Consider the following 57,671-nt stretch of genomic DNA (forward strand, 5'->3'; position numbering starts at 1 on the left):
TACCCGAAGGTGCTAATTACGCGCGGCGCCGCGCGTAATTAGCACCTTCGGGTATCTTTAGACCCTCCCCCGACTCAGCCGACGGAGGTGCGCAGACTGCGGGCGAGGTCGCAGCGCTTGGCCTGCTCGGTCAAAAGTATTTTTATTACAACCACCCATGTAACCATAGATCTGTACATCTAGGCTCCTTGAGCGATGCACCTCACAGTGCACCAACGAAGAAGGAGAAACACAAAGCTATTACGCATCCACCAGGCAATCCATTACGGCTTGCCTGTTCCTTGCACTTGGCGATAATTGCCACGGTTCAACCATCACAAGCAGTCGCAGCGTCAGCGCAGCATTCATATACTCACAACGGCTGGACTGCCACATGGAGCCAGTCAGATTATAACGATCTTCAAATTAACAAGACTCCAGGAAAGGCTCCCTCAAAGACTGACGCAGAAGACGCAGAAATAGGTAACTGGTCATTGACACCTGGGTCAACACATACGGAGACCCAGGCAAATCAACTGCAATGGGGACTCCAAATGGTTGCACAAAGGTCCCAGACGGCTATGGTGCCGCAAACTTCAAACCTGCATGCGACAAACCTGATATTTGCTATGGGTCGTCGACTGACAGAATCAGCTGCGACAAGAAGCTTCGGTCCAACTTGAAGGCTGCATGCAAAGCAGGATACCCCACCCTAACGCTGCCGACGGTCGCCGATGAATACAACAAGTGCATAGCTATGTCGACCGTCTACTACGACGGTGTAAGAAAGTTCGGAAAGAAACATTACGCAGGATCAGGCAACCCGGCATAATCGACGAGCGCGGAAGGACAGATATGACAAAACTGACTTGGATCGGCGGGCTCGTGATTACCGCGTTCGGCCTTGCCATTTGGGCTCTGGGGTGGTTCCTTAACACTTATACGGGCGAGCCTGGCGACGCCGACATCGGAGCTGGAATTCTCTCCCTCGCTGGTTTGCCAATAGCCATCGTGGGAGTCATTCTGGTTGTCGTGGGCGCGACCGTTGCGGGAGTCAACCGGATCCGTAAACGCAAAGCACAAGACGCAGCCTGAAGTCCAGAATGAGTTCTTCCTGCCAGGCTCCGCAAACACCCCCTCACAACTAACTGACGGCGGCCCACGCTACCTCGCGCGAGGTAGCGTGGGCCGCCCGTCAGTTAGTTGTGGCCCGACACGGTACCGCGTGGCTCAGCCGACGGAGCTGCGCAGGCTGCGTGCCAGTTCGCGGCGCTTGGCCTGCTCGTCCGGGTCGGGCACCGGCAGTGAAGCGATGAGTCGCTTCGTGTAGTCGTTGCTCGGCGAGCCGAGAACTTGTTCGCCCGTCCCCTCTTCCAGCAGCTCACCGTGGAAGAGCACCCCAATGCGATCGGAGAGCATGTCGACGACGGCCAGGTCGTGGCTGATGAACAGGGCCGCAAAGTCGAATCTGTTCTGCAGCTCGACGAACAGCTCAAGCACCTTGGCCTGCACCGACACGTCGAGGGCTGAGGTCGGCTCATCGGCGACGAGCAGCTCCGGATCGAGTGCCAAACCGCGGGCCAGGGATGCTCTCTGACGCTGACCGCCCGAGAGTTCATGCGGGTACCGGGCACCGTAGGCGCTGGGCAGCTGCACCGAATCGAGCAGTTCGCGCACTCGCTGCTCACGGTCCCTGGGTGACATGTCCCGCTGGTGGATGGCGAAGGGCTCCGCCACACACTCACCGACCGTCAAGTGCGGGTTGAATGAGGCCGCAGGGTCCTGGAACACGAACCCGATTCGGCGCCTGACCGGAGAGAAGGCGCGTTCCTTGAATCCGACCATCTCGTGCCCGAGCACTTGGAGGCTGCCTCCGCTGGCCCTGGTCAGGCCTGCGATGGCACGCCCGATCGTGGTCTTGCCCGATCCGGATTCGCCGACCAGTCCGTAGACCTCGCCGGCCTTGATATCGAAGCTCACCGAGGACACCGCCTGGAAGTCCGACCGTCCGAATCCTCCCGGATAGACGATGTCGAGGTTGCGAGCAACGACGATGGAATCGCGTTCGTCCCGAGGCTTGCCGGGGTCCACATCAGCGCCTGCGGATTCGCCGGTGGATTCGCCTGCGCGATCCTGCTTCGCCGAGGCGGCAGCGGCCTTTCGGCTGCCTGCAACCGTCGAACCCAATCGGGGGACGGCACCGAGGAGGTCGCGTGTGTACTGCTCCTTCGGGTCACTGAAGAGCTGTTTGACCGAGGACACTTCGACGAGGTCTCCGCGGTACATCACGGCCACCCGGTCGGCCAGGTCGGCGACGACGCCCATGTTGTGGGTGATGAGCACGATCGCTGTTCCCGTCTGATCGCGCAGATCCCGCAACAGGTCGAGGATCTCGGCCTGAACAGTGACGTCGAGGGCGGTCGTCGGCTCATCGGCGACGATGAGCTCGGCGCCGAGGGCGAGCGCCATGGCGATGACGATGCGTTGCTTCTGCCCGCCGGAGAACTGATGCGGAAAGTAGTCGAAGCGGTTCTGCGCATCGGGAATCCCGACCTGTTCCATCGCGGCGATGACCTTGGCTTTGAGCTCGGCCTTGCTGGCACGCTTGTGGTGGGCGCGCAGACCCTCCGCAATCTGCCATCCCACTGTGTAGACGGGGTTGAGCGCCGTCGACGGCTCCTGGAACACCATCGACACATCGGTTCCACGCATCTTGCGCAGCTGCTCTCCGGAGACGGTGAGCACGTCCTTGCCGGAGACGATCACCGCGCCCGATCGCTGCGCGGTTTCGGGCAGGAGACCGAGGATGCTGCGCGCGGTCACGGTCTTGCCGGAACCGGATTCGCCCACGATCGCGAGCACCTCCCCCGGGGTGACCGAAAGGGTCACGTTCTTCACCGCGTGGACGTCGCCGCCGTCAGTGGAGAAGGTGACGTTGAGGCCCTCGACGTCGAGGATGTTCTTCGCTGTGTTCACGTTCTCACTCATCACTTGGCCTCCACACCTGTGGTCGCGCCAGCACTCGCGGATTCCTTCGCGGGCTTGGCAGTCTTCGTCTTCGCTTTGCGACGGACCCGCAGCCGCGGATCGTTGAGGTCATTCATCGATTCGCCGACCAGGGTGATGCCCAGAACGGTGAGTACGATTGCCAGGCCGGGGAAGACCGAGGTCCACCACACACCGCTGGTCACATCCGGCAGTGCCTTGTTGAGGTCGTAGCCCCATTCCGACGCCGAGGTGGGTTCGATTCCGAAGCCCAGGAACCCCAGTCCGGCCAGAGTCAGAATCGCTTCGGAGGAGTTGAGAGTGAAGATCAGCGGCAGTGTGCGGGTGGCGTTGCGGAAGATGTGCTTCGAAATGATCCGGGTCTTCGAGGCGCCGAGCACGATCGCCGATTCGACGAAGGGCTCTGCCTTGAGTCGCAGGGTCTCCGCGCGAACGACGCGGAAGTACTGCGGGATGAAGACCACGGTGATCGAGAACGCGGCTGCGGCGATGCCGCCCCAGGCACTGGATTGGCCACCGGAGATCGCAATCGACATGACGAGGGCGAGCAGCAGAGTCGGGAAGGCGTAGACCGCATCGGCGATGACGACGAGGATCCGGTCGAGCCAGCCGCCGAGGTAGCCCGAGACGAGTCCCAGGATGACACCGGCGAAGAGTGACATGACCACGGCCACGATGATGACGGCGACCGCGGTCTGGGCTCCCCAGACCACACGGGAGAAGACGTCGTAGCCGCCGACGGTGGTGCCCCAGATGTGCGAGCCGCCAGGTGGCAGCTTCGACCCGAAGTTCCCGTCGGCGGTGCCGAGCTGGTTGAACCCGTAGGGGGCGATGAGCGGGGCGAAGATCGCGCTGATGAGGACGATGCCACACAGGATGAGACCCGTGATGAGCATCCCGCGCTGCAGGCCGACGGACTGCCGCAGGTGGGAGACGATCGGCAGACGGGAGAACCAGGATTTCTTGGCTCTGTCGTCGAACGCGATGGCGGGGACGCCGGAGCCCGGGACCGCCTCGGCGAAGATCTCGTTATTGTCTGGAGCCTGTGATGTGTTGTCTTCAGTGGACATCAGTACCTCACTCGGGGGTCGATGAAGGCTGCGATGACGTCGACGAGGAAGTTGGTCAGCGCCACGATGATGGCGAGGAAGACCACAATTCCTTGGACGGCCACGAAGTCACGAGCGGTGAGATACTCGGCGAGCTTGAAACCGAGCCCCTTCCACTCGAACGTCGTCTCCGTGAGCACGGCACCGGCGAGCATGAGGGCGATCTGCATGCCCATGACCGTGATGATCGGGATCAGCGCGGGACGGTAGGCGTGCTTAGTGACCAGGCGGTATTCGGAGATTCCGCGCGATCGGCCCGAATCGATGTACTGCTGGCCCAGGGTGCCGATGAGGTTCGTGCGCACGAGCCGGAGGAAGACGCCGGCGGTGAGCACGCCGAGGGCTATCGCGGGCAGAACCGCGTGGGCGAGCACGTCTCCGAGAACTTCGAAGTTGCCGATGCGGATCGCATCGATGATGTAGAACCGGGTGGGCCCGACCACGCCCGACATGATGTATTCGGTCTGGGTCGTGCCGCGTCCTGCGACGGGCAGGATGGGCAGGAAGACGCCGAAGATCAGTTTGAGGATCATGCCGGCGAAGAACACGGGGGTGGCGTAGCCGAGGATCGCGAGGATGCGCAGTGCGGCATCCGGCGCCTTGTCCCGGTGGTAGGCGGCGAGCATTCCGAGTGGGATTCCGAGGATGAACGCGACGATGAGGGCGTAGAAGACGAGCTCGACGGTCGCGGTTCCGTAGTTGAGGAGGATAGACGACACGGGCTGGCCGTCGGAGACCGCGGTGCCGAAGTCGCCCTTGAGCAGATTGCCCATGTATTCGAAGTACTGGACGAGGATCGGCCGGTCGTAGCCGGCGGCGTGGATACGCTCGGCCAGCTGGGACTGGGTCAGGCGCCCGCCCAGGGATGCGGTGATCGGGTCACCGGTGATCCGCATGAGGAAGAAGACCAGAGTGGTGAGGATGAAGATGGTCGGAATGATGAGGAGGAATCGGATGACGACGTAGCGTCCCAATCCGCCCCCCGAGGGCTTCTTCACCGCGACCGAGGTCTCGGCGGCTTCTGCCCCTGGTTCGCTGATGGCTGCAGACATGTGTTCCTTCATTGCTGGCGTCGAAGCTCGATGATCTCGAGTGTCGACGTGGTTCTCGTTCGATGCCACAGAGCGCGGGCACGATGGGGTGCGGGTGCGGGCAGACTGAGAGGCCTGCGCGAACGCACCACGAGGTGCAGGTGGGCCGGGCGGCTCACCTGCACCTCGTACCGACGATCAGTTCGGTGATCGTCGGGGCAGAGCCCTGCGCACTCTCACGTCGATGGCGACGTGCGTGGTTCGCGCTCTCATTTGCTCAGCAGCGCCAACCGGAACTGGAACGCCGGGTCAAGGGTGTCGTCGACGCCCTTGACATCCTTGCCTGACACCGCGATCTGGTTGCCCTGAAGCAGCGGCAGGGACGGCAGCTCATCGGCCAACTGACCCTGGATCTTCTTCAGCGCTTCCGCCCGCTTGCCCTTGTCGTCGATGGAGGACTGAGCATTCAGTTCCTTGTTCATCGTCTTGTCACGGTAGTGGTTCGCCAGGAAGCTGGGCGTCTCGTCGGTGTCGTAGAAGAACGGCACCAGGTAGTTGTCGGCATCCGAGTAATCGGGGAACCACCCCAGCTGGTACATCGGGTAGACGTCATCGGTGCGGTCCTTGTTGTACTGCACCCATTCGGTTGACTGCAGCTTGACCTTGAACAGCCCCGTCTTGTCCAGCTGATCCTTGACCAGAGCGTATTCGTCGCCCGAGGAAGGACCGTAGTGGTCGGGGTTGTACTGCAGGTTGAGCGTGACCGGGGTCTTGACGCCGGCGTCCTTGAGAGCCTTCTTGGCCTTGTCGACGTCGGCACCGCCCTGACCGTCTCCGTACTCCGACTTCAACGGTTCATCGGCTCCCGGCAGTCCGTCGGGAACGTGCGAATAAAGAGGAGTGAAGGTGTCCTTGTACACCTGGGAGGCAATGGCCTGACGATCGACCGAGTCTGCCATGGCCTGACGCACGGCCAAGGACTTCTTCTTATCTGCGTCATCGGTCTTGGCACCGAAGGGCATCGTGTCCATGTTGAAGACGATGTAGCGGATCTCGCCGCCAGGGCCCTTGTGGACCTTGAGGTCCTCGTTCTTGCCGAGGTCTTCGACATCGGTGGCCGAGAGCGAACGCCAGGCCACGTCGATCGTGTTTTCCTGGACGTCGAGCTTCATGTTGTTGGCGTCCGAGTAGTACTTCATCTGCACGGTGTCGGTCTTCGCAGGCTCGAGGTAGCCCGCGTAGTCCTTGTACGCCTTGTAGGTGATCAGTTCGTTGAACTTGAAGCCGTCGATCGTGTACGGACCGGCAAAGGCCTTGCCGTCGACGATGTCCTGGTTCTCGGTGATCTTGTCCGGTTCGAATACGTCCTCATCGACGATCGGCCCCACGGCGCTGGCCAGCACGCCTGGCCAGGTCTGGTCATTCTTGCGCTTGAGGTTGAAGATGACCGTGGAGTCATCCGGGGTCTCCACTGATTTCAGGCCGCCGAGGAGGGACGACGGTCCGTTCGGATCCTGGATCTTCAGCTGTCGATCGAATGAGAACTTCACATCCGAGGAGGTGAGTTCGTTTCCGTTGGCGAACTTCAGTCCGTCCTTGAGCTTGACCTCATACTTCGTCGGCTCGCTGAAGTCCGCCGATTCTGCGATGGAGGGGTTGAGCTCCGCGGTTCCCGGCTTGTACGCCAGGATGAACGGGTAGACCTGCTGCTCGACGAGCGAGCTTCCGTTGTCATAGGCACCGGCCGGGTCGAGAGCAACAACCTTGTCTGTGGTGCCCACTGTGAGGGAACCACCGCCCTCTTTGCCGTCTTTGTCGGTGGCCGAGGTAGAGCATGCCGAGAGTAGCAAAGCGCCGGCAGCGGCGATGGCCACTGCCTTTGCACCAGTTCGACGTTTCATTGTGTTCCTTGTCATCCAAAGTGCTCTCCGTGTCGTCTTTGCTCGAAGAGATCCGCACCACATCCTACGGCGACCGTCCCAAATAGTGAACCGAATACTATGATTCGGCCCACTCTGTCATCACTTTGAAACATGTCGATGGCTCCACCGAAGACGGAGACCGGCCTGATTTCTCGGGCTGTGACTACGAGATTTGCGTCGCGGGTCACAATCCGTTTGACTTATGAGGTCGGTCACAGCGAAATCCCATGCTCCCTTCCGTGATCGCCCATGCAAATGCTTGGTCCGGCTCCCTGCTGGATTCCGCTCACTGTTCGATTCCATTGTTTGCCTCCCTGATTGGAGAAGCATGTCCGCAGTCCTCGACTGGCTCAACAACATCATTTGGTCATCTGCCCTCGTCTACCTGTGCCTCGGTGCCGGTGTCTACTTCACCATCCGCTCTCGCGCAGTCCAGATCCGACAGATCAAAGCGATCTTCACCCAGATGTTCCGCGGCAAGAGCTCCGATGAAGGAGTCTCCTCGTTCCAGGCCCTATCGATATCGCTGGCCGGTCGAGTCGGAGTCGGCAACATCGCCGGCGTTGCCACCGCCATCGGCTTCGGCGGACCAGGTGCCATCGTGTGGATGTGGATCTCCGCGCTCCTCGGCGCCTCGACCTCCTACGTCGAATCAACTCTTGGCCAGGTGTTCAAGGAGCAGGACCCCAAGACCGGTGAATACCGCGGTGGACCGGCCTACTACATTGAGAAGGCCTACCGCCACACCAAGGCCAAGGGCCTGTTCAAGGTCTACGGCATGGTCTTCGCAGCAGTCACCGTCATGGCGATGAGCTTCATGCTCCCGGGCATCCAGTCCAACGCCATCTCCGGCGCCGTTGAGAACGCCTGGGGAACTCCGACCTGGATCACTGCGCTCATCCTCGCCATCATCATGGGCTTTATCGTCATCGGCGGCGTCAAGCGCATCGCGCACTTCGCTTCGCTGGCAGTGCCCTTCATGGCCGTCATCTATATCATTGCCGCGATCGCCGTGACCCTGATCAACGCCGACCAGATCATCCCGGTCTTCCAGCTCGTCTTCACCTCAGCCTTCGGCATCGACGCAGGACCAGAGGCTGCCTTCGGCGGAATCATCGGCATGGCCGTCCAGTGGGGTGTCCAGCGCGGTATCTACTCAAACGAAGCCGGTCAGGGCACCGGACCTCACGCGGCCGCCGCCGCCGAGGTCTCGCACCCGTCGAAGCAGGGTCTCGTCCAGGCCGGGTCGGTCTACATCGACACCCTGTTCGTGTGCTCGGCAACTGCGTTCATGATCCTCTCCACCGGCATGTACAAGGTGTTCGGCGAAGACGGCACCACCATCATCGGCACGGGGCGCGGTCAGATGGTCGAAGAGATCGCCGCGACTCCGGGCGAGAAGTGGCCGCAGGCCGGTCTCGACACGATGATCTCCGGTTTCGGCGCCAGCTTCATCGCGATCTCGATCTTCCTCTTCGCCCTGACGACCATCGTCGCCTACTACTACATGGCCGAGACCAACTTGGTCTACCTGCTGGGTCGGATCAAGAACCCCCTGGCGCTGACCATCGGCAAGCGCGTTCTGCAGGTACTCATCCTCGTCGCAGTCGCCGTCGGTGCGATGTCGGCCTCCGGCAGTGCCTGGGCACTCGGCGACATCGGTGTGGGTCTCATGGCATGGCTCAACATCATCGCGATCCTCATCCTGCAGGGTCCTGCGTTCAAGCTCCTTCGGGACTTCGAACGTCAGAGGAAACAGGGGCTGGATCCGGTGTTCGATCCCAAGGCGCTCAACATCAGGAACGCTGACTTCTGGGATACGCGCATCGCCAAGGTGGCGGCGGGAGAGAAAGTCTCGGAAGGCTGATCACCGCTGCCAGGCACAACTGAGTAGACACAATTGAATAGACGAGAGGTCCGGGACAATGGCGTCCCGGACCTCTCGTCGTACCGCGCGGTTGTTGCGCCGCACCGCCGCAGCTACTCCAAAGTTGCGACAGGGCTGCGGCGCGTGCTGCCTATTTCAGGCTGGTTCCTGCGGAGCCGAGGTTCTGGCATGCCTCGACGATGCGATCGGCCATGCCGGCTTCGGCTGCCTTGCCGTAGGCACGCGGGTCGTAGATCTTCTTGTTCCCGACTTCGCCGTCGATCTTGAGTACGCCGTCGTAGTTGCGGAACATGTGCTCGACGACGGGACGGGTGAAGGCGTACTGGGTGTCGGTGTCGATGTTCATCTTCACGACTCCATGACGAACCGCCTCGGCGATCTCTTCTGCGCTCGAACCCGAGCCGCCGTGGAAGACGAGGTCGAAGGGCTTGTCCTTGCCCACCTGCGCGCCGACATCGGTCTGGATCTCACCGAGCAGCTCGGGACGCAGCTTCACATTGCCCGGCTTGTAGACGCCGTGGACGTTTCCGAAGGTCAGAGCCGTGAGGTAGCGGCCCTTCTCGCCGGAGCCCAGAGCCTTGACGGTGGCCAGGCCGTCGGCAACCGTGGTGTAGAGCTTGTCGTTGATCTCGTTCTCAACGCCATCCTCTTCGCCGCCGACGACGCCGACCTCGATCTCGAGGATCGAGTGGGCGGCCGCCGAGAGCTCGAGCAGCTCCTCGGCGAGGACGAGGTTCTCAGCGAGGGGAACAGCCGAACCGTCCCACATGTGCGACTGGAAGTAGGGTTCGCCGCCGTTCTTCACACGTTCGGTCGACAGAGCCAGCAGCGGCTTGACCCACTCTTCGACCTCCTTCTTCGGGGCATGGTCGGTGTGCAGGGCGATGTTGACGTCGTAGCTCTTGGCCACCTCGGCGGCGAAGACGGAGAACGCGATGGCTCCGCGCACTCGGTCCTTGATCGTCGGGCCGGAGATGTACTCGGCGCCACCGGTCGAGATCTGGACGATGCCGTCGGATCCGGCCTCTGCGAAGCCGCGGATGGCGGCGTTGATCGTCTGCGAAGAGGTGCAGTTGATCGCGGGGTAGGCGAAGCCCTCAGACTTCGCCCGGTTGATCATCTCGGAATACACTTCGGGGCTTGCAATGGGCATATGGGCTCCTTGGTCGGTGGATTCGGTGCGCTTTCGGTTGCTCCCAGACTACTCGGTCTCCGGCAGGCGACAGAAGCGGTCCCCGCCGTGTACAGGGAATTCTCGCTTCTCCGCGAACATGCGGCCTGCACGAGCACAGACAGCAGAGGCGACCAGGATCAATCACCTGGTCGCCTCTGCTGCTTCGTTGGATTCTGCCGCACGATCCCTATCGGGAGCCCTTGGGCTTCCTCTCCTCCTTGGGTGCCCTATTCAGCACACCCTTGGTCCGTGACAGCCGATAGTCGATGCGTGCATCGACCTTGTCGCCGAGGTATTCGTCGAAGTCATCGGCAATGTGTTCACCGACCTCGTGGAAACGCTGACCGGTCTCGATCTCCCGAGCCCTGGTTGCCTCGATCTGGAACGCTCGCACCATCGAGATCGCTATGAAAATCAGGATGATGCTGAACGGCAGCGCCGTCGCCAGAGAGGCGGCCTGCAGAGCACCGAGACCGCCTGCCAGGAGCAGTCCGATCGCCAGAGCTCCCTCGAGCGCCGCCCACAGAACACGCGACCACACCGGAGGATTCGGATGTCCGCCCGACGCCAGCATGTCGACGACCAGCGAGCCGGAGTCCGAGGAGGTGATGAAGAAGATCGCCACGAGGATGATGGCAATCACAGAGAGAATGCTGCCCATCGGCAGGGAGCCGAGCACGTCGAAGAGCACCTTCTCCGCCACGACTCCGTCTTCCGGATCAACCAGTCCGCCCTCACCGAAGAGCTGTCGGTAGATTCCCGTGCCGCCGAGTGCAGCGAACCAGATGAATCCGACCACTGTCGGCACCAAGAGGACGCCGGCGATGAACTCCCGGACCGTGCGACCCCGCGAGATGCGGGCGATGAACACTCCGACGAACGGGGCCCAGGAGATCCACCAGCCCCAGTAGAAGATTGTCCAGCTTGATGCCCATGTTGCGCCCTCTTCGCCGGTGTAGGCACCAACGTCGAAGGTCATGTTGAAGAAGTTCGCGAGGTAGACGCCAAGTGATTCGACGAGGTTCTGGAACAGGAACAGGGTGGGGCCGAGCAGCAGCACGGCGATGAGCAGAAGGCCCGCCATCGACAGGTTGATGTTCGACAGCCATTTGATTCCTGCACCCACGCCCGAGATCACGGACAGGGTGGCCAGGAATGTGATGACGACGATGAGGATGACGAGGAACATATTGTCGACCTTGTCGACCAGCCCGATCGCTTGGAGCCCGGACGAGATCTGCTGCACGCCGAGCCCCAGGGAGGTTGCAATGCCGAAGACAGTGCCGAAGATGGCGAGGATGTCGACGACATCGCCCATCCATCCCTTGACGCGGTGACCGAGCAGCGGTTCCAGCGCCCAGCGGATCGAAACAGGACGTCCACGGCGGTGGATCGCGTAGGCCAGCGCCAAGCCGATCACGGCGTAGATTGCCCAGGGATGCAGTCCCCAGTGCATGAAGGTCTGCGCCATACCCAGTTTGGAGATGTCTGCTTCGCTGCCGTCCCAGCCAGGCTTGGGGCCGGAGGTGGCATAAGTCAGTGGTTCACCCACACCGTAGAAGACCAGGCCGATGCCCATACCAGCGGCGAAGAGCATGGCGAACCAGGAGAAGACTCCGAATTCGGGCTTCTCCCCGTCACGGCCGAGCGTGATCTTCCCGAACTTCGAGAATCCGATCACGATGGAGAAGATGACGAATCCACCGACGACGAGCATGTAGTACCAACCGAGGTCGGCCACGATCCAATCGTTGATGCCTGTCAGGACCTTGCTGGTGCCATCGGGCAGAAAGATCGCGAGCAGCGCCACACCCAGAATGGCGATCAGGGAAGGCCAGAAGACGGCCGGAGCGACCATCCCTTTGCCGATGCGCACACCTTGAGCACGCAGTTTGGCGGTGATCTCTGCGTCGCTGTCGTCATCGGTGATTGAAACATCGCGCGGCAGATGCAGCCTGATCGGTTCGGGGTCTTCGATGAGCATATGTGGGCGGCGGGCATCATCTACCGGCGCCGAGGCGGTCGTTTCCTCCGCCCTGCCGTTCCCGTTCTCGTCGGAGGTAGTCATAGGGCCTTTCGATTCAAGTGGACGTACAAGTGGACATAATCGTCTACCCACTCTGCCGCACCACATCGGCACTATCAAGTAATTCGCTGAGAACTTATCGGAGAACTCACTGCATAGGCAATCGAGGAGCCCACTTAGTCGTGCGCGGCTGACCCGTTCAGCGTCGGCTGGCGCGGCTGGCGCAGGCGAAGTCAACTGCGGGGGGCACCGACGATAATTCAGTACAGTGGCGTCATGGAGACGAATCCGAGGCCGGCTGCTGGGTCACGTTCGAAAATACTCGGCTGGGCCCTCTGGGATTGGGGCTCGGCGTCCTTCAATGCCGTCATCATCACCTTCGTCTTCGCCCCCTATCTGACGAAGAGCGTGGCGGCCACCGAGGAGGCGGGCTCGTCGGCACTCGGCTGGTCGACAGCCGCAGCCGGGCTCATCATCGCTCTCGTGGCGCCGGCTGCAGGCACCCGGGCCGACGCCGGCGGACGACACAAACTGTGGCTCGGCGTCCACACCGGAATCGTCATCCTCACGATGTTCGGCCTCTTCTTCGTCCGCGACTCCCCCGAGTATCTGTGGCTGGGTCTCCTCCTCATCGCCATGGGCAGTGTGTTCTTCGAGTTCGCCGAGGTGTCCTACAACGGCATCATGGTTCGCATCACCCAAGCTGACAACGTCGGGAAGGTCTCCGGCTTCGGCTGGGGCATGGGCTACGCCGGCGGACTCGTCCTTCTCGTCATCCTCCTCGTACTCGTCATCCAGCCCGAGGTCGGGCTCTTCGGTGCTGGCGATGAGGGTGGAATGAGATTCCGCGTCGTCGCCGCCCTCTCCGCGGTCTGGTTCGCAATCTTCGCCCTGCCGGTGCTGTTCACAGCACCGAGCGCCAAGGCCGCCAATCCCGCGAAGGGGCATCCGGTCAAGGCGTTCATCGCCGATTATGCCGCGCTCGTCCGCCGCCTGGTACGGATGTGGAAGGAGGAGCATCAGACGCTGCGGTTCTTCATCGCCTCGGCAGTGTTCCGTGATGGTCTGGCCGCGATCTTCGCCTTCGCAGGAGTCCTCGCGGCAGGCAGCTACGGCTTCTCCGCCTCGGAGATCATCATCTTGGGTGTAGCCGCCAATGTCGCCGCCGGCGCAGGAGCGATGATCGCCGGAGTCTTCGATGACAAGCTCGGACCCAAGCCCGTCATCATCGCCGGGCTCATCATCATCCTCATCGGCGGACTGCCGATCCTCTTCAGCGATACCGCAGCCGTGTTCTGGGTCTGTGCTCTCGTGCTCAGCTTCTGCGTCGGCCCGGTGCAAGCCTCGAGCCGATCATTCCTGGCCAGGATCACTCCGCCCGAACGAGCCGGAGAGAACTTCGGCCTCTACGCCACGACTGGTCGGGCCGTGAGCTTCCTGGGCCCGGCCATGTTCGCGGTCTCGATCTCGATCTTCGGCTTCCAGCGGGCCGGAACCCTGGGCATTCTCATCGTGCTGTTCATCGGCCTGCTCCTCATCATCCCAGTCAGGCCCGATGCCCCACGGAAGGCGATGCAAGCGCAGGCCGAGAGCTGAGGCGACGAGGAGCTGAGGTACGGGACTCCCCCTCCCAAAAGGGGCCAACGGTTGGTAAGTTCTCCTCGATCCAAGAACGAACTTCGATGAGAACTTACCAACCGTTGACGCATCGAGTGCGGTGCCAGCCGCGGCCAATGGGTTTGGCGTCAGGCGCGGGCCAGCAGCTCGTCGATCTGGTTGATCGCGCCGGTCCTTCCGATACTAGAACTGCTTCATTACTGGTCCTAGATCCAGCACATTACTGTTAAGAAAACGTAACATTCGCAGTGACCGAATATCACGAAATGGTAATACTTCAGACATATTGCGCCTTAACAGTGCAGATACCAGGCAAAACGCACCACCGGGAGGGCCTTTGTCAGGCTGCCGAGCGCCTTCTGGTCAGCATCGCGGCATCGCAGGCTCCGATTCCGCAGATCCTCGGCGACTGGAGCCTTCACCCACTTGTGAGCCTGAACACCGAAACGTACTATTGGGATTAAGTTACCGAACGATCAATCAGGAGTTTTCATGGACACCTTGCTGAATGCAGAGGAGCGCGAGTTCGCGCAGAAGATGCGTCAGTTCTATCGCACGGAGATCCCCGAGGAACTGCGCTTCAAGGTCGCCACCGGCCAGGAGCTGACCAAAGAGGACATGGTCACTTCGCAGCGCATCCTCAATCAGCACGGATACGCCGTGCCGAACTGGCCCGTCGAATGGGGTGGCCAGGACTGGACTCCTGTCCAGCGCCACATCTGGCTCGAAGAGATGCAGCTCGCCTGCGTCCCGCAACCGCTGCCCTTCAACGTCTCCATGGTCGGCCCTGTCATCGCGACCTTCGGCAGCCAGGAGATCAAGGAGCGCTTCCTTCCCGCCACCGCCAACATCGACATCTGGTGGTCGCAGGGCTTCTCCGAACCCGATGCCGGCTCTGACCTCGCTTCGCTGAAGACCACCGCGGTCCGTGACGGAGACAAGTACATCGTCAACGGTCAGAAGACCTGGACAACCCTGGGCCAGTACGGCGACTGGATGTTCAACCTGGTGCGCACCGACCCGAACGTGAAGAAGCAGGCAGGTATCTCATTCCTGCTCATCGACATGAAGACCCCCGGTGTCACCGTCCGCCCGATCCAGCTCATCGACGGCGGCCATGAAGTCAACGAAGTCTTCTTCGACAATGTCGAGGTGCCCGTCGAGAACCTCGTCGGCGAAGAGAACAAGGGCTGGACCTACGCGAAGTTCCTGCTCGGCAACGAGCGCACCGGCATTGCCCGCATCGGCGGTTCCAAGGTCAACCTGGCTCGGGCCAAGGCCTACGCCGCGGTGACGAAGACGGCACGCGGCACTCTGCTGGATGACCCGCTGTTCTCCGCCCGCCTGACCCGGATCGAAGCTGAGCTCACCGCTCTCGAAATGACTCAGCTGCGGATCCTCTCAACCCAGGCCGCTGGGTCCGACAAGCCGGATCCACGCTCCTCGGTACTCAAGCTCAAGGGCTCACAGCTGCAGGAGGACATCAGCGAACTCCTCGTCGACGTCCTCGGCCCGCAGGGACTCGACTTCGTCACTGACCGCACCCAGGGTGAGGGCCTCTCAGACCTTCCGCTCGGAGCTGTCGACGCCCTGCCCGCGTACTTCAACACCCGCAAGGTCACCATCTACGGTGGCTCGTCCGAGGTCCAGCGCGGAATCATTTCGAAAGCACTGCTTGGTCTCTGAGGTTTCCACAACCCCAGGACATCTTAGAAGAGGACAATCATGGATCTTGAACTCAACGACATTCAGCAAGAACTCGCCAGCACTCTGAACAAGTACCTGCGCAGCGAGTACGACACCCAGGCCCGCGAGGCCATCCTGCACAGCGAGGAGGGCGTCTCCCGCGAGAAGTGGGAGGCGTTCGCAGAGATGGGCCTGCTCGGCCTGGCTATCCCGGAGAACTACGGCGGAGCCGAAATGACCTTCGCCGAGGTTGCCGTGGTCCTGGAAGCATTCGGTCGCGCACTCGTGCTCGAACCGTTCCTGGCCACAGCTGTGCTGGGCGCAAACGCGATCGCCGCCGCAGGCTCCGAAGAGCAGAAGCAGGAGATCCTGCCCGCAGTCTGCGAAGGCCAGACCTTCCTCGCATTCGCTGCCCTCGAGCCCGGCCTGCGCTACGCGGTCGACACACCCTCCACCACCGCCTCGGCGGGCACCGACGGCGCCTTCACGATCAGCGGTGAGAAGAACGGTGTGCTCGGCGGAGACGTCGCCGACCAGTTCATCGTCACCGCTTCGGAGAACGGTGAACTGGGACTGTTCCTCGTCGCGGCATCCGCTTCGGGGGTCAGCCGTGTCGCTCACCGTCAGGCCGACGGTCAGGGAAGCGCGAGCGTGAAGTTCGACAATGCGCCGGCCCAGCGTCTCGGCGCTGCCGATGCGCATGCCGTCGTGGCTGAACTGCTCGACACCGCAAACGCTGCGATCATGGCCGAAGCAGTCGGCGTGATGGAAGCCTCGCTGACGATGACGGCCGAGTACCTCAAGACCCGTGAGCAGTTCGGTGCCCCGATCGGCACGAACCAGGCACTGCAGCACCGTGCGGCCGACCTCTACGCCGACCTCGAGTATGCACGCAGCATGGCACTCTACTCCCGCCTTGCGGTCACGAACGAGGAAGCCGGCTCCGAGAAGGACCGACACCGTGATGTCATCGCGGCCAAGATGATCATCGACCATTCGGCACGCACGATCAGCCAGGAGTCGATCCAGATGCACGGCGGCATCGGCATGACGATGGAGTACCCGATCGGTCACTATGCGAAGCGACTGACCGTCATCTCCCGCACCTTCGATGATGCTGATTCGCTGACTGCCGAACTGGCAGAGATCGGTGGGCTCATCGAGCCACACGCAGCCGACCTCAGCTGAGGCAGGAAGACCCGACCGAGGCGCAGAGCATTCGCTGACGTCGGGCGTCGAAGTCTCTGCAGAGGAGAAGGGGCGTTCCGCGTTGCTTCCAATACTGGAAGCAACGCGGAACGCCCCTTCTTCGTCCTTTCCTGCACTTTTGCCGCAGCCGCATCGATGAACCACCGAACGGTTGGTAAGTTCTGGTCGATTCCAGCGCTGGGATCGACCAGAACTTACCAACCGTTGGGGCCAAAAGTGCCGGCGGAGGCACAGTACAGCCCTGCCCACCCGTCGACGTTCGACTCACGGGCTGCTTGCCCACCCGTCGGCCGCCCTCATCACGTTGGTAGGACTTAGGCCACCGGCTGGTCGTAGACGTGACGGCGGACCCAGGAGTGCATGGTGATCGCTGCCGCTGCGGCCGCGTTCATGGACCGCGTTGAACCGTACTGTGCGATCGAAAGCACCGCAGTGCTCGCCTGGTGCGCTTCCTCGCTCAGGCCCGGCCCTTCCTGCCCGAACAGCAGCAGGCTGCGCCGCGGCAGGTCATAGGTCTCCAACGGCACCGAGTCCGGGAAGTTGTCGATTCCGATCAGCGGCACGTCATTGTCAGAGCACCACTGCAGGAGGTCGTCGATGCTCGGGTGATGGATGATGTGCTGGTACCGGTCGGTGACCATCGCACCGCGACGATTCCAACGCCGTCTGCCCACGATGTGCACCGCGGCGGCGTTGAAAGCGTTGGCCGTCCTGACCACCGAACCGATGTTGAGATCGTGCTGCCAGTTCTCCACACCGATGTGGAACTCGTGCCGTGTCGTGTCGAGATCAGCGACGATCGCGTCCAGCTTCCAGTAACGATATTTATCGACGACATTGCGACGATCGCCCTCGCGCAGCAGCTCGGGATCAAAGTGCTCAGACACAGGCCAGGGGCCGGTCCACGGACCGACCCCTACCTGTGGCGTACTATCTTCAGTCACTTCTTGTCATCGGTTTCATCCGCCGACTCGTCAGTCTTCGCTGCCTTCGCCGAGGTGTCGTCGGAGTCCGAATCGATCGCGTCGTCGAAGTCCGAATCGATCGCGTCGTCGGAGTCCGAATCGGAGTCCGAATCGGAGTCCGAATCTGCGGCAGCATCCTTGACGTCAGTCTTCTTCTCACCGGCGGAGCCGACGGAGACCTTCTGCGCACGCTTGCTCATCTTCACGGTCTTGCCGCCGCGTCCCCCGCCGGTGAGCACCGCGCGAACGTAGGCGCTGCTGGCCAACGAGTGGATGATGAGTGCGACCACCGCAGCAATGGCGGCGGCAACGAGGCCCTCCCACCATGCGGGTGGACTACCGAAGAAGCGTCCGGCAATTCCCAGTGGCGAAGTGAACGGGGTCCACGACAGCACCTTGGCGACCAGTCCCGAAGCTCCCACGATGACGGGAGCGATGAAGCCGGCCACGGTGATGACGCCGATGATCGACACGAAGGTCTTGCGTCCCTTGCTGCCCGCCACGGTCGACGCCCACAGGAGGAGTGCGTAGATGGTCCATGCGGTGAACAGCAGCGTCAGTGCGAACCAGCCCAGGCCGGGCAGCATGGCGAATGCCAATGATGTCTTGCCTGTGATGGAGAGACCGAGTTCGGCCACGACGATCGCGACGACCAGATACACAACGGTCAGGGAGAGCATGCCCGTGATCCGACCCGACGCCGAGGCGCGAGGCGGGATCGTGGCGGCGATGATCTCAGTGATCCGGTTGCGCTTCTCCAGACGCAGGTTCTGATAGAGCGCGGTGCCGAGTGTGGCCACCACGAGCAACGCGAACACTGCCATGGCCCACAGCACCGGAGTGGCGACCTCGTCGCCGACTGCCGGCGAGTTCAGCAGCGTCGCCTCAGTCTTCGGCGCAAGCTTCTCCAGCAGTTCCTCGGGCTGTTCGTCCAAAGCGATGATGGTCGGCTCTGCCTGTCCGCTGGGGTCCTGGATGAAGGCCGCGTCGACCTTGCCCTCCTTGACCAGCTTCTCTGCGGACTGAGCGTCCTTGACGTCGGTGATCTTCACACCCAGCTGCTGCTCGTACATCGCAGCCTGCTCACCCACACCGACCATGGCCATGCTCGGTGTGCCAGACTTCGAGTCGGATCCCCCGACAACGCCGGAGATGATCGCTGCCAGGATCCCAAGCACGATGACGGCACCGGTGACCAGGAAGAGAGGGCTGCGCAGCGCGGTCGTGCTCTCCCGGTTCGACACCAGCCAGGCGGCCTGATTCTTGTTCACGTCGACGAACTCGGAGACCAGACCTGTCTCGGGAAGCTCATCGGCCGAGGGCCTGTCCTCGGCAAGTTCGAACGGAACCTCGTCGAGGCCGTCATCGGCTGGCACTGCGTCCGAGTCTGAGTCGTCAGCGTCGTCAGCCGTCGTTGCGGGCTTGGCACCCTTGGCGCCATTGGCGGTTGTCGCCGACTTCGCGCCCTTGGCCTTTTTGCCCGACTTCGTGGTCTGAGCCGACTTCGCGCCTGTGCTCTTTACCGAGTCGGCATCGTCCTCGGTCGCTGTGACGTCATCGCCGACAGGTATGCCCAGATCATCGATGTTCTCGCCCGCAGTGCCCTTCGAGACCCGCGGTTCCGGGGAGTCCCCGTCTAGGCCTTCGTCCTTGCCTGCCATCACAAAGCCTCCTTGTACTGCTCGGCCAATGTCGGGCGAACACTCTCGAAACTCTTCACACCATTCAGTGCTGCCACGGTCTGCGCTGCGGAGCCGGCATCGGCAGCCCGGAAGCTGATGACGTTGTCTGCGGAGTCGAGGACCGCAACATCGCTGATGCCCGCGCGCTTCTCCAATGACTTGGCGGCCGCCTCGGCGTCGGCGAGCTCCACACGGTACTTCACGTCCGCCCGCAGCTCCTCCACGCTGCCGGACACGCTGGCCCGACCCTGGTTGAGGATGACCACGTCGTCGGCATGGGCCTGCGCGGCCTCCCAATTGTCGGTGGCCAGGATGACGGGTACCCCGGAGGCGGCGTGGGCGCGCAGCAGGGACATCACAAGTTCGGTTGACTGTGAGTCGAGGCCGGAGAAGGCATCGTCGATGACGACGACGTCGGGGTCGGCGGCCAGTGTCGCTGCGATGTCGACGCGGGCGATCTCAGTGCCGCTGAGATTCTTCAACGGCGCATAGCCACGATCGGCCAGCTCGAGACGTGACAGCAGAGTCAGCGCATTGCGCTCAGCAGCGCCGAGGGTGATGCCGTGCAGACGTGCCAGGTAGACGATCTGATCGATCACGCGCATGTTCGGGTAGCCCCCGCGTTCGGAGGGCAGATAGCCGAAGTTCTGACGATCGCCGAAGTCGAGTTCGAAATCCTCAAGCTTGACGGTGCCCTCATCGGGCGAGATCAGCCCCATGATGACGCGAACCAGCTCGGTCCGGCCGGCCGAACGGGTTCCGACGATTGCGGTGATCCGGCCTGCCTGCGCGGTGAAACTCACCTCGTCGAGATAAGTTCGCTTTCCCTTGCGCAGGGAAACCTCTTTCAGTGTGAGCACGCGTCATCCTTACTTTTCCTGAAGCAGTACTGTGGGAGTGTCTCATCTATCGTGTTGATTCGACCACGATGTTTCAAACCAGGACCGTGATTTCGACAGAATTGCCAGTCGAGTCCCAGCTGGTGATCGACGGGCAGAGATCCGTCCGAGAAGCTTGGACGAACGAATCAGTCCAGCCCAAGATCGCTTGTCGTCATCGCCGTGAGATACGGAATTCCTGTTGCTTCGACCCGTTCCTTGGCGCCGGTGTCGCGGTCAATGACCACGGCCACAGCTACCACCTCGGCGCCGGCCTCCTTGAGAGCTTCGACCGCGGTGAGCACAGAACCGCCCGTGGTCGAGGTGTCCTCGACCGCCACGACCCGCTTGCCTTTGACATCCGGGCCCTCAACGCGACGGGACATCCCGTGCTTCTTCGCCTCTTTGCGGACGACGAAGGAGTCCACCGGAGTGCCGCGAACGACGGAGCGGTGCATGACTGCGGTGCCGACCGGGTCAGCACCCATCGTGAGACCGCCGACGGCATCGACCTTCTCCAGGAGGCCCTCGGCCGCCAGGAGGTCGAGCACCACCTCACCGATCAAGGGAGCGGATCGATGGTCGAGGGTGACCCTGCGCAGATCCAGATAATAGTCAGCTTCCCTGCCTGAGGAGAGGGTCACCTTGCCACGAACCACGGCGAGTTCGTCGATGAGGTCGAGCAACTGTCGGCGGGTGTCTGCACTGTCGGTCATGCCCCCAAGTCTAAACGGCCCACTCCGCTGTGCAGACCAGGGCCGTCTTCCCGCGCGGGGCGGGTCGAAGTCACCAAGCACGACCCGCTCCCTCGCCGAGGTGGCGGTGACAGGGATCACTGCACTCGAATCGCACATGTCCGTGAGGTTTCATCACTTCCACCGTCTGTACCGATGTCATAAAGAATCGGGCGATACTGTCAGTTTCAAGAGAATCGGCTCTAAGATTAATGACAGGTCGACTTTACAGACCCGATCAGCAACTCTATGGAAGGGATGTGAGCCTCATGGGTTTCTTCGCTTATCTAATCCTCGGACTCATCGCCGGCGCTATCGCAAAGGCGATTCTGCCGGGCAAGCAAGGCGGCGGACTGATCGCCACACTCATCATCGGCGTCATCGGCGCCATGCTGGGAGGTTGGATCGGCGGTGCGATCTTCGGCGCCGAAATGGACAAGTTCTTCTCGCTCTCCACCTGGCTGTGCGCAATCGGCGGTTCGCTGATCGTGCTCGTCATCTGGGGCTTCATCACCAACAAGATGGGCAAGAAGAAGGTCGACTGATCACGCTTGATCACACGCTGAAACGTGCGGGACTCAACACCGTTTGAGCCCGAACAGAGTGCCGGAACCCGTCAGCGGGCTCCGGCACTCTGCTATTCACGAACCACACCGAAGCACACCACCCAGCCGCCTGACAGGCGACAAGGCGACGCTGCGCTCAGCCCCTGCTGACGACGCGCAGATCGATGTCGAGCCGTCCGCCGGCCTCCACAGCCCCGCGTGCGATGTCGGCCTCGACAACCGAGAAGATCTCATCGACAACCTCGGCGACCGAGCGGGTGTGGTCAAGGTGGGCATCGATCCTCACCTTCACCCCGTCACCGCCCCGAGTCACATCGACACCCACAGGTTCACCGCCGGTGCGGCGCAGCACCTTGGCTGTGGCGGTGGCGACCAGGGCATGAAGTCCCGGAGCCAGCGCCCTGACACCGTCGATCGAGGTCACAGAGTCCGCGAGCCGCAGGGACTCCACAATCTCCTCGTCACGTTCAGTCAACGTACACATCCTCAGCATTGATATCGATCCGTGCCGCGGGGATCCCCAATTCGGCCAGGATCGCGGCGGATACGGATCGGCGAATCACATCGGCGGTGGAGGCGAAGGAGATGCCGGCGCGCATGGCCACTGTCAACGACACCGTCGCCGCGCTGCCTTCGGGAACACCGGCGGGCTCGACATCAACGCTGCGGGCCCGGATCCCGTCCACCGAGTCGACGGCGTTGCGCACAATCGACCGCACCGAGGCGGTGGAGATCGCGAACGGATGCCCATGCTCGGTCTGCAGATGGGTGGAGGGGCCCCGGTACAGGTCGTCTCTGACCAGCTGGAGGATGCGCTCACGAACACCCGCGGTGTCTTCAGGTTCGGGTTGGAACGTGCTCATGTATTCGTCGATGACACCGCGAAGCTGGGCGTCTGTCTCTTGGTGGGACTCGGAGCTCGTCGGATCGGGTTCAGTGCCGGAGCTGACATGTTCGTTCATGTCCATCCTTCCATCCCCTCCATGATGGCAGTGCGAGCCCTGTGGATACGGCCACGCACACTGCCTTCGCTGATGCCCAGAGTTTTGGCCACCTCGGCGTAGCTGAGGCCTTCCATCTGGTGGAGCACCCAGGTTACTCGCTGTTCCGATGAGAGCGTCTGGAGAACGGCTGAGAAATGCTGCAGAGCGGTACGCGCCTCGACGGACTTCTCCACCGATACCCGCCCGTCCGCGTGGATGCTCATATCGTCGGGGTCTTGCACATCCGAGGGCCTGGCCATCCTCCTGCGCAACAGGTCGGTGCACTTGTTCGATGCCAGTCGGTAGATCCATGTTCCGAACGCGGCTGGCTCGGACAGAGCATTCAGCGACTTCCACGCCTGGACCAGCGTGTCCTGCACAACGTCTTCCGCATCATGTCGGTCACCGAGCGTACGCAGGCAGAATCGCAGGAGCTTCGTCTCATATCGATCAACCAACGCTTCGAAGGCATCGATATCGCCCTCTCTCGCACGCACGACGAGGGTGACGATATCGAACCGATCATCGTGCCTTGTCATATCCACATCGTATGCGACTGCAACCGTAATAAGGACGAACACCGCGCCCCGGAATGTCCCTTCGGAGTCGGCACAGGAATTTTTCTGCACACGTGCGTGAGGATCGCAGCCAGTCCGCGTCTGTACTGATGAAAGCGCAATCGAAACGATAAGGAAATAGAAATGCCTGAAGCCAAGCAGTCCACCGTTTCCCAGCAGTCCACGGCCGAGGATTCGGTGCGCAGCCCTCTCATCACCGACATGGGCAACACCACGATCGCCGAGAACGTCGTCGCCAAGCTCTCCGGCATCGCTGCACGTGAGGTTCCCGGCGTCTACAGCATGGGAACCGCGGCCCGCCGCGCTTTCGACACCCTTGCCGACCGCATCCCCGGCTCGCAGACCAACGTCTCCGGCGGCGTCTCTGTTGAGAAGGGTGAGAAGCAGACCGCGATCGACCTCACCATCGTCGTCGAGTACGGCACCTCAATCGTCGAGGTCGCCGAGGCGATCCGCCGCAACGTCATCCGCGCCGTCGAGCAGGGCACCGGCCTGCAGGTCGTCGAGGTCAACATCGAGGTCACCGACGTCCACCTCCCGGGCGATGACGATGACCAGCAGAGTTCCGGCGACACCGTCGAACTCAACTGAAACGAAGGATTGTCATGTCGAAAACACTCGTCGGCCTGCTTGTCGGTCTGACGCTGGGCATCGTTGCGTACTTCGGAGGATTCCTCGCATTCCTCATCGTTGCCATCTGCGGCGGACTTGGCCTGGTCATCGGCCTCGTCCTCGACGGGCGCCTCGATCTCAGCGCGCTCAGTTCGCGATCGACGACCCGGAGGTAGCATCGTGGCTTCATCACGTGGTGGCCTCACGATCGCTGACCGGGTCATCGAGAAGACGGCCTCCCAGATCCTCAAGGGCCTGCCCGGGGTCGGCGGCGCGAAGTCGGGCCTGTTCAGGTTCGGTTCGAACGCTGACCTCGACAGCCGCCCCAGCGTGGATGTGACCCTGTCGGGTCGCAGCTGCACCCTCGAGGTTGAGTTGGGCCTGGCGTACCCGTCCCCCATCACAGAGGCGACCGAATCGGTCCGTCGTCGTCTGAGCACCGATGTCGAAGCACTCACCGGGGTCAACGTCCGTCAGGTCGATGTCACGGTCAAATGGCTCAAACCCCACACCTCGGGGTCCGGAAGCTCAGTGAGGAATCTGCAATGAGTCCACGCTTGTTTCGGTCACGCCCTGCACGCATCATGCCTGCCGTCATCGTCTCCCTCATCATCCTGGCCCTTGCAGTGGGCCTCGGATGGGCAGCGATCGCCGCAATCGCAGTCGGCGGCTCTGGTGACTCGGCGCTTACGTCCGGGTTCTCCGGGTTCACCGACCTCGGCGCCACACAGTGGGGTGCCGCAGCGGTCATCGCGGTGGGAGCCGCCCTGCTGATCCTGGGCCTGATCTTCACGATCGCTGGTATCTCTCCCGGCGCCAAGCGCATCATCGGCTACCGGGCCGAGGCGACCGAGCACATCGGACGCCTCGAAGTCGTTCTGCCGACCTCGGCACTGTCGAACCTGGCGGCCGCCGCCGCGGACTCCGTCGACGGGGTCTCGAGCGTGCGCGCTGCATCAAACGCTTCGTCGACGAACATCACCTTCTCCACCCCGGTGCGTGAAAATGACCAGATCCGTGCTGAGGTCGACGCCGCTGTCTCGCAGCGCTTCAGCCAGATTGCATTCGACCGCACGCCGACAGTCAAGGTGCGCGCACAGAGGAGGCAAGCATGAGACGCATGGCAGCAGGCGCCAACAGGACCGGCCTCATCATCGTCGGTCTGCTCTGCCTCATCGTCGGAGTCGCCGTACTCTCGATCAGCCTCGGCCTGGCCCCCGCCCTTGCACCCGGGCTGACCCCCGATGGTCAGCTGCAGCCGGTCGCCGCCGTCCTCGCATTGCCGTTCTCGGCTGTCATCGCTCTGGTGGTGGCAGTGCTCCTCGTGGTCATCGGCATCCGGTGGCTTGCTGCGCAGGTGCCGCGGAAGGATTCTGCAAAGCCGCTGCGCATGCAGGAAGATGCTCGGACCGGAGTGACCACGGTCAATGCCAATGTCATCGCTGCGGCTGTGGTCGACGATCTCGAGCTCACTCCCGAGGTCGTGGATGCCCAGGCCATTCTGCGAGGAACAGCCCGCAGCCCCGAGCTGCTCCTCCATGTCGACGTCGATGAGCGAGCAGATATCGATGCGGTCGTCGCCGACATCTCCGATCGCGTGACCCACAACTGCAGTCAGGCTCTCGGAGTTCCGCTTTCCGCCGTGGGAGTGGAGATCGGCATCGCCAGGTCACGTCAGAGAAAGCAGCGCAGTGTTCAGCTGTGACGACGCTCAGACGGCAGGGTCTCAGATGTGAATGACAAAGACCCCGGGGCGCGTAATCGCGACATCCCGGGGTCCTCGCAGCACTCCCCTCGAGTACCCGGACGCATCCCCATACGTCCGTTATGTTCACCCGATCCCCACCGGGCGAACACCATTATTGGATCACACTTCGATCCTACTTGTAAAGATTGTTCTGCCCTGTCTGAATCGGGATGGGGAAGTTCAGCGACCCCTCAGACCCGATATAATCCCAGGTCAGAGGGCCAGCTCAAAATAATTCAAGACTCAACTTCATGCGGCGCGTCGCAAATCCACTGTTGCAAGCTCAGCAATCGCCTCGCCTGCTGAGAGAGAATCCGGCCGATCCCCAGCGCACCAGAGGGCGGGGAACGAAGCGGGCGATTCGTGCCGCCAATCCGTAGCTCACGCCGGGGATGGAGACCACCTTGCCTCGTCGCGCATCGCGCAGGGATGCGGTGACGACCTGCTGCACGCTCAGCCAGATCCAGCCGGGGCCCGGCCGTTCGACGCCGAGGCGTTCATGGAATTCGGTTCTGATGAACCCGGGCAGCACGGCAGTGACCGTGACCTGGGTGCCGCGCAGTTCGCCGGCGAGGGCTTCGGTGAAGACCAGGGTCGACATCTTCGACGCTGCGTACTGTCCCATCGTGGTCAGGGCCGCCATCGATGAAACGTTGATCAGACCGCCCCTGCCCCTGGCACGCATCTCCTTGACCGCTGCCAGGGAGAGTTCGCGCACCGCCCCGGTGAGCACCATGTCCTGGTCGTGCAGTTCCGACATCTCCGATTCGAGGAGACCCTGCTTGAGGCCATACCCGGCGTTGTTGATGAGGAGATCGACGGGCGAGGCCTCGATCACGGTGCGGACGGCGTCGATGCCGGTTCGAGTGGACAGATCGGCCACCACCACCTCGGCGACGGTGCCGTTCTCGGTTTCGATGCTCGTTGCCAGCTCTCGCAGGCGGGGCTCATCCCGGGCGACGAGAACGAGGTCATACTTCTCGGCGGCGAGACTGAGTGCGTAACCGCGCCCCAGCCCGGAGCTGGCACCGGTGATCAGTGCGCGCGGTCGCGTCACTTCGCGCCTTGGCCCACACGCACAGTCAGCGACTGCGCCGCGGTTCCGATCGGCCCGTTCATGTCGCTGAGCACACTCGTGGTCGCGCCACTCCCGGTGGGCCCGAACGCAACCTTCGTGTCGAAGCCGACCCAGCCGGACTCGGGGACCCGGGTGAGGTGGATGGTCAGGTCGACGTTGGGGAAGAACGTCGTCTTCGGATCCTCTCTCACGGCCAGACCATTGGCGGTGTCGATGAGTTTCACGAACGCAGCGGTTGCGGGGTCGTCCTCACCATCGACGAGGGGATACGGAGTTCGGAGCCAGGTCCGGGCGAAACCGGGACGGGCATCCGGGAATTGGCCGCCGTCAAGGGAGGCGATGAATCCTCCGCCCCACCGTCCGGTGAATGGGGTCTCGGGAGCATCTTCGGGCTCCGGCAGCGTTGGCCATTCGTCGCCGAGGACACTCGTCGTGTCACTGGGGAGCAGGCGCCAGACCCGGGCGTGGACGCTCGTGCGCTCCCCGTGACGCATGCTCGCTTCGATGAGTTCGATGGTCCGGCCAGGTCGGATGACATTGACGTCGATGGTGAATTCTCCCGAATGGATGACGCCGAGGATGTCGAAGCTGACTCGCGAAACCATCTTGTCCGAGGGCAGCCGGCGTTCGATCTCTGCCAACACCAGCCCGGCGGCCGGGGCCAGGTGCTGCTCACCCGGCTGCCACGCGCCCTGACTGTGCAGCGTCGAGACGAAGGTCTCCGGCGCCGTGCGCACATAGTAGGAGTCGGGGCAGGCGGCACCATCGTGACCGAGGTGTTCATTGAGTGCTTCAGGCATGACCCCAGATTATCGGTACCTCACCGGCGCCGAGGTGATGGGGCCGGTGAGTGCGTCATCTGCCGGCTCCGGCCTGCTGAGTTTGGTTTGTGCTCTGAGCTTGGGCCTGCGGCCGGGACAGCTTAGGGTGGGAGCGTGAGAATCGCGAGCTGGAATGTGAACTCGATCCGCGCCCGACATGACAGAATCGGTGCTTGGCTGGATCGCTCAGACGTCGACGTCCTGGCCATCCAGGAACTCAAGTGCAAGGATGAGCAGTTCCCCGAGGACCTGTTCACATCCCGGGGCTATGAGGTCAGCTTCCACGGCCTCAATCAGTGGAATGGTGCGGCGATCGCCTCTCGAGTGGGCATTGAGGATCCCGAGATCGGGTTCGCCGGCATCCCTTCGTTCGGTGAAGAGCCCGTGGTCGAGGCCCGTGCCCTGTCGGCCACCTGCGGCGGAGTCAGAGTGTATTCGCTCTATGTGCCCAATGGTCGCGAAGTCGACCATCCGCACTACGCCTATAAGCTCGAATGGTATCGGGCACTGACTGCCGATATCGCTGCGCAGCTCGGCGATGATCCCGATAAGAAACTCGTCCTCTGCGGGGACTTCAATGTCGCACCTCTGGATGAAGATGTCTGGGACATGGAGGAATTCGAGGGAGCCACCCACGTCTCGGAACCTGAACGTCAGGCTTTCAACACTCTCCTGGACGCAGGACTCACGGAGGTCACCAGGCAGTTCACTCCCGGCCCTGGGGTCTACACCTTCTGGGACTACCAGCGGCTGGCATTCCCCAAGAAGAAGGGCATGCGCATCGACTTCGAACTCGCCTCACCGTCCCTGGCAGCGCAGGCCACGGGCGCAGAGATCGACCGTGAGGAGCGCAAGGGCAAGGGTGCGTCCGATCACGCTCCCGTCATCGTCGACTACGAGGTGTGAGCCGCGGCTTCAGCACCGCGTTAGCGGCCCCAGACAGACCGGGCGCCCTCCCCGGTCGAGCCTCGACCCCACAGCTGTCTCCGCGATCCCCTCTCTCCGCCGCAGAGCAGCATTGACGAAACACCACTTCACCAGTGATCCTAAGAACAACGTGTCGCCGCTCATTTCCCATTAGCGAGCAAAGACATCGCTGAACACAGACTTAGTGAAAATCACAGCGACGTTACATTGAGTAACCAGAATTCGAGCATAGAGATCGGATACATTACTTAGTGGTAGATAATCCCTGAATCCCCACTGCCAGAGGTCCCCAACCATGTATAACTCCGCCGACCAGGGCGTTCCCCCTCCCCCGACACCCCCCTTGCCCACTGATGGAATCTTTCCCGGCGAACGCGAAACGACCGCTCACTCATTCGCGACCCGCCTGACCGAATTCGCACCCGATCTGCCTGAGTACGTATGGAAGGCCCTGTTTCTGCAGACGTCTGGCCACCTCCTCGCGGGCCAAGCCGTTCTGCAGGGCGCCGATGCAATGGGACATGGCCTCTCGAGCGTCGATGCCGACCATTATTCGGATCTCCTCGCCGCCGACGTGCTGGCTCAGATCAGACATCAGGCACCGGACAGCCCCGAGCTGCGGCTGGCCCATCTGCTCTCCTTCATGCGCGACATCAACGCAGACACCCTCGCTATCGCCGCCGGTGCCATGCCATGCCTGAGGTCGTTCCCCGTCCCGGCTGCGCCAGAAGGTTCTGATCCGTTCGACATCGCGGACCTCTCTGCGCATCTGGCCGAAGAGGGTCTGCTGCTCCCCACTCTGGACCGCACCGGCCAGCACACGATCCCGGCGGTTATGAGGACGATCTTGAGGCGGCTCTACGATGACAGAGATCGACACAGCGAATCACGGTCGCGGCGCTCGCTGGGGGTGAGCGCAGCCGAATGGCTGAATGCTCCGGCCGCCTATCACTCCGAGGGCTTCGCCGAGGCACTCCGACGGGTCGCGGATGCCGGGGACTGGAACGCGTTGTCCGATCTCTGGGCGAACCGGGGTCATGCGCTCATGGTCGACCATTTCGACGCGACGATCGAGGCATTCTCGAAGGTCCCTGAGGCCCAGGCGCAGAACTCGGCAGTGTTGGCCGAAGCCATGGGCGACTGTCTGCAGGTCGAGGAAGTCAGACGGCACCTGGGAGTCAGCGATGCTCTGACCGTCCTCAACGAGGTCAACTTCGAGCATGCTGCTGTCCCGGCCCTTGACTCGCAGATGGAGAGAATCAAGGACGGCGACTTCACCGTCGATGACATCATGACCATGGCCATCGCGTCGATGCGGCGCCAGAGGCTGCTCGGTCGGTCCGTCCAGGGCCTTCAGCTGGCCCGATTCGCCCAGGAACTCATCAGCGATGATCGACGTTTCCAGTCGGCTCCCAGTCGGCTCTGCGAAGCACGATTCCACCTCGAATATGGGATCACCGCCATGTTCGTCGGCGACCTCACCGACAGTGTCCAACAGCTGCGTCGGTCGATCATCATCACAGAGCTCGCAACCGCATCCTCGCCTTATCTGCTGCTTCCGGCGCACGCCTACAGTGCCCTGGCGCACGCGATGCTCGGCAATGGGCCATCGAGTGACGTTCACCTGCACCAATTCGACGAACTCAAGGACCGAACTCGGTTCAGCAGCCCTCACGCGCTCGCCGCCTACACTCTGGCGCGCATGATCCGCGCCATGGACTCTCTGGACCTCGACGCGGCACGTCGATACTCCGAGCGGCTGGCCGACCCCTCGCTGGGTCATCACTCGTGGATCGGCGTCATTCAGTACAGATCGCTGCTGGGCATTCTGGGCAGTGAGGTGAGCATCGAGGGCAAACGTCTGCAGCAGGTCATCGACACCAACCGCTCATCCCTGCCGCCCGACGGAATCCTCCGCCACACGCTGCAGCACATCCTCGTCTGCATCCATCTCGCGCAGGGCCAGACTCACCTCGCCCAGAACGTCCTCCTCGACGCCGAGTCCGAAGCGCCCTACATCATCTTGGCCAGAGCCCAGCTCCATCTGACCATCGGGGAACACAGCACCGCGGCGCACCTGGCGAACCGGGTCCTGTCTCAGAAGCCGGTCGACCTGCATGCGAAGGCTTCTGCCCAGGCGGTCCAGGCCGCCAGTCTGTTGGGCAAGGGAGAACTTGTCGAGTCGGATTCTGCGTTCGTCGACGCGCTCGAGTACTGCAGGATCACCGCCAGCCTCATCCCGGTGGCACTGATTCCGAAGTCGTTGCGCGATCAGCTGCTCCAGCGCAGCTCTCAGGCTGCCGAGTGGGACCTGCTCGCACCAGTCTTCGCGCCGGGTCGCCGCGCCACCGAGGTGCCCGACTCCGCTGACGCACTCGCCCCCGCTGGCCAGCCCCATTCCGACAGCGCCGGCTTCGGCGATGGGTCCATCGGCTGGCCCAGTCAGGGGTCGAATCCCGACGAGGGGCCCAACGCCGACGAAGGGTCCACTCCCGGCGAGGAGCTTCGCCAACGACTGCTGAAACTCGGGGAGACACTGCACATCCGCGCTGGTCATGCCCTGCTCAACCCATCGCAGAGGCAGCTTCTGGCCCTGCTGGACACCCAGTCATCTGTGTCCGCTATCGCGACTGAGCTGAGCCTCGTCGAAGGAACGGTGAAGAACAAGCTGTCGAATCTCTACGCGCGCCTCGGCGTCCGCAATCGCCGGGATGCGCTGGCTCGCGGCTACGAATACGGGTACCTCCCCGCCGAGAGCTGACCACTGAGCAGGGTTCCGGAGAACAGCGCTGCGCATTCGCGAAGAAAGCTTCGCAAGGAAAGCATGGACATCCACCTCGTCTTCTGGTGAAGTTGAATCAGGAGCTAGGAAGGTGACGAGGATGTCAGCAACAGTCCGCGAACTGGTCGACGAAGCCTACGAGAGGCGTGAGTCGACGTGGAGGGCCGCCCTGGAGACGGTCAATGATTGGGTCGAGGCCGCGTGCTCGGGCTCCGCGCTGTTGTCGGGAGACAGAGTCACCGTCGGAAACGGTCGGATCAAAGATCGGCTGCGGGCCGGAGAGAAGCTGCGCCGGAAGCTTGCCGATGCCAATGACGAGATCCACGAAGCCGTCGAGGTCGAGAACCAGGTCATCGATGTCGTCGGTGCCCGCGCCGTGTGCCGCACCGAGCGCGAGCAGAGCGCGCTCTGGGATCTCCTCACTGACAGCAATGACGAATCGAATCTCTCCGTCGCCGAGGTGCGCGAATACTCCGCCCAGCCCAAACCGTCCGGTTACCGCGGGCGCCATCTCATCGTCGAGGTCCCCTTCGATGCCGAGCCGTCTGTGCTCGTGGAACTGCAGCTGCGCACCGTCATGCAGGATGCGTGGTGCGTGCTCGCCGAGGAACATCTGTTCAAACCCGGTCAGGCGTTGAAGTCCGATGCCCAGCAGGAGCGGCTCTCCGTCGTCCTCTCCGGCCTCCTGGCCCAGGCCGATGTGGTTGCCGGCTATATCGCCGACGACGTCGGAGCCTATTTGGGGATGGGGAACTCCTCACCACCGCGGACTATACAGAATCTCGATGCCGCAGCCGACGTCCCGTCGATCGAGGTCACCATCCGTGAGCTCAATCATTCCTATGTCCTCGCCGCCGATGAGGTTGGTCGGCACGGGATCATCCGCCTGGAGAACTTGGGACTCACACCGGAGAACCCCGAGAAGTCAGCGTTTCCGCACCCAGGAGACAAACTGCAGGTGACGATGGATGAGTCGAACACCACCCGCTACTTCATCCCGGTCGCGGGGCAACGCTGATTCACCTCGGCAAACGGGATGCGTCCTGAGTCGCCAGACCGACTAGACTTGTCTCCCATGGGTAAGAAGTCGAAGCGTTCCAAGGAAGATCTCATTGCCAAGCGTTTGGCACGTGCACAGGCCACGGCCTTCGTTGCACGTCCGTTCGAGGGCCTGCCGTTCGAGGCGGACCTCATCTGCCTGCGGGAGCTGGTGCCGGCGGCGACCGCCTCGGCGAAGCTGAAAGAGGAGTTCGGTGGTCAGGAGATCACCATCACCTCGCTGCTGCCCGCCGCGTGGCAAGCCTGGCACCGTGAAGACGGTGCGCTCTTGGCCGGCATGCAGGTGCCGGTGTCCTCCACCGATGCCTCCCGCGACGTCGCCCACGGCATCCTCGCCGCCGCCGAGGCGACGCCTGGGACCACGATCGAAGCGACCACCGAGCCAGGTCAGGGTCCGCGTCTCCAAGACATCCTCGACACCGACCACCCGTTCGACATCCGCGTACTCGAAACCTTCGAATACTGGAAGCTGCCAGAGGCCGAAACGGATTCCGATGTCGCCGCAGCTCTCGAACAGGCCAACGACTCCATCTCACCGACGGAGAGGATCGCCTCGGTGAAGTCCGCATACTGGACCGAGATGTCAGGCCGCACCTACGTCCGCTGGGCTCGTGCCGAGGGCGAGGATTCGATCGTCGACGCTCTCGCGAGCCTGCAGGTCGAGGGCCTCAACGACCTCGGCGGCCCAGGAACCTTCCTGGGATACTTCCGGGCCCACGGAATCATCGTGCCCGTCTGGGAACTCGAATTCGGCACACAGGTCGACGACATCGAAGAGCCCATCGCCGAGTTCGGCAAGCGCCTCGATGCGACCCTGAACTCAGGTGAGTCTCTGACCACTGAGGCACGCCGTGCGCGTTCAGGCATCGTCGCTCGTCAGCTGACCATCCACTGAGTTCTGTCGTCACGTCCGCCGGTGAGCCCCTGCGCGAGCTCGCCGGCGGCGACGGCGGACAGGAGAAGAGTTTCCATGCCCGAAGAGTCGAACACCCCGTCCTCGGAGACGGCCCCACGAGCGATCGCCGCCATCATCCCCGCGATGAACGAGGCCGACCGCATCGCAGCGACCGTGAGAAGCACCAAGCAGATTCCCGGTGTCGACATCATCATGGTCGTCGATGACGGGTCTTCCGATGACACCGGAGTTCTGGCTCGCCGGGCCGGCGCCGAGGTGGTCACCCACCGTAAGAACAAGGGCAAGGCCGCGGCCATGATGACCGGCGCGTTTGCGATCCGCAATCGTGAGATCTCCGATTCGGATCCCGACCAGCATCCGGACCACCGCGCCCTCCTCTTCATCGACGGCGACCTCGAAGATTCGGCAATCAGCACGGCCCCGCTCGCCGCACCTGTCCTTGCCGGTGACGCCGATATGACGATCGCGATCCTGCCCGCGCAGAAACGCAAGGGCGGCGGATTCGGCTTCGTCGTCGGACTCGCGAAGAAGGGCATCGCCGAACTCAGCGGGTTCGAAGCGACCCAGCCTCTGTCGGGAATGCGCTGCCTGAGCCGTGAGGCCTTCGACGCGGCACTGCCCTTCGCCGCCGGATGGGGAGTCGAAGCAGCCATGACGATCGACGTCATCAACGCCGGACTGCGTGTCGAAGAGGTCGAATGCGACCTCCACCACCGCGTCACCGGCAAGGATCTCAAGGCGCAGATGCACCGTGCCGCCCAGTACCGCGACGTCGCACGTGCCATCGTCACTCGCCGCCTGCAGGCCAAGAAACTGCGTGGAACGACGCTGAGTGGCCCTAGTTCGCACAGCTCGAAGGGAGCATCGAAGTGAGCGCCGATCGCTACGCCTATCTGGGTCCCGAAGCCACATTCACCGAGGCCGCACTGCTGCAGTACCTCGACGCCCAGGACCTGCGCTCGAGCGCGTCGACCCAGCCCATGCGCAATGCCGTCGCCGCCCTGGAGTCCGTCCTCGACGGCGACTGCCTGGCCGCGGTCGTGCCGATCGAGAACTCCATCGAAGGCGGGGTGCCCGCCACGATCGATGCCCTGACCGATCATGGCAAGCTGCAGATCATCGCCGAGGTGGTGGTGCCCGTGCGCTTCGTCCTGGCGGTGAAGCCGGGAACCGACCCCAGCACAGTGACCTCATTCGGGTCCCACCCGCACGGCGAGGCGCAGGTCCGCTCCTTCATGGCTGCGAACTTCCCCGATGCCGTCTACCTCCCGACCTCGTCAACGGCCGCGGCTGCACGAGATCTGGCCAATGACGCCGCCGACCATGTGGCGGCAGTGTGCCCAGCTCTGGCCGCCGAACGCTATGGCCTCGAGGTCCTTGCCAATGACATCGGAGAACGTCAGGACGCTGAGACCCGCTTCGTCGTCGTCACTCGTCCCGGTGCTGTTCCCGCGCCGACAGGATCCGATAAGACCACCATCGTGGCCTCACTGCGATCAGATCGCGCCGGTGCCCTGCTGGAGATGCTCGAGCAGTTCTCCAGTCGGGGTGTGAACATGTCGCGCATCGAATCTCGGCCCACCGGTGACGGGCTCGGGCTCTACCAGTTCTCGATCGATCTGCTGGGCCATGTGCACGAGTCCAGAATGGCCGATGCGCTGCAGGGAGTCCACCGAGTGACGCGGAGTCTGAGCTTCCTCGGCAGCTACCCCAGTGCCTCCATGACCACGGTGCCGTTGGACCCCACGACGACGGACGATTCCTTCGCCGCTGCTGCTGCCTGGCTGGATTCGACGCTCAACGGCTGAAACTCTCCTGCAGACTTTGGAGGCAGCAGTCCCGGGGGCAGTAGTCTGAGTAGGCACGGGTCGCACGACCCCCAGGATTCGCAGCACCGGGCCCCACCCACACATCGACGAAGGAGTCGCCTTGGGAACCACCTCTCCGACCACTGCCCGCGACGAGGCGCTCAACTCTGACACGGGTCATGGCCCTGACCCGGTCGAAGCCTATGACGCCATCGTCGTCGGGGCAGGTCTGGCCGGACTCGTCGCCGCCCATGAGCTCAGCCTCGCCGGCAAAAGGGTACTCATCCTCGACCAGGAGAATCGGGCGAACCTGGGTGGTCAGGCGTTCTGGTCTCTCGGCGGGCTCTTCCTCGTCGACTCACCCGAGCAGCGCCGGCTCGGTGTCCGCGATTCGCTCGAATTGGCGCGCCAAGATTGGGCCACCTCGGCGGGATTCGACCGGGATGAGGATCGCTGGCCCCGGCAGTGGGCCGAGGCCTATCTGCAGTTCGCCGCCGGGGGGAAGCGCCGCTACCTCCATGACCTAGGGCTGCGCCTGACACCCGTCGTCGGCTGGGCAGAACGCGGCGGGTCGGGCGCTTCCGAACACGGGAATTCCGTGCCGAGGTTCCACCTCACCTGGGGCACCGGCCCCGAGGTGGTCCGGATCTTCCGCGAGCCAGTGGAGCGGGCGGAATCCGCGGGTCTCGTGACGATGGGATTCCGGCATCGTGTCGACGAGCTCCTCGTCGAGGACAGCGGCATTGGTGCTAGCCCCTCGGTCGTCGGGGTTCGCGGGCGGACGCTCGCCCCCAGCCACACCGGCAGGGGGCTCGCATCGAACCGTGACGAGGTAGGAGACTTCGAACTCCGCGCCCTCGCAGTCATCGTCACCAGCGGCGGCATCGGACACAATTTCGAACTCATGCGCCAGTACTGGCCGGTCGAACGCCTCGGCGAATTCCCGCAGACGATGCTCGCCGGAGTGCCCGCTCATGTCGACGGTCGGATGCTCTCCATCGCTGAGGAGGCGGGTGCGAGCCTGATCAATCGAGATCGGATCTGGGCGTATACAGAGGGCATCGAGAACTGGAATCCCGTGTGGCCGAACCACGGCATCCGCATCATCCCGGGACCCTCATCACTGTGGTTCGATGCTGAAGGCAATCGGTTCCCGGCCCCGAACTATCCCGGATTCGACACGAACCGGACCATGAAGACCATTCTCTCGACCGGGCATGACTATTCGTGGTTCGTGCTCAACGAGTCGATCATCCGCAAGGAGTTCGCGCTCTCAGGCTCGGAGCAGAATCCCGACATCACGAAGAAGGACTGGCGTGTGACCCTCGACCGCGCCCGATCCTCCGATGCTCCCGGCCCGGTCGAAGCGTTCAAGAGGTTCGGTCCCGACTTCGTCGTCGCCGACACCACCGAAGAACTGGTCGCCGGGATGAATGAGCGGTCCAGGGGGCCCGTCATCAATCATGACCACCTAGTCCACCAGATCGTCGAACGCGATCGGCAGATGGATCATAAATTCTCCAAGGATGCGCAGGTCCAGGCCATCCACAATGCCAGGAACTACCTCGGCGACAAGATCGTGCGGGTTCAGAAACCGCACAAGATCCTCGACCCTGGTCACGGACCACTCATCGCGGTGCGACTGAGTCTGCTTTCACGCAAGACTCTGGGCGGCTTGGAGACGAACCTCGACGCTCAGGTGATCGGGGGAAACGGCACACCGATTCCCGGACTCTACGCCGCCGGTGAGGTCACGGGCTTCGGCGGCGGAGGAATGCACGGCTACAACGCGCTGGAGGGAACCTTCCTGGGCGGGTGCATCTTCTCCGGGATGCGAGCCGGACGAGCCGTGGCGGGACGTTCGGAAGCCGGCGGGTACGAGGCAACTGACGTGGAACGAACGGAGCGCTGAAAATGGCGAACACGAACCTCACGGTGCTCGTCACCGGCGGCACTTCAGGGATCGGAGCTGCACTGGTGAAGATGTTGGCAGACAGAGGGTGCATGGTTCTGACCACGAGTCGCGACCCGGAGCGGATTCCGCAGTCCGAGCGAACTCCCGGTGTGCGCTATCTTCGGCTCGACTTGGCCGATCCCGACAGCGTCGAAGCATTGGGCGCTGAAGTCGCGAACGTCGACGTCCTCGTCAACAACGCCGGTGAGAGCCAATCCGGCCCCTTCGAGGAGCTGCCGTCCGAGGCCATCAATCGGCTCTTTCAAATCAATGTCTTCGGACCGGTCCGCCTGAGCCAACTCGTCCTGCCTGGCATGCGCACGCGGCGTCGCGGTCGGATCATCATGGTCGGTTCCATGCTCGCCAGCTTCCCCCTGGCACATCGCAGCTCCTACGTCGCATCCAAGGCGGCCCTGCGCGGATTCACCACGGCCGCGCGCCAGGAACTCTCGTCATTCGGAGTGTGGCTCAGCGTCGTCGAACCCGGATCCATCGCCACCGGGATCGGCAACCGACGGACGAAGTACCTCTCCCCCGATTCCGTCTACACCGACGATGTGACCGCGATGCTGAAACACCTCGACGAGAACGAACGGCAGGGAATCTCACCCGAGGCCGTCGCCACGACCATCGTCACGGTCATCGAAGCGGCCAGGCCTCGCGAGTTCTATGCTGTGGGCAGCCGGTCACCACTGCCGTTCCTGCTCAAACGCGCACTCCCACGCGGATTGATGTCACGGATCGTCGCCGGCCAGCACGGACTCAAGCGGTGAACTCTGCGTAGCTGTGCGGCTATTGGAATCGTGAGGGCAGGAGGAACTGTGTCGTGGAGATTCCGAGCACTCGCTGCTGACGAGTCAGGTTGTACGTGCGATCGTACTGGAGGTACTCGACGAGGAAGAGCTCCGCGCGGTTGCCCCGTTTGAAGAACGTCTTGATCTTCAGTCCCAGCTTCGCGGTGAACAGCGCTTTGTCCTTCGCGATCGCCTCGATGACGACGGGCTCGTACTCCATGCGCGCGAAATGAGTGGAGACGGCGTCCTTGAGCTTGTACGGGGTCGGGTCGCCGATGTTGAACGGGCCCGAGGCCGACGGCACGTCGACGCAGGCGATCGCCGCGCGCACCAGGTTGTCGATGTGGGTCAGGGTGATCTTCTGCCTGCCGCCGCCGGGAAGTCGCAGGACTCCCTTCTTCGCCACTCGGCTCAGATACGGCATGAGCATCGTCTCGCCGTGGCCATAGACCGCGGCGGGGCGAAGGATGGCAGCGTCGGGACGGATCCGTGTCACGAGCTGCTCTGCCAGGGCATGCGTCTTGGAATAGGCGTCGTGGAAGTCGTTGGGGTCCTTGGGGCCGGCTTCTTCCCACAGATCCGTATGAGGCGTGTTCGTGGAGTAGACGGTCGTCGAGGAGATGTGCACGATGCGCGCCTTCGCGAATGCGTCGAGCACGTTCCTGGTCCCGGTGACCTTGACCTTGTACAGCTCATCGTCGTCGGCACTGACTTCGGCGATGCCCGCGCAGTGGAAGACCGCTGTGGTCTTCGCCGCCAGTGATTTCACCGCCTCGGACGCAGGTTCGGTGAGGTCCCAGGCCTGGAAGTTCACACCCGGGATCTCCGGGTCGCGTCGCCCCAGCGCATAGACCGTCTCATCCCTGGTCGCCAGGGCACGGGCGATGGCGCCACCGATGAAGCCGCTGGCTCCGGTCACGATTACCGCCACGTCTGATCCTCCATCATCGTCTGACCCGTCTCATCCGGTGGTTCCGAACAAGTCCACAGTCATAGGAAATCACACTGTCAGTTCCGATGCTGCCACTGAGGCTCTCTTCTGCTGAGAAAAGCGTCGATCCCCTCCTGCGCATCGGCTGCGACGGCGTTGCGCGCCATCACCTCTGACATGTGCGCATAGGCGTCAGCCACAGGCAGATCACGCTGTTCATAGAACGCTGCTTTGCCTACTGCCACTGTAGCCGACGAGGCGGACGCGACTTTCCGTGCCAGTTCTACGGTCGCTGCCTCCAACTCGTCATCGGCGACCACATCGGAGACCAGACCGTGCGTCAGGGCATCGGCGGCGTTGAGGAAGTCTCCGGTCAGCAGCATCCGCATCGCCGTCTTCGCCGGCACCGCACGAGTCAGAGCCACCATGGGCGTGGAGCAGAACAGACCGATCTTCACACCCGGTGTCGCGAACCGAGCCGACTGCGCCGCCACCGCCAGGTCGCAGCTGGCGACAAGCTGGCACCCTGCCGCCGTCGCCACGCCTTGGACCTGGGCAATAACCGGCTGCGGGATCGACTGAATGAGCTGCATCAGCTGTGAACAGACGGCGAAGGTCTCCTGCTGCACTTCCAGCTTCGCCCCGCTGATCTCCTTGAGATCATGGCCGGAGCTGAAGACGTGTCCTGCGGTGGCCAGGATGACTGCACGGATATCGGTGCGCCGCCCCACCTCGGCGAGGGTGTCGATGAGCTCATTCATCACCGAACGCGACAGCGCGTTCCGAGTCTCCGGTTCGTTGATCACAATCGTCGCGACCGCGTCGTCGGAGAGTGAGAATACAATTGAGTCAGACATAACAGCATTCTGCCAAAATATCGTTGGTCCGGCGCGGAAACCTGAGAGGGATTTCTTTCGAAGTCCTTGCAAGGCGCCCCTCGAGCAGACGATGTTCTCTGACATCGATGCCAATGCTGCGGTGCGCGGCACATGCCACCCAGACCGAGGAGACGGCCATGACGACCCTGCTGATGATCATCGGATTCGGCGCCGCGACCAGCGTGGTCGTTGGCCTGGGACAGAAGCTGCGTCTCCCCTGGCCTGCACTTATGGTCGTCATCGGCATCGCCGGCGCCTTCATCCCCACATTCGCCGACATCACCATCGAACCCGAACTCATCTTGCCCCTGTTCCTGCCGCCCCTCCTGTTCGCGGCCGCACAGAAGACCTCCTGGGCTCTCTTCGCCATCCGCTGGCGCACGATCCTGGGCATGGCCGTCGCGCTCGTCGGGGTCACGGTGGCGGCCGTGGCCGGGACCGCTGTCCTCCTGATCCCCGGAATCACCATCGCCGCCGCGGTGGCACTGGGAGCCATGCTCGCTCCACCCGACCCTGTCGCCGTCGATGCGGTCGCTGGAACCGTGTCGATACCTCGGCGGATCATGTCTACGCTGCAAAGCGAGGGACTGTTCAACGATGCGGCCTCCCTGGTGATCTTCCAGACCGCGATGGCCGCGGCCATGTCCGGCACCGAGGTGAACTTCGGACATCTGGTTCTGTCCTTCCTGCTTTCCGCTGTCGTCGCCATCACCGTCGGCCTCGTCGTCGTGTTCATCGTGTGGTGGGTGATGGAGAAGATCGACCACACGATCGCCCGGTCCTCGCTGATGCTGATGCTGCCCTTCGGGGTCTACCTCATCGCCGAACACCTCCACGCCAGCGGCGTCATCGCCGTCGTCGTGGCTGCGCTCGAGGTGCGCCGGCGCGATGTCGAAGGCAACTCTGCCGAACGCGTCACCCAGGCATCGACGTGGCAGGTCCTCGAGATGCTCATCACCGGCATCGCCTTCGGCCTCATCGGCCTCGACCTGCGCATGGTCGTCGAATCCGAACATGCCGACCTAGGCCGGGCCGTTCTCGTCGGTCTGGGCATCGCGGTCATCGTCATCGCAGTGCGATTCGGCTGGCTGCTCATCGGGACCGTCCTGGAGAACAAGAGCAGAGAAGACGATCCGGATGCGGCGCCGTTGAACATCAGGGATGCCACGTTGATGACCTGGGGTGGGATGCGCGGATTGGCCACGATCGCACTGGCCCTGTCGATTCCGGCGACCACCGCAGCCGGCGAACCGTTCCCCGGCCGTTCCTACATCCTCGTCGCGGCAGCCTTGATCCTGCTGGTCACCTTGGTGCTGGCGGGGCTCACCTTCCCCACTATCGTCAACGTCCTCGGCATCGACGATGAGGCGGAGAAGGAACGCCAAGCCACGAAGGACATCGCGGCGCGGGCGTACAAGGCGGCCCTCCACCAGATCAAGAACGACGACTCCCTGCCCGATGAGGTCGCCGAACCATTGCGAGCCAGGTTCAAGGTCCTGTATGCCCAGCTGCTGGGAACCTCAGATGATCAGGCGAGTTCTGAACAGGCGACGACGCTGCGGGAGCACCGGGAGGTCATGGCGAAGGTGCAGACCAAGGCACTGCAGTCCGCCCGCACGGAAGTGCTCAAGGCCCGACGCGAACGCGGTACCGATCCGGAGATCGCCGACAGGGTGCTGCGCCGATTCGATCTCCAGTCCGTGTTGCTGCGGTGACGCGGGCGCTACGGGTCAGCATCGCGATGTGCGTGCCGTGAGACGCGTGCTGAGGTGACGTCGATTCTCTGAATATTCTAAAGTTGAGTGGAATAGACTCAACTTTGTTGGTGTTGAACTCTTCGAGAGCAATTACTGTTCACGGAACACTTGTGAAGGAGATGCGCATGGACGCACAGATGACAACCAAATCACGCGAGACACTGCAGTCAGCGATCAACGACGTCGTGGCCAGGCGGAACAATCAGGTCGAACCTGCCCACTTGGTCGCAGCACTGCTGGATCAGCCGGACTCGCTGGCCTCGAACCTGGTGACGAAGGTCGGTGCCGATCCGCGGACCGTCCTGACCGCGGTCCGCAAGACTATCGACGACCTTCCCACAGTCAGCGGGCAGACCGTCGCCCAGCCGGGACTCTCCCGCTCCGGCCTCGAGATGATGAACCTCGCGCAGGAGGAGATGACGAGCCTCGGCGATCAGTTCGTCTCGACCGAGCACCTGCTGCTCGCGGCTGCCGCAGGCAAGGACGGCGCAGGTGAGGCGCTGCGTCACAGCGGTGCCGATCGTGATGCCCTGCTGGCGGCACTGCCCGAACTGCGCGGCGGTAAGAAGGTCACCTCGGAGAATCCCGAGGACACGATGCAGTCCCTGGAGAAGTTCGGCGTCGACCTCACCGCCACGGCCCGGGAGGCCAAACTCGACCCGGTCATCGGACGCGACAAGGAGATCCGACGGGTCATCCAGGTCCTGTCGCGCCGGACGAAGAACAACCCGGTCCTCATCGGCGAACCCGGCGTCGGCAAAACGTCCGTTGTCGAAGGACTGGCCCAGCGGATCGTGGCCGGCGACGTGCCCGAGTCACTGCGCAACAAGACCGTGATCAGCCTGGACCTGTCAGCCATGGTCGCCGGTGCGAAGTACCGCGGCGAATTCGAAGAGCGGTTCAAGGCCGTCCTCGAGGAGGTCAAGAACGCCGATGGCCAGATCATCACGTTCATCGATGAGCTCCACACAGTCGTCGGTGCCGGCGCCACCGGAGACTCCGCCATGGATGCGGGCAATATGCTCAAACCGATGCTCGCCCGCGGTGAACTCCGCCTCGTCGGTGCCACCACCCTCGATGAGTACCGCGAGAACATCGAGAAGGACCCGGCCCTGGAACGCAGATTCCAGCAGGTCTACGTGGGCGAACCCAGTGTCGAGGACACGGTCGCGATCCTGCGCGGACTCAAGGAACGCTACGAGGCCCACCACAAGGTCTCGATCAACGACGGCGCCCTGATCGCAGCCGCCGCGATGTCCAATCGCTACATCACAGGCCGCCAGCTGCCGGACAAGGCCATCGACCTCGTCGACGAAGCCGCGTCCCGCCTGCGCATGGAGATCGACTCGGCACCGGTCGAGATCGATGAGCTCCGTCGCGCCGTGGACCGGTTGAAGATGGAGGACATGGCCCTGTCGAAGGAAACGGACACGGCGTCGATCGAGCGCCTCAGCGCCCTGCGTGCAGATCTGGCCGATCGGGAAGAGGAGCTGCACGGGCTCGAGGCCACCTGGGAATCCCAGCGTGCCGGCCTCAACCGGGTCGGTGAGCTCAAGACGAAGCTCGACGAGCTGCGTTCGCAGGCGGACAAGGCTCAGCGCGACACCGACCTGGAGACCGCCTCACGTCTTCTCTACGGCGAGATCCCTGCCGTGCAGAAGGAAATCGACCTCGCCGAGGCCGAGGAGGCCAATGCGGAGACCGAGACCGATCCGATGGTCAGCGACCGGGTCTCGAGCAACGACATCGCCGAGGTCGTCTCCTCCTGGACGGGCATCCCGGCGGGACGCCTGATGCAGGGTGAGATCGAGAAGCTGCTGGGCGCCGAGGATGTGCTGGGCAAACGTCTGATCGGCCAGAAGAGTGCTGTGGGCGCGGTCTCCGATGCGATCCGTCGCTCGCGTGCCGGCATCGCCGACCCGGACCGTCCAACAGGGTCGTTCCTGTTCCTGGGCCCCACCGGCGTGGGCAAAACGGAGCTCGCGAAGTCCCTCGCGGACTTCCTCTTCGACGATGAGAAGGCCCTGATCCGCATCGATATGAGCGAGTACGGCGAGAAGCACACAGTCTCGCGACTCGTCGGTGCCCCTCCAGGCTATGTCGGCTACGACGAGGGTGGCCAGCTCACCGAGGCTGTGCGCCGTCGCCCGTACTCCGTCGTCCTCCTCGACGAGGTGGAGAAGGCACACCCGAGTGTCTTCGACATCCTGCTCCAGGTCCTCGACGATGGTCGACTCACCGATGGTCAGGGGCGCACGGTCGACTTCCGGAACACGATCCTCATCCTGACCTCGAACCTGGGGTCACAGTTCCTCGTCGACAAGTCACTGAGCACCCAGGAGCAGAAGGACGCGGTGCTGGGAATCGTGCATTCGACGTTCAAGCCCGAGTTCCTCAACCGCCTCGATGACATCGTGCTCTTCGACGCACTGAGCACCGAGGAGCTGTCCTCGATCGTCGACCTGCAGATCCAACGGCTGGCGTCTCGCCTGACCGAACGGCGCATCACGCTGGAGGTCACCGATTCCGCCGAGGACTGGCTCGCTCTCGAGGGCTACGATCCCGCCTTCGGTGCCAGGCCGCTGCGCAGGCTGGTCCAGCGCGAGATCGGGGACAAATTGGCCCGCGCACTGCTTTCCGGAGATGTGCAGGACGGCGATGACATCGTCATCGGCCTGCCCGAGGACCCGGAGACCACCGGTCTGGAGCTGCGCCCGAAGCGGTGATACTCCGCGGGGTGCTGTGAGGCGCCCGTAGCGTTGGTGCCCTCTGACAGCGTTCAAACTACAGAAACGCATCAGTTCGCGGAACAGTACACGGGTTGCAACCTGTGTACTGTTCCGCAGACTGAAGCAGACGGGATGCACTCCGCGAGCAGTTAGGGCGCCATCGATGCGCTGGGCGCGTGGGGTGCAACGCCGGGTCGCGGCGTTGTGACGGCGCGGATCGGTCGTGTGCGCAGCCGAAGCGGGGTGTGCAGGCACCTCGCAACAGTCGAAGTCAGGCTGAGTTGGTTGCAAACCAGCTCAGCCTGACTTCGACAGTTGATATTCCGACTTCGCTCACGAACAGTGGGTGCTCACGAACAGTGGGTGCTACGACCGAGCGGCGTGTACGCGGTCAGCTCGAGGACTTCACCTTCGCGCGTTCCATGCCCTCGGTCGTCGACGTCCACCAGCGGCTCACGAGTCTGTGGACCTTTTCGAAGCTGCGATCACGGATGAAGATGGCGTCGACGGCGATCATCGTCAGCGAGAACCAGGGCAGCCCCATCAACAAGGCGATTCCCAGGTGGAAGGAGAGGATACCCACCAGCCCCACGATTCGCGTGTACCTGTTGAACAGCATGAATGGGAACGCGCACTGGAACAGAACCGAGCCCCAGGAGATGGCCACAACCATCGGCCCCCAGGCGGTCATGAGATCCGAGAGCACAGGCCAGGTTCCGAACTGCTGGGTGTGCAACGGGTTGTACACCGCGAATCCGTGCTGCCAAGCAGCGCCGCCGGCCTTGTACAGACCACCCGACATGTAGATCGCGCAGACCTGGAAGGCCAGCACGACGATCGCCAAGTTGTTGGCCATGATGAGGACCCAGCGGAAGCTGCCGCCATCGGTCTCGGGGAACTTCAGGTTCTGCTTCTTCTTGCGCCTGGCATCCAGTGACCACCGGCGGGTGGTGTCTGCGAAGAGCATGGCGATCATGAACATGCGATACGCATTGTCGCCCTGATCGCCGGCCCCGTCGTTGAGCTCGATGTAGCTGACCCACAGGACAAGATAGAACGGCAGAACGATGCGAGTCCGCCAGCCGAGAATGATGACGACGGCGAGTATGGCCAGACCGAGGATCATGGCGGTGAACAGCGGCGGATTCGTCACTGCACGGTGGAAGAGTGAGAACAGCCAGATGTTCGGGAAGTCGCTCTTGGGTTCAGCGATCTCGCCGTTCCAGGCGCTGCCCACGCCGAAGGCATAGTGCCGGGCGTTGAAGTTCGTCAGCAGAAGCCCGAGTCCGGTGAAGCCGATGAGGATACGGGTCACCGCGAGGCCGTAGGTCGCGTGAAAGCGACCGGTGAGCATCTCCTCTAGCCAATCCCAGCCCTGAGAGATCTTGCCCAGTACGCGGGAAGTGACTGGAATACGTTCGTTCGAGTCCGCCCGCGAATGGGAATCCACTCCCGAAGAGGAAGTCGCACCCGAATGGGAATCTGTCGCCGAATGGGAATCGGCCGCCGAATCAGAGGCCGCCGAATCAGAGGTCGCCGAATCAGAGGTCGCCCCCGACTCAGAGCTCAGCTTCTTCTTGGACACGGCCTTCTCCGAGGTTGTTTCGTCCACGTCGATCTCTTCACCTTTGACCCGAGTGTTCCTGTCACTGCTCACCTGCGCACCTCACTTTGTCGGAGGCACAGAAGTACTTCGCGAACTCCTCATCGGACTGGTGTGGTTCGGTCACCAGTGCTCGCCACCCGACCGGCACCGGCTGGATCTTCGGCCGTTTCGCGTCGCCGTTGTTGCGCTGCGCAAACGGCACAACATTCTGTCGGGCCGCTTGGTACTGGACGCGCTGGACGTCCTCACCCCAGATCGCCTTGGCCACCTGCGTCGCATAGGCCGTAGCCAGGTGCTCGCTCTTCAGGTATCCGGTGACGGCGTTATCGGGATCGTCGTACTCTCCCAACTTCGACGTCAGGCGGTCAACGGAGTCAGAGCCCTTGAAGTAATCGAGCTTGACGATCGCCTTCTGGTCGTTGGGAAGGTCCTCCCACGACCCCTTGATGTCAGAGGCGACCCCGACACCCAGCCCGGCCGAGCGGGGTGGGAACAGCTTGTAGGTCGAATGGTCGAGTTCGACGTCGGTGGCGCGCACCCAATCCGTGACCTCTTCACCACCGTCAGGAGTCTTCACGACCGCGCGAACATCGAAGTAGTAGTCACCGTTGATCGGCTCGGGAGCGAAGACGCTCCACGACTGGCCCCACAGTGGGATCATGTACTCGGAGAGAAGGTTCCCCGGAATCACCTCCCGCGCCGTCGACGACGGAGCGATCCAAAGGAAGCTTGCGAGCAGGTGAAACGCGGTCAGCAGCATGGCCACAACCATCAGCACGCGTTTGACGACCGGCCGCTTGACGGCATTCGTCTCAGTCTTGTCTGTGTCCATCTCAGTCCTGGAATCTGGTGCGCCACTACGCGAAATCCGCCGTGACCAGAAATGGACTGCTCAGGATCTCCCCAGTGACTAGGGTGCATTCATACAGACTCTAGGGTACGTCAGTGAATCCGGAAGTTCAGCCCGGACACCACTGGACATAGCTCGGAACACGACTCAGAACATGACCGAAGGCATGACTGCCGACATGACTGAGCCCATGACGGTGAAATGACTGCTCTCAGCGTCGGATGCGCAGCCAGTCCTTGACCGCTTCGGTGCTCTCCCCCAACTGCGGTGGTGCCAGATCGTAGCTGGGAGGCGTCTCAGACATGCGGATCGGGTTGGCCACCGTCGGGATCACACGATCCCCGGCCCCCGCCTCGGCGACGGGCTCGAGTCCCATCGAGGCGGCCAGGTCGACGCCCTGGGCGATTGTGTTGATCGGGGCGCACGGCAGGCCGGCTGCGGACAGGATGTCGAACCATTCCTGGTTCGTCTTCTGGCTCAATGCCTCGATGAGTTCGGGCTCGAGTTCGGCGCGGTTCTCGTTGCGGTCTGAGAAGTTCGCGAAGCGTTCATCCTCGGCCCATTCGGGATGGCCCAGCTCACCGGCCAGCGACCGGAACTGGTTGTCGTTGCCGACGGCGATGATGATCTGGCCCTCGGCCGTGGGCATCGGCTGGTAGGGGTAGAGGCTCGGATGGGCGTTGCCCATGGCCTGCGGAACGACGCCGCCGGCCACATACGCCGAGGTCTGGTTCGCCAGCCCCGACAGCGCCGAGGACAAGAGGTTCGTCTCCACCAGCTGGCCCTCGCCGGTGTCCTTGCGGTGGGCCAGCGCCGCGAGGATTCCGACCGTCGTGTGCAGACCGGTGAACACGTCGACGACGGCCACACCGGCCTTCACCGGGCCCGATTCCTGCGATCCGGTGACGCTCATGAAACCGGACAGTCCCTGGATGAGCAGATCGTAGCCGGGTTGCGGGTTGTCGCGCCCGAATCCGGTCACCGAGGCATAGATGATGCTCGGGTTCTCGCTCTTGACGGTGTCATAGTCGAGCCCGTACTTCGCCAGTCCCCCGGCCTTGAAGTTCTCCACCAGGATGTCGGCTCGCCGCGCCAGCTCCTGTGCCAGGCCCAGCTCCTCCTCGTCCTTGAAATCGAGGACCACGGACTGCTTGTTCCGATTCGCCGTGAGGAAATACGTCGCATCATCGCCTCGCCGAGGTGGCGCCCAGTGCCGTGTATCGTCACCGGCCCTGCCCTCGACCTTGATGACCGTGGCACCGAGGTCGGCAAGCATCATCGTCGCGTAGGGCCCTGCCAGCACACGTGAGAAGTCGGCGACGACCACTCCCGCGAGCGGACCGGTCCCAGTCCGACCGAACAATTCCTGCAGATCCTGCTGTTCCACGTGTTGCCTCCCATGGCGCGTCAAAGCCCTCATTTCCAGGCGCTCTGTCCTCCACGCCAGACTATACGGGCTCATCTTTCACCGCCCGGGGTGGTGCGGAATCCGTTGACCTCCAAGCGCAGAACCTCGCTACACTCGGGACAAACCAGTCAGACTCGAAGGGATGAACGATGACGTTTCACATGCCCGCGGAAACAGCTGCCCACGATCGCATCTGGATGGCGTTCCCGTCCTCCGGCTACGCCTTAGGCGACACCGAGGAAGAGGCCGAGGCGGCCCGCCGCACCTGGGCCGCAGTGGCACGTGCCACCAGCGAGTTCACCCCGGTGACGGTCGTCGTCTCGACGTCGCAGACAGACAATGCCCGCCACCACCTCGGCGAGGGGATCACTCATCCGATCACCGTCGTCAATGCCGAACTCGACGACGCCTGGATGCGCGATATCGGTCCGAGCTTCGTCGTCGACGACGACGGAGCGCTGCACGCAGTGGATTGGGTCTTCAACGGCTGGGGCGCTCAGGAGTGGGCGACGTGGGATCACGATCAGCACATCGGCCGCTACGTTGCGAACCAGGCCGGAGTCCCGATCATCGATTCCCAACTGCGCAACGAAGGCGGCGGAATCCACGTCGACGGGCAGGGCACCGTGCTGGCCACGCGCAGCGTGCAGTTGGATCCGGGACGCAACCCCGACCTGACCGAGGCCGATGTGGAAGCCGAATTCGCCCGCACGATCGGGGCCAAGAAGGTCATCTGGCTCGAGCACGGCCTCCACCGCGACAATCAGACCTTCGGCACCCGCGGTCACGTCGACATCGTCGCAGCCATGCCCAGCCCCGGGGTCGTCCTCATCCACGATCAGCGCAATCCCGAACACCCGGACTTCGAATTCTCTCAGGCGCTCAAGACCCAGTTCACCGCGGAGACCACTGCCGAGGGACAGCCCTTCGAGATCGTGGCGATTCCCGCTCCTGAGGTGCTGCGCGATGATGAGGGCTGGGTCGACTATTCCTACGTCAACCACCTCGTCACCAATAACGGGGTCATCGCCTGCACCTTCGACGACCCGATGGACGCCGAGGCGGTGTCCGTGCTTGAGAAGGTGTACCCGGGACGCAAGGTCGTCGGCGTCGATGCGCGCGAACTCTATGCCCGGGGAGGCGGAATCCACTGCATCACGCAGCAGCAGCCGACGGTGAGCTGAGCGCCGAAAAACTGTATCCACTCCACAAATCTGAGACGATATTCTTTCACTCCGGAACCATCTGCAGTATAAGGTGGAGAACCAGGGCACAATACCGAGGCAATCGACCGACGCTCAACGTTGGTCTGAGCACTCGACAGTGTCGAATGCAGTCACGGCAAGCTGAAAAGGAGAGCAGGAAGATGAAGAAGCGTTTGATTCTCCTGGCTGGTCTGGGAGTCGGTTACGTACTCGGATCACGCACCGGGCGTCAGAGCTACGAAAAGCTCAAGGCCCAGGCCCAGGATCTCTGGACCGATCCGCGAGTGCAGGACACCGTCGAAAAGGCCAACCAGTCGATTCGCGACAAGTCGCCAGCCGTCGCCGATGCTGTCCAGACCGCAGCCGACAAGGTCAACTCCGCAGCAGGATCCGGTTCAACCGGCACCGGAGCCGCCGGAACCGGCGCAAGCGCTGCAGGCAATAAGTCCGCCGGCACATCAGGCAGCAAGTCCGCTGGTGGCCCAGAGGTCAAGGACGATGTCATCGCTGATCCCATGCGCGACATCGACGACGAAGGCCCATCCGGGCTCTCCGAAGACGCCTGAATATCTTTATCTGAGACCCTCGCACCGAGGCTCTCGCCTACGCAGATAGGCGGCTGACCCGCTCGGCGACTGTCCTGCAGCCGCCGGCGGTAGGCGACAACGTTCCCGCACACTGGATCAGTGTGCGGGAACGTTGTCATGTCCGGCGCAGTCCATCACGCGATCACGAACTCACAGCAGCGAGCTCGTGAGCCTGGCGACGTTCTCTACATACTTGTTCAGCAGCGGTCGATCGTTCCACTCGTCTGCGTCGAGCTCGACGGAGTTCGGAGTATATTTCTCCGCTTCGAGGTCATACATGCGCTGGGTGAATTCCTTGTCGACGATGAACATGGTGACCTCCATGTTCATTGCGAACGAGCGCTCATCCATGTTCGAAGACCCGATGATCGAGACTTCATCGTCGATGAGAAGGAACTTCGAATGCAGGACGGTAGGTGCGTGATACAAGAAGATCCGGACTCCGGCCCGCACCAGATCGGCGTAATAGGACTGCTGGGCCCGCTGCGTGACCCAATGATCGCTTGTCTCTCCCACATACAGGCGCACGTCGACTCCGGACCGGGCCTCGGTCGTGAGCGCATGCATGAGCGATTCGTCGGGCACGAAGTACGGTGAGCAGACGACGACGCTGCGGTTCGCGTTGTAGATGAGGTGGTTGAACAGGCGCAGATTGTTCTCATCTTCGAATCCTGGCCCCGAGGGCACCACCTGCGCCTGGATGCCACCGTTCTGCGGAGCCTGAAGTTCTCCTTCGGACGATTCTTCGAAGAACTCTCCAGTCTCCGAATACCAGTCCGTGATGAAGACAGCATCGAGTTCATCGACGACTGGGCCGGTGCATTTCAGCGATAGGTCCATCCATTGGAAGCCCTTCCGCCGGTTGCGTCGCTTATTATAGGACCGGTCGATGATGTTCTGGGAGCCGGTGAAGGCGACGGATCCGTCGACGACGAGGATCTTCCGGTGGTTGCGCAGATCGGGCCGCTGGTACTCGCCCTTCCAGGGGCGGATCGGCAGGGCTCGACGCCATGCCACTCCGGAGGAGTTGAGCCTTTTGACCAGCTCCGAGTAGCCCGGATATCCCAGTGAGCCCAGATGGTCGATGAGGATTCGGACCTCCACCCCGCGCTCATGCGCGGCCAGCAGCGATTCGAGGAGCCGCCTCGTCGTGTCATCGATGGCGACGATGTAGAACTCGAAGTGGACGAATCTCGTGGCCGCGTCGATCTCATCGGCCATCGCCTCCATGCACGCGTGGTTGTCGGTCTGGAGCTCGAAGGAGTTGCCATGCGTCATCGGCAGAGCACCCAGATCGTAGTTCAGCTGTGCCGCTGTGCTCAGAGGCTCGGGCATGTGGGCGAAGTCGCCGATGATCGCCTGGTCATCGGTCTGATCACGGAAGATGTCGTTGACAAGCAGCTGTTTGTCCCGCCGCCGCTTCGGCAGCTTGGCGGAGCCGAGCAGCAGGAAAGCGAGAATTCCGAGGTAGGGGAGGAGGAAGATCGCGAGCAGCCAGCCGAGGGCGACAGAAGGTCTGCGGTTGTGCGGAATCCAGCCCAGAGCGACGATGCGGATGATCATATCGACAGTCAGGAGCGTGAATATCAGCCAGTTGGGCCACGCCTGGTCGATCGTGAAGAAAGGATAGATCTCCAGTCCGCTCATTTCCGCACTCTTCCGGTCTGCGGGCTCTCGACGCCCGGTGCCGTGCGCCGATTCTTAAACTCCAGCGCTCAAGTCGACCTGAGAAATTCGCCGTCGTTCTGCTCTGGTTCCATCGTATCCTGCCGCATGTTCGCTCAGCTGATCGCCCCGGCACCTCCCCGACCGGGCCCTACCGCACCCCGCCTCCGCCCGGTGCAGTCCTCAGCGTCATAATGGGAGGTGACGACCAGACACAGAAGCGAGGGTGCTGACAGTGATTCGAGATATCTCCCCCGAGGGGTCCGACCGTTCGGACCTCGCCGACTCCTCCAGCCGCGGCCCCGATGTGCCCGATCCGAGCGCGGTGCCGATCAAGCCCGCCGTGAGCGTGCTCATGATCCGCGATGGCAGCACCGGACTCGAGGTCTTCGTCCAGCATCGCGTGTCGACGATGGACTTCGCCGCCGGTGTCGTCGTCTTCCCCGGCGGTCGCGTCGATCCCATCGATGAGCAGACCGCAGCATCCATCGAGGTCCCCGACCCGCAGAGTCATCAGGCGGCGTGGAAGGATTCCACCATCGCCGAGGTGAGCGATGGGTGGCGCGTCCTGCTGGCCACCGCCGTGCGTGAGGTCGAAGAGGAGACCGGAGCCGTGCTCGATCCCTCCGGGCTGAAGCCGTGGGCGAACTGGGTCACCCCGGTCGGACGGCCGAAACGCTTCGACACCTACTTCTACGTGCTCGCAGGCCGCGTCCTTGAGTCAGCCCATCATCAGACCACCGAGGCACATTCGAGCGAATGGATGTCGGTGCGCGAACTCCTCACCGCCGAGGCCGAGGAACGTCTCAAACTGATGCGTCCGACACTTGTGCTCCTGCGCGAACTCGACACCTTCGCCACCGTCGCCGAGGCGGTCGGATCCGACCGGAACATCGACCCGGTCCGCCCGGAGTTCCCCGGCAAACACGGCTGAACTGCAGCCCAACGTCACAGCTGAACCGCTGCCCGCCGGCCCACTGTTCGTCAGCCCGTTGTTCGTCAGCCCTTCGATCGCTTGGCCATGGCGGCCAGACGTTCCTGTACGACCTGGCGCTGTTCGTCGGTGCCGATGAGTGAGGCGAGCGCCTCCTGCTCGGCATCGAGGCCAGTGGCCAGGTCGGCCTCAAAGGAGAGATCGACGAGCTTCTTCGCCCAGACGAGCGCCGAGCGTGATTTTCCGGCGATGTCGGCGGCGAGCGCAAGGGCTCGCTCGACCGGGTCCTCGGCGACTTCTTCGACGAGACCGATCCGCAGGGCTTCCTCGGCTCCGATGGCCTCACCTGTGGCGATGAGCTTCTTCGCCATTCCGGGTCCGACCAGGCGCGGCAGGAGCTGAGTCCCGCACATGTCCGGGATGATCCCCCACTTGATCTCCATCAGCGACAGCTGAACGTCCTTGCCAGCGATGCGGATGTCGGCACCCAGCGCGATCTGCATCCCACCGCCGAGCGCGGGGCCCCTGATCCCCGCGATGACGGGCACCTCGATGAGCGACCACACATGCACGGCCTTCTGCGCCAGCGCCCGAGCCGATCCGAGACGCTCACCGACGTCGACGGCACCGCCGGTCGCTGCTGCAGACCCAGCCCCAGCCTCGGCGGCCGACGTGGTTGCAGTGCCGTCCTCCGCGAGCCTGGACATCTCGGTGAAGTCCAGGCCAGCACTGAACGCCCGCCCGCGGCCGGAGAGCACGACGGCCCTGACCTCAGTCGATTCCCTGAGCGCGAGGCCGACCTCGACGAGGTCTTCGAACACCTCTCTGGTCAGTGAGTTGAGCTTCTCGGCGCGGTCGATCTCCACATGGGCGACGCCCCGGTCGATCGTATAGGTGACGTTCGAATGTGCTGCGTGGGGCATGAAGTCCTCCGGTTCTTAAGCTGAACGAATGATCAGCTGCGTTTCTTGAACCCTATCGAAGCCCCGCTCAACGTCAAGATCAGAACGGCGAACAATGAGGTCATGCACATCACGACCACGCCCGGCCACGCGAAAACGGTGAACAGAACCGCCGACAGCCAGGCGCCCAGGCTGGTGCCCAGATAGTAGACGGTGAGGTAGATGGCCGCCGAGCGAGTCGAGTCGACGCCGGGTCGTGAAGCGCTGGCGGCCGCGGACGCGCCCGTGTGCCCGAGGAAGAAACCGCCGGTGAGCAGGGACATGCCGATGATGATCACGCTCAAGGAGTCCACGAGGGTGAGCCCGGCACCGATGAGCGCCGTGACCATCCCGATCAGCGTCAGCGAGGTGCGCGAGAGTTTCGTGGCCAGTCGGCCGTAATACGTGGTGACGACGGTGCCGACGAGGTAGATGAGGAAGAACAGGGCGACCGCGCCTTCGCTCAGTCGCCAGGGATCCTGCTGCAGCCGGGTGCCGAGCATCGTGAAGGACCCGCCGAAGACGAGCATGCAGAGGAATCCGGTGAGATAGATCCGCCACAGCCCCGATCCCAGTGGAATGATCGCTCGCCGAGGTGGTGATGCGGTGTGCGCATCAGCCGAGGGCTGCGCGGCTGCCGAGGACTTCGGCTCAGCCTCGGCAGCCGCCCGAGCGGCTTCGGACTTCGACGTCGTGAAGAGGTCGTGGCGGAGCAGCCAGACGACGATGAGTCCGAAGAGCAGGGACACTGTTGCGGTGAACGCCAGTCCGCCGTGCCAGCCGAGGATCTCCGCGGCAAGACCGGTCAGCAGCCGCGAGGAGAGTCCACCGATCGTGTTGCCGGCGATGTAGACGCCGATCGCTCCGGGCAGCGCCGCCGCCGGCAGGCGCAGCGACAGATAGGCCATCGCGGTGGCCGGTACCGCAGCGATCGCCACACCTTGGAGGAAGCGGACGGCGATGAGCAGTTCGGGGCTCGGCATGAAGGGCAGAATGAGTGCCAGCAGCGCGGCCAGGACCACGCCGCCGGCGATCTGTCTGGCATGCCCGATACGCGGGGCGAGCATGGAGAACGGGATGAGAAATACCGCCATGGCGACGTTGGTGGCCGAGACCGTGAGACTCGCAGTCGGAGCGTCGATGTCGTAGGCACCGCGGATGGCGGGGAGAAGCCCCTGCGTCTCGTAGAGGACAAGGAAGACCGAGACTCCAGCCAAGAAGACTGCAACGATGGTTCGCCGAGTACTCGTCGCGCTCGGTTCACCTGTGCTCATGGAACCAACGCTATGTCGACATTGGGGAAAACCCCAATGCGCTCACACCCATGGGTTTCCTAGGCTGTACTCAGGTCCCCCACCTGACGCCCATCCCCCGGCTCTCCGCATCGCTTCGATCGCATCACGGAGAGCGGCAAGCACGAGAAAGAGCACACCATGTCCGTGCCATCTCTGGCCCCCGACCTGCCTCCCATCGACTCCTCTGCCCAACGGGACCAACCGGACTGGCGGAACCGACCGGATGCTGAGGCCGAAGCCGCACCGGAGCGCGCCAACCGTTCCTTCCTCGTCACCTGGATCCTGTCACTGGCATTAGGATTCCTCGGCGCCGACCGTTTCTACACGGGACGTTTCGCCACCGGCGGGCTCAAGCTTCTGACCTTGGGCGGGCTGGGCCTGTGGTGGATCGTCGACCTCGTCATCGTCATGGCCGGCGGTCTTCGCTATAACCGTGCTCACCTGCGTGGCTATGAGACCGGAAAGGAAGCCGCGTGGATCACCACCGGGTTCCTCCTCATCGTCGGCTATTCGCTCCAGCTCGATTCGCTGCTCCCGGCACTGCTGGCGCAGCTGTTCTGAAATTTAGCCCACCCTTTCCTGAAATCCCCGCGTTCTCGGTCTAGGCTCGCATCAAGTACCGACCGAGGAGGCTCAATGCAAAATAAGTTCCCCAGGGTTCATCTGGTCACCGGTCACTCGACTGGAAGGAAGATGGCTCGTGCCGCCGCAGCCGTCTCAGCCCTCGGGCTCGGCGCCCTTGCCGCCTGGGACGTGACCCAGAAGAAACATTCGATTCTGCGCAACTATCCAATCGCCGGCCATGCACGGTTCCTATTGGAATCGATCCGTCCCGAGATTCAGCAGTACTTCATCGAACGCAACTGGGACGGCCGCCCGTTCAGCCGCGATACCCGTACGACGATCTACGAACGATCCAAGGGCAAGCACTCCGAGCATGCTTTCGGCACCGAGCACGACGTCAACCGCACGGGCTATGAGGCCCTCATGCATTCCGCGGTTCCGATCACCAACTCTCCGACTCCCCCACGCGTGCGCATCGGCGGTGAGGACTGCACCCAGCCCTATGACATCTCCCTGCTCAACGTCTCGGCCATGAGCTTCGGATCACTGAGCCACAACGCGGTGCGCTCACTCAACAAGGGTGCCGCCATGGGTGGCTTCGCCCATGACACCGGAGAAGGATCCATTTCGCCCTACCACCAGGAATTCGGTGGCGATCTGATCTGGGAGATCGGCACCGGCTACTTCGGCGCCAGGACCCCCGAAGGTACTTTCGATCCGGACATCTTCGCCAAGAAGTCCCAGGATCCACAGGTCAAAATGGTCTCTCTCAAGCTCTCACAGGGCGCGAAGCCCGGCATCGGCGGTGTCCTCCCCGGCACGAAGGTGACCGAAGAGATCGCGGAGATCCGCGGCATCCCCGTCGGCAAGACCTGTATCAGCCCACCGAACCACAGCGTGTTCTCCACACCGATCGAACTCCTGCAGTTCATTGCGAAGATGCGTGAGCTCTCCGGCGGTAAACCTGCCGGCTTCAAGCTCTGTGTGGGCTCGCGCACCGAATTCCTCGCCATCTGCAAGGCGATGGTCGAAAGCGGGATCACCCCCGACTTCATCATCGTCGACGGTTCCGAAGGCGGCACGGGCGCAGCACCCCTGGAGTTCGAGGACCATGTCGGCCTGCCGCTGACGCAGGGCCTGATGATCGTGCACAACGCGCTCATGGGTTCGGGTCTACGCGACCGGATCAAGATCGGCGCATCCGGAAAGATCGCGAGCGGCTCCGACATCGTCAAACGCCTCATCCAGGGCGCGGACTTCACGAATTCCGCCCGCGCCATGATGATGGCCGTCGGCTGCATCCAGGCCCAGGCCTGCCACACGGGCAAATGTCCCGTCGGCGTGGCCACGCAGGATCCTCGCCGGGCACGTGCCATCGATGTGCCCGATAAGTCGACCCGAGTGAAGAACTACCACGAGGGCACCGTCGCCGAGGCTGTGCGCCTGATGGCTTCGATGGGGGCAACGCACCCGGATGAGTTGGAGCCGACCATGCTGCGCCGCAATGTCTCGGCGTCCGAGTCGTGGTCCTATGCCCGACTCTACGACTGGCTCAAGCCCGGCGAACTGCTCAACGGGGCTCCCGATTCGTGGGCCGATGATTGGGCGACGGCACGCGCCGATTCCTTCGCCATTCCACACGGTCACAGCCGCTGAGACACATGAGCCACGGCCGCTGAGGCAGCCGAGCCGCTGCGACGTCTGTCGCGATGCGGCTCGGCTGCATTCAACTGACGAAACAGGAGACAGCCATGACAACCCTCGTTCTGCTCCATTCCGCACTGGGCAAGACTCCCGGTATGGAAGCCATCGCCGGTCGCTACACCGCCGCCGGGCACACCGTCGTCACCCCCGACTTCTACGAGGGACGGACGTTCACCACCGCCGAGGCGGGGGTCGGTCACTCACAGGAGGTCGGGTTCTCGCAGCTCGTCGACCGGGTTGCCGCGGCATGTGCTGATCTGCCGGATGAGATCGTCTTCGCCGGTCTCTCACTCGGGGCCGGCATCGCCCAGCAGATGGGCAAGAACGATTCGCGTGCACGCGGTGCGCTCCTCTTCCACGGCGGCGGCTTCCCCAAGCCGACTCGGTGGCAGGGGAATGTGCCCGTCCAGATCCACTTCTCCGTCGATGATGAGTGGAGAGACTCAGGTGCGCCGCAGACTCTGATGGAGTCGGCCGCGCGAGCGGGAGCACGGGCGGAGTATTTCCTCTACCCCGGCGGGAGCCATCTGTTCAGCGACCCACTGGTCGATGACTACCGTGAGGACAGCGCACAGCTGCTCCTCGACCGCAGTCTGGCGTTCCTCGACCGAGTGTGACCCCAGTCGCCTCAGCCCATCACCAGACCGTTGTCGACGACGAGGTTCTGTCCCGTCACCGCCCGCGAAGCCGGGGATGCGAAGAACACCACCGCCGAGGCGAATTCCTCCGGAGTTGTCACGTGGCCCAGCGGAGTCTGCGCCGCAATCTGGTCGAAGACCTCTTCCGGAGTCGCCGAGGAGGCATCGGTCGTGCGCAGCAGCCCACCGGAGACCATGTTGACTCTGACTCCCGAGGGTCCGAGGTCCTTGGCGAAGGTCCTGGTCAGCGACAGCAGAGCGGCTTTGGCCGCGGTGTAGTCGTGGTAGGGCACGACGGGGTTCTGCACGAGGTTGGACCCGATGTTGATGACGCGTCCCGATCCGATCTCGCGGAATCCACTCATCGCTGCCTGCACGGTGTTGAGCGCGGCCCCGACGGCTCCACGGAACTGGTCGGTGAAATCGGAGAAGTCGATTTCGTCTGCCG

Annotated in this window: 52 protein-coding genes (1 of these 52 running past the window's edge); 28 read left to right on the forward strand and 24 right to left on the reverse strand. The window is 62.9% G+C overall.

The features are described from left to right. Positions 1-520: 520 nt before the first annotated feature. Both INT40_RS21335 and INT40_RS07415 read left to right on the forward strand, forming a co-directional pair. A complete protein-coding gene (locus INT40_RS21335; protein WP_193095831.1) occupies positions 521-811 on the forward strand; it encodes a phospholipase A2 in 291 nt (96 codons plus the stop codon). Between the two features lie 23 nt (positions 812-834). After that, positions 835-1,074, forward strand: a complete 240-nt coding sequence (locus INT40_RS07415) for a hypothetical protein (RefSeq protein WP_096157658.1) — start codon at positions 835-837, stop codon at positions 1,072-1,074. Positions 1,075-1,209: 135 nt separating this feature from the next. On the opposite strand, the gene INT40_RS07420 is transcribed toward INT40_RS07415, so the two are convergent. From INT40_RS07420 to INT40_RS07435, 4 genes are all read right to left on the reverse strand, one after another. Further along, positions 1,210-2,967, reverse strand: a complete 1,758-nt coding sequence (locus INT40_RS07420) for a dipeptide ABC transporter ATP-binding protein (protein ID WP_193095832.1) — start codon at positions 2,965-2,967, stop codon at positions 1,210-1,212. Further along, complete coding sequence (locus INT40_RS07425) at positions 2,967-4,055, reverse strand: ABC transporter permease (RefSeq protein WP_226830932.1); 1,089 nt, start codon at positions 4,053-4,055, stop codon at positions 2,967-2,969. Before INT40_RS07425 ends, INT40_RS07420 begins: the two co-directional genes overlap by 1 nt. Beyond that, positions 4,055-5,146, reverse strand: coding sequence for an ABC transporter permease (locus tag INT40_RS07430; protein WP_096157660.1), 1,092 nt, complete (start codon positions 5,144-5,146; stop codon positions 4,055-4,057). The genes INT40_RS07425 and INT40_RS07430 overlap by 1 nt, the downstream gene beginning before the upstream one ends. A gap of 248 nt (positions 5,147-5,394) precedes the next feature. Continuing rightward, entirely contained in the window at positions 5,395-7,026 is a 1,632-nt protein-coding gene (locus INT40_RS07435; protein ID WP_096157661.1) for an ABC transporter substrate-binding protein, read from the reverse strand. Between the two features lie 349 nt (positions 7,027-7,375). On the opposite strand from INT40_RS07435, the gene INT40_RS07440 reads away from it, so the two are divergent. Then, positions 7,376-8,914 (forward strand): alanine/glycine:cation symporter family protein, encoded by a 1,539-nt coding sequence (locus INT40_RS07440; protein WP_193095833.1) that lies wholly within the window; start codon positions 7,376-7,378, stop codon positions 8,912-8,914. Between the two features lie 151 nt (positions 8,915-9,065). Here INT40_RS07440 and fbaA read toward each other — a convergent pair whose 3' ends face one another. After that, on the reverse strand, positions 9,066-10,088 hold the full coding sequence (fbaA, locus tag INT40_RS07445; protein ID WP_009881791.1) for a class II fructose-bisphosphate aldolase: 1,023 nt from the start codon (positions 10,086-10,088) through the stop codon (positions 9,066-9,068). A gap of 208 nt (positions 10,089-10,296) precedes the next feature. Then, a complete protein-coding gene (locus INT40_RS07450) occupies positions 10,297-12,177 on the reverse strand; it encodes a BCCT family transporter (protein WP_413463554.1) in 1,881 nt (626 codons plus the stop codon). A 234-nt stretch (positions 12,178-12,411) separates the two neighbouring features. On the opposite strand from INT40_RS07450, the gene INT40_RS07455 reads away from it, so the two are divergent. From INT40_RS07455 to INT40_RS07465, 3 genes are all read left to right on the forward strand, one after another. Continuing rightward, positions 12,412-13,731: an MFS transporter gene (locus INT40_RS07455; protein ID WP_096159948.1), complete on the forward strand. Its 1,320-nt coding sequence runs from the start codon at positions 12,412-12,414 to the stop codon at positions 13,729-13,731. A gap of 513 nt (positions 13,732-14,244) precedes the next feature. Further along, positions 14,245-15,438: an acyl-CoA dehydrogenase family protein gene (locus tag INT40_RS07460; protein WP_193095834.1), complete on the forward strand. Its 1,194-nt coding sequence runs from the start codon at positions 14,245-14,247 to the stop codon at positions 15,436-15,438. A 39-nt stretch (positions 15,439-15,477) separates the two neighbouring features. After that, positions 15,478-16,626, forward strand: coding sequence for an acyl-CoA dehydrogenase family protein (locus tag INT40_RS07465; protein ID WP_193095835.1), 1,149 nt, complete (start codon positions 15,478-15,480; stop codon positions 16,624-16,626). Positions 16,627-16,961: 335 nt separating this feature from the next. On the opposite strand, the gene INT40_RS07470 is transcribed toward INT40_RS07465, so the two are convergent. The 4 genes from INT40_RS07470 to pyrE all read right to left on the reverse strand — a co-directional run bounded on the left by INT40_RS07470 (position 16,962) and on the right by pyrE (position 20,888). Next, entirely contained in the window at positions 16,962-17,591 is a 630-nt protein-coding gene (locus INT40_RS07470) for a TrmH family RNA methyltransferase (protein WP_096157687.1), read from the reverse strand. After that, positions 17,588-19,273 carry an ABC transporter permease gene (locus tag INT40_RS07475; RefSeq protein ID WP_193095836.1) on the reverse strand — a complete coding sequence of 562 codons (1,686 nt, stop codon included), beginning with the start codon at positions 19,271-19,273 and terminating at the stop codon, positions 17,588-17,590. Before INT40_RS07475 ends, INT40_RS07470 begins: the two co-directional genes overlap by 4 nt. Further along, positions 19,273-20,154, reverse strand: a complete 882-nt coding sequence (locus INT40_RS07480; RefSeq protein ID WP_096157688.1) for an ABC transporter ATP-binding protein — start codon at positions 20,152-20,154, stop codon at positions 19,273-19,275. Before INT40_RS07480 ends, INT40_RS07475 begins: the two co-directional genes overlap by 1 nt. A gap of 167 nt (positions 20,155-20,321) precedes the next feature. Beyond that, positions 20,322-20,888: an orotate phosphoribosyltransferase gene (gene pyrE, locus INT40_RS07485; RefSeq protein ID WP_096157689.1), complete on the reverse strand. Its 567-nt coding sequence runs from the start codon at positions 20,886-20,888 to the stop codon at positions 20,322-20,324. 287 nt (positions 20,889-21,175) lie between these two features. On the opposite strand from pyrE, the gene INT40_RS07490 reads away from it, so the two are divergent. Then, the gene (locus tag INT40_RS07490) at positions 21,176-21,451 is read left to right on the forward strand and encodes a GlsB/YeaQ/YmgE family stress response membrane protein (protein ID WP_193071608.1); all 276 of its coding nucleotides are present in this window, start codon (positions 21,176-21,178) and stop codon (positions 21,449-21,451) included. A gap of 157 nt (positions 21,452-21,608) precedes the next feature. On the opposite strand, the gene INT40_RS07495 is transcribed toward INT40_RS07490, so the two are convergent. The 3 genes from INT40_RS07495 to INT40_RS07505 are packed head-to-tail and all read right to left on the reverse strand — an operon-like array spanning position 21,609 to position 22,994. Beyond that, positions 21,609-21,947 (reverse strand): hypothetical protein, encoded by a 339-nt coding sequence (locus tag INT40_RS07495; RefSeq protein ID WP_193071526.1) that lies wholly within the window; start codon positions 21,945-21,947, stop codon positions 21,609-21,611. Further along, complete coding sequence (locus INT40_RS07500) at positions 21,940-22,434, reverse strand: hypothetical protein (RefSeq protein ID WP_193071527.1); 495 nt, start codon at positions 22,432-22,434, stop codon at positions 21,940-21,942. Before INT40_RS07500 ends, INT40_RS07495 begins: the two co-directional genes overlap by 8 nt. Then, entirely contained in the window at positions 22,431-22,994 is a 564-nt protein-coding gene (locus INT40_RS07505; RefSeq protein ID WP_101571450.1) for an RNA polymerase sigma factor, read from the reverse strand. The genes INT40_RS07500 and INT40_RS07505 overlap by 4 nt, the downstream gene beginning before the upstream one ends. Before the next feature lie 162 nt (positions 22,995-23,156). Here INT40_RS07505 and INT40_RS07510 point away from each other — a divergent pair, with 162 nt between their 5' ends. Genes INT40_RS07510 through INT40_RS07530 form a run of 5 tightly spaced genes read left to right on the forward strand, consistent with a single transcriptional unit; the run spans position 23,157 to position 25,350 of the window. Continuing rightward, complete coding sequence (locus INT40_RS07510; RefSeq protein ID WP_193095837.1) at positions 23,157-23,624, forward strand: Asp23/Gls24 family envelope stress response protein; 468 nt, start codon at positions 23,157-23,159, stop codon at positions 23,622-23,624. A gap of 14 nt (positions 23,625-23,638) precedes the next feature. Continuing rightward, complete coding sequence (locus INT40_RS07515; protein WP_101571453.1) at positions 23,639-23,821, forward strand: hypothetical protein; 183 nt, start codon at positions 23,639-23,641, stop codon at positions 23,819-23,821. A gap of 4 nt (positions 23,822-23,825) precedes the next feature. Continuing rightward, entirely contained in the window at positions 23,826-24,194 is a 369-nt protein-coding gene (locus INT40_RS07520) for an Asp23/Gls24 family envelope stress response protein (RefSeq protein WP_101571455.1), read from the forward strand. Then, entirely contained in the window at positions 24,191-24,760 is a 570-nt protein-coding gene (locus INT40_RS07525) for a DUF6286 domain-containing protein (protein WP_193071530.1), read from the forward strand. Before INT40_RS07520 ends, INT40_RS07525 begins: the two co-directional genes overlap by 4 nt. Then, the gene (locus tag INT40_RS07530; protein ID WP_226830934.1) at positions 24,757-25,350 is read left to right on the forward strand and encodes an alkaline shock response membrane anchor protein AmaP; all 594 of its coding nucleotides are present in this window, start codon (positions 24,757-24,759) and stop codon (positions 25,348-25,350) included. The genes INT40_RS07525 and INT40_RS07530 overlap by 4 nt, the downstream gene beginning before the upstream one ends. A gap of 325 nt (positions 25,351-25,675) precedes the next feature. Here INT40_RS07530 and INT40_RS07535 read toward each other — a convergent pair whose 3' ends face one another. Further along, a complete protein-coding gene (locus INT40_RS07535) occupies positions 25,676-26,449 on the reverse strand; it encodes an SDR family NAD(P)-dependent oxidoreductase (protein ID WP_193095838.1) in 774 nt (257 codons plus the stop codon). Further along, entirely contained in the window at positions 26,446-27,270 is an 825-nt protein-coding gene (locus tag INT40_RS07540; RefSeq protein ID WP_193071532.1) for a thioesterase family protein, read from the reverse strand. The genes INT40_RS07535 and INT40_RS07540 overlap by 4 nt, the downstream gene beginning before the upstream one ends. Before the next feature lie 135 nt (positions 27,271-27,405). Here INT40_RS07540 and INT40_RS07545 point away from each other — a divergent pair, with 135 nt between their 5' ends. From INT40_RS07545 to INT40_RS07580, 8 genes are all read left to right on the forward strand, one after another. Then, positions 27,406-28,197, forward strand: a complete 792-nt coding sequence (locus INT40_RS07545) for an exodeoxyribonuclease III (protein ID WP_193095839.1) — start codon at positions 27,406-27,408, stop codon at positions 28,195-28,197. A gap of 364 nt (positions 28,198-28,561) precedes the next feature. Then, complete coding sequence (locus INT40_RS07550) at positions 28,562-30,979, forward strand: helix-turn-helix transcriptional regulator (protein ID WP_193095840.1); 2,418 nt, start codon at positions 28,562-28,564, stop codon at positions 30,977-30,979. A gap of 121 nt (positions 30,980-31,100) precedes the next feature. Continuing rightward, positions 31,101-32,018, forward strand: a complete 918-nt coding sequence (locus INT40_RS07555; protein ID WP_193071535.1) for a GTP pyrophosphokinase family protein — start codon at positions 31,101-31,103, stop codon at positions 32,016-32,018. A 57-nt stretch (positions 32,019-32,075) separates the two neighbouring features. Then, positions 32,076-32,954, forward strand: a complete 879-nt coding sequence (locus INT40_RS07560; RefSeq protein WP_193095841.1) for a DUF5926 family protein — start codon at positions 32,076-32,078, stop codon at positions 32,952-32,954. A 75-nt stretch (positions 32,955-33,029) separates the two neighbouring features. Beyond that, entirely contained in the window at positions 33,030-33,848 is an 819-nt protein-coding gene (locus INT40_RS07565) for a glycosyltransferase family 2 protein (RefSeq protein ID WP_193095842.1), read from the forward strand. Then, positions 33,845-34,783, forward strand: coding sequence for a prephenate dehydratase (gene pheA / locus INT40_RS07570; RefSeq protein ID WP_101571474.1), 939 nt, complete (start codon positions 33,845-33,847; stop codon positions 34,781-34,783). The genes INT40_RS07565 and pheA overlap by 4 nt, the downstream gene beginning before the upstream one ends. A gap of 211 nt (positions 34,784-34,994) precedes the next feature. After that, positions 34,995-36,695, forward strand: coding sequence for an FAD-binding dehydrogenase (locus INT40_RS07575; RefSeq protein WP_193095899.1), 1,701 nt, complete (start codon positions 34,995-34,997; stop codon positions 36,693-36,695). A gap of 2 nt (positions 36,696-36,697) precedes the next feature. Beyond that, entirely contained in the window at positions 36,698-37,510 is an 813-nt protein-coding gene (locus INT40_RS07580) for an SDR family oxidoreductase (RefSeq protein ID WP_193095843.1), read from the forward strand. Between the two features lie 19 nt (positions 37,511-37,529). Here INT40_RS07580 and INT40_RS07585 read toward each other — a convergent pair whose 3' ends face one another. Together INT40_RS07585 and INT40_RS07590 are read right to left on the reverse strand one after the other, a co-directional pair. Beyond that, the gene (locus INT40_RS07585; protein WP_193095844.1) at positions 37,530-38,462 is read right to left on the reverse strand and encodes an NAD-dependent epimerase/dehydratase family protein; all 933 of its coding nucleotides are present in this window, start codon (positions 38,460-38,462) and stop codon (positions 37,530-37,532) included. A 77-nt stretch (positions 38,463-38,539) separates the two neighbouring features. Next, entirely contained in the window at positions 38,540-39,319 is a 780-nt protein-coding gene (locus INT40_RS07590; protein ID WP_193095845.1) for an enoyl-CoA hydratase, read from the reverse strand. A 158-nt stretch (positions 39,320-39,477) separates the two neighbouring features. Here INT40_RS07590 and INT40_RS07595 point away from each other — a divergent pair, with 158 nt between their 5' ends. Together INT40_RS07595 and clpB are read left to right on the forward strand one after the other, a co-directional pair. Then, positions 39,478-41,055, forward strand: a complete 1,578-nt coding sequence (locus tag INT40_RS07595) for a Na+/H+ antiporter (protein WP_101571710.1) — start codon at positions 39,478-39,480, stop codon at positions 41,053-41,055. A 167-nt stretch (positions 41,056-41,222) separates the two neighbouring features. After that, on the forward strand, positions 41,223-43,823 hold the full coding sequence (gene clpB / locus INT40_RS07600) for an ATP-dependent chaperone ClpB (protein WP_193095846.1): 2,601 nt from the start codon (positions 41,223-41,225) through the stop codon (positions 43,821-43,823). 394 nt (positions 43,824-44,217) lie between these two features. Here clpB and INT40_RS07605 read toward each other — a convergent pair whose 3' ends face one another. The 3 genes from INT40_RS07605 to INT40_RS07615 form a co-directional block, all read right to left on the reverse strand. Beyond that, a complete protein-coding gene (locus tag INT40_RS07605) occupies positions 44,218-45,483 on the reverse strand; it encodes an HTTM domain-containing protein (protein WP_319021960.1) in 1,266 nt (421 codons plus the stop codon). Beyond that, positions 45,473-46,264 (reverse strand): DUF5819 family protein, encoded by a 792-nt coding sequence (locus tag INT40_RS07610; RefSeq protein WP_193071543.1) that lies wholly within the window; start codon positions 46,262-46,264, stop codon positions 45,473-45,475. Before INT40_RS07610 ends, INT40_RS07605 begins: the two co-directional genes overlap by 11 nt. Before the next feature lie 229 nt (positions 46,265-46,493). Then, complete coding sequence (locus tag INT40_RS07615; protein WP_101571486.1) at positions 46,494-47,669, reverse strand: CaiB/BaiF CoA transferase family protein; 1,176 nt, start codon at positions 47,667-47,669, stop codon at positions 46,494-46,496. Between the two features lie 182 nt (positions 47,670-47,851). Here INT40_RS07615 and INT40_RS07620 point away from each other — a divergent pair, with 182 nt between their 5' ends. Further along, positions 47,852-48,874 (forward strand): agmatine/peptidylarginine deiminase, encoded by a 1,023-nt coding sequence (locus tag INT40_RS07620; RefSeq protein ID WP_226830937.1) that lies wholly within the window; start codon positions 47,852-47,854, stop codon positions 48,872-48,874. Positions 48,875-49,056: 182 nt separating this feature from the next. Continuing rightward, on the forward strand, positions 49,057-49,461 hold the full coding sequence (locus INT40_RS07625) for a YtxH domain-containing protein (protein ID WP_193095848.1): 405 nt from the start codon (positions 49,057-49,059) through the stop codon (positions 49,459-49,461). A gap of 171 nt (positions 49,462-49,632) precedes the next feature. Here INT40_RS07625 and cls read toward each other — a convergent pair whose 3' ends face one another. Beyond that, positions 49,633-51,129, reverse strand: coding sequence for a cardiolipin synthase (cls, locus tag INT40_RS07630; RefSeq protein WP_101571492.1), 1,497 nt, complete (start codon positions 51,127-51,129; stop codon positions 49,633-49,635). Between the two features lie 253 nt (positions 51,130-51,382). Between cls and INT40_RS07635 the strand changes: the two genes are divergently transcribed. After that, entirely contained in the window at positions 51,383-52,081 is a 699-nt protein-coding gene (locus INT40_RS07635) for an NUDIX hydrolase (RefSeq protein WP_193095849.1), read from the forward strand. A 65-nt stretch (positions 52,082-52,146) separates the two neighbouring features. On the opposite strand, the gene INT40_RS07640 is transcribed toward INT40_RS07635, so the two are convergent. Both INT40_RS07640 and INT40_RS07645 read right to left on the reverse strand, forming a co-directional pair. After that, positions 52,147-53,004, reverse strand: a complete 858-nt coding sequence (locus INT40_RS07640) for an enoyl-CoA hydratase-related protein (protein WP_193095850.1) — start codon at positions 53,002-53,004, stop codon at positions 52,147-52,149. Positions 53,005-53,036: 32 nt separating this feature from the next. Beyond that, positions 53,037-54,296: an MFS transporter gene (locus INT40_RS07645; RefSeq protein ID WP_193095851.1), complete on the reverse strand. Its 1,260-nt coding sequence runs from the start codon at positions 54,294-54,296 to the stop codon at positions 53,037-53,039. 159 nt (positions 54,297-54,455) lie between these two features. Here INT40_RS07645 and INT40_RS07650 point away from each other — a divergent pair, with 159 nt between their 5' ends. The 3 genes from INT40_RS07650 (at position 54,456) to INT40_RS07660 (ending at position 57,202) form a co-directional block, all read left to right on the forward strand. Next, positions 54,456-54,878, forward strand: a complete 423-nt coding sequence (locus tag INT40_RS07650; protein ID WP_101571498.1) for a TM2 domain-containing protein — start codon at positions 54,456-54,458, stop codon at positions 54,876-54,878. Positions 54,879-54,953: 75 nt separating this feature from the next. Next, complete coding sequence (locus INT40_RS07655) at positions 54,954-56,537, forward strand: FMN-binding glutamate synthase family protein (RefSeq protein ID WP_193095852.1); 1,584 nt, start codon at positions 54,954-54,956, stop codon at positions 56,535-56,537. A 95-nt stretch (positions 56,538-56,632) separates the two neighbouring features. Then, on the forward strand, positions 56,633-57,202 hold the full coding sequence (locus INT40_RS07660) for a dienelactone hydrolase family protein (RefSeq protein ID WP_101571502.1): 570 nt from the start codon (positions 56,633-56,635) through the stop codon (positions 57,200-57,202). Between the two features lie 11 nt (positions 57,203-57,213). Here the strand turns inward: INT40_RS07660 and INT40_RS07665 are convergent, their stop codons facing one another. Beyond that, positions 57,214-57,671, reverse strand: partial view of a 3-oxoacyl-ACP reductase gene (locus INT40_RS07665; RefSeq protein WP_219618859.1) — the 3' portion only. 346 nt of this gene lie beyond the right edge of the window; 458 of the gene's 804 nt are visible here — the last part of the coding sequence; its start codon lies off the right edge, out of view — the gene reads right to left on this strand; it ends in the stop codon at positions 57,214-57,216.

Source organism: Brevibacterium sp. FME17 (assembly GCF_014897515.1).
Taxonomy (GTDB): domain Bacteria; phylum Actinomycetota; class Actinomycetes; order Actinomycetales; family Brevibacteriaceae; genus Brevibacterium.

Bases quoted from the DNA above. Each gene is read 5' to 3' on its own strand.
- INT40_RS07625 (WP_193095848.1), top strand. From the start codon at position 49,057: ATGAAGAAGCGTTTGATTCTCCTGGCTGGTCTGGGAGTCGGTTACGTA.
- INT40_RS07510 (WP_193095837.1), top strand. From the start codon at position 23,157: ATGCCTGAAGCCAAGCAGTCCACCGTTTCCCAGCAGTCCACGGCCGAG.
- INT40_RS07415 (WP_096157658.1), top strand. From the start codon at position 835: ATGACAAAACTGACTTGGATCGGCGGGCTCGTGATTACCGCGTTCGGC.
- INT40_RS07515 (WP_101571453.1), top strand. From the start codon at position 23,639: ATGTCGAAAACACTCGTCGGCCTGCTTGTCGGTCTGACGCTGGGCATC.
- INT40_RS07565 (WP_193095842.1), top strand. From the start codon at position 33,030: ATGCCCGAAGAGTCGAACACCCCGTCCTCGGAGACGGCCCCACGAGCG.
- INT40_RS07500 (WP_193071527.1), bottom strand. From the start codon at position 22,434: ATGAACGAACATGTCAGCTCCGGCACTGAACCCGATCCGACGAGCTCC.
- INT40_RS07435 (WP_096157661.1), bottom strand. From the start codon at position 7,026: ATGAAACGTCGAACTGGTGCAAAGGCAGTGGCCATCGCCGCTGCCGGC.
- INT40_RS07425 (WP_226830932.1), bottom strand. From the start codon at position 4,055: ATGTCCACTGAAGACAACACATCACAGGCTCCAGACAATAACGAGATC.
- clpB (WP_193095846.1), top strand. From the start codon at position 41,223: ATGGACGCACAGATGACAACCAAATCACGCGAGACACTGCAGTCAGCG.
- INT40_RS07530 (WP_226830934.1), top strand. From the start codon at position 24,757: ATGAGACGCATGGCAGCAGGCGCCAACAGGACCGGCCTCATCATCGTC.
- INT40_RS07420 (WP_193095832.1), bottom strand. From the start codon at position 2,967: ATGAGTGAGAACGTGAACACAGCGAAGAACATCCTCGACGTCGAGGGC.
- INT40_RS07555 (WP_193071535.1), top strand. From the start codon at position 31,101: ATGTCAGCAACAGTCCGCGAACTGGTCGACGAAGCCTACGAGAGGCGT.
- INT40_RS07465 (WP_193095835.1), top strand. From the start codon at position 15,478: ATGGATCTTGAACTCAACGACATTCAGCAAGAACTCGCCAGCACTCTG.
- INT40_RS21335 (WP_193095831.1), top strand. From the start codon at position 521: ATGGGGACTCCAAATGGTTGCACAAAGGTCCCAGACGGCTATGGTGCC.
- INT40_RS07650 (WP_101571498.1), top strand. From the start codon at position 54,456: ATGTCCGTGCCATCTCTGGCCCCCGACCTGCCTCCCATCGACTCCTCT.
- INT40_RS07440 (WP_193095833.1), top strand. From the start codon at position 7,376: ATGTCCGCAGTCCTCGACTGGCTCAACAACATCATTTGGTCATCTGCC.
- cls (WP_101571492.1), bottom strand. From the start codon at position 51,129: ATGAGCGGACTGGAGATCTATCCTTTCTTCACGATCGACCAGGCGTGG.
- INT40_RS07455 (WP_096159948.1), top strand. From the start codon at position 12,412: ATGGAGACGAATCCGAGGCCGGCTGCTGGGTCACGTTCGAAAATACTC.
- INT40_RS07460 (WP_193095834.1), top strand. From the start codon at position 14,245: ATGGACACCTTGCTGAATGCAGAGGAGCGCGAGTTCGCGCAGAAGATG.
- INT40_RS07595 (WP_101571710.1), top strand. From the start codon at position 39,478: ATGACGACCCTGCTGATGATCATCGGATTCGGCGCCGCGACCAGCGTG.
- INT40_RS07590 (WP_193095845.1), bottom strand. From the start codon at position 39,319: ATGTCTGACTCAATTGTATTCTCACTCTCCGACGACGCGGTCGCGACG.
- INT40_RS07490 (WP_193071608.1), top strand. From the start codon at position 21,176: ATGGGTTTCTTCGCTTATCTAATCCTCGGACTCATCGCCGGCGCTATC.
- INT40_RS07655 (WP_193095852.1), top strand. From the start codon at position 54,954: ATGCAAAATAAGTTCCCCAGGGTTCATCTGGTCACCGGTCACTCGACT.
- INT40_RS07430 (WP_096157660.1), bottom strand. From the start codon at position 5,146: ATGTCTGCAGCCATCAGCGAACCAGGGGCAGAAGCCGCCGAGACCTCG.
- INT40_RS07580 (WP_193095843.1), top strand. From the start codon at position 36,698: ATGGCGAACACGAACCTCACGGTGCTCGTCACCGGCGGCACTTCAGGG.
- INT40_RS07450 (WP_413463554.1), bottom strand. From the start codon at position 12,177: ATGACTACCTCCGACGAGAACGGGAACGGCAGGGCGGAGGAAACGACC.
- fbaA (WP_009881791.1), bottom strand. From the start codon at position 10,088: ATGCCCATTGCAAGCCCCGAAGTGTATTCCGAGATGATCAACCGGGCG.
- INT40_RS07640 (WP_193095850.1), bottom strand. From the start codon at position 53,004: ATGCCCCACGCAGCACATTCGAACGTCACCTATACGATCGACCGGGGC.
- INT40_RS07660 (WP_101571502.1), top strand. From the start codon at position 56,633: ATGACAACCCTCGTTCTGCTCCATTCCGCACTGGGCAAGACTCCCGGT.
- INT40_RS07525 (WP_193071530.1), top strand. From the start codon at position 24,191: ATGAGTCCACGCTTGTTTCGGTCACGCCCTGCACGCATCATGCCTGCC.
- INT40_RS07645 (WP_193095851.1), bottom strand. From the start codon at position 54,296: ATGAGCACAGGTGAACCGAGCGCGACGAGTACTCGGCGAACCATCGTT.
- INT40_RS07540 (WP_193071532.1), bottom strand. From the start codon at position 27,270: ATGCCTGAAGCACTCAATGAACACCTCGGTCACGATGGTGCCGCCTGC.
- INT40_RS07620 (WP_226830937.1), top strand. From the start codon at position 47,852: ATGCCCGCGGAAACAGCTGCCCACGATCGCATCTGGATGGCGTTCCCG.
- INT40_RS07505 (WP_101571450.1), bottom strand. From the start codon at position 22,994: ATGACAAGGCACGATGATCGGTTCGATATCGTCACCCTCGTCGTGCGT.
- INT40_RS07475 (WP_193095836.1), bottom strand. From the start codon at position 19,273: ATGGCAGGCAAGGACGAAGGCCTAGACGGGGACTCCCCGGAACCGCGG.
- INT40_RS07560 (WP_193095841.1), top strand. From the start codon at position 32,076: ATGGGTAAGAAGTCGAAGCGTTCCAAGGAAGATCTCATTGCCAAGCGT.
- INT40_RS07610 (WP_193071543.1), bottom strand. From the start codon at position 46,264: ATGGACACAGACAAGACTGAGACGAATGCCGTCAAGCGGCCGGTCGTC.
- pyrE (WP_096157689.1), bottom strand. From the start codon at position 20,888: ATGACCGACAGTGCAGACACCCGCCGACAGTTGCTCGACCTCATCGAC.